At 61.3% G+C, this 56,690-nt stretch carries 57 protein-coding genes and 1 pseudogene; 46 read left to right on the top strand and 12 right to left on the bottom strand.

Annotated features, from left to right (window positions below):
- Positions 1-943 precede the first annotated feature (943 nt).
- The 22 genes from H7B90_RS27865 (at position 944) to H7B90_RS27970 (ending at position 23,293) form a co-directional block, all read left to right on the top strand.
- Positions 944-1,444, top strand: coding sequence for a hypothetical protein (locus tag H7B90_RS27865; protein ID WP_185139176.1), 501 nt, complete (start codon positions 944-946; stop codon positions 1,442-1,444).
- 221 nt (positions 1,445-1,665) lie between these two features.
- A complete protein-coding gene (locus H7B90_RS27870; RefSeq protein ID WP_185139177.1) occupies positions 1,666-2,769 on the top strand; it encodes an ABC transporter substrate-binding protein in 1,104 nt (367 codons plus the stop codon).
- A 110-nt stretch (positions 2,770-2,879) separates the two neighbouring features.
- Positions 2,880-3,824 carry an ABC transporter permease gene (locus tag H7B90_RS27875; protein ID WP_185139178.1) on the top strand — a complete coding sequence of 315 codons (945 nt, stop codon included), beginning with the start codon at positions 2,880-2,882 and terminating at the stop codon, positions 3,822-3,824.
- Complete coding sequence (locus H7B90_RS27880; protein WP_185139179.1) at positions 3,824-4,627, top strand: ABC transporter permease; 804 nt, start codon at positions 3,824-3,826, stop codon at positions 4,625-4,627. Before H7B90_RS27875 ends, H7B90_RS27880 begins: the two co-directional genes overlap by 1 nt.
- On the top strand, positions 4,624-5,676 hold the full coding sequence (locus H7B90_RS27885) for an ABC transporter ATP-binding protein (protein ID WP_185139180.1): 1,053 nt from the start codon (positions 4,624-4,626) through the stop codon (positions 5,674-5,676). Before H7B90_RS27880 ends, H7B90_RS27885 begins: the two co-directional genes overlap by 4 nt.
- A 2-nt stretch (positions 5,677-5,678) precedes the next feature.
- Positions 5,679-6,473, top strand: coding sequence for a DeoR/GlpR family DNA-binding transcription regulator (locus H7B90_RS27890; RefSeq protein ID WP_185139181.1), 795 nt, complete (start codon positions 5,679-5,681; stop codon positions 6,471-6,473).
- Positions 6,473-7,318 (top strand): alkaline phosphatase family protein, encoded by an 846-nt coding sequence (locus H7B90_RS27895; RefSeq protein ID WP_260411280.1) that lies wholly within the window; start codon positions 6,473-6,475, stop codon positions 7,316-7,318. Before H7B90_RS27890 ends, H7B90_RS27895 begins: the two co-directional genes overlap by 1 nt.
- Positions 7,319-7,472: 154 nt before the next feature.
- Positions 7,473-8,276 carry a CPBP family intramembrane glutamic endopeptidase gene (locus tag H7B90_RS33520; RefSeq protein WP_185139182.1) on the top strand — a complete coding sequence of 268 codons (804 nt, stop codon included), beginning with the start codon at positions 7,473-7,475 and terminating at the stop codon, positions 8,274-8,276.
- A 42-nt stretch (positions 8,277-8,318) separates the two neighbouring features.
- Positions 8,319-10,625: a sensor histidine kinase gene (locus H7B90_RS27905; RefSeq protein WP_185139183.1), complete on the top strand. Its 2,307-nt coding sequence runs from the start codon at positions 8,319-8,321 to the stop codon at positions 10,623-10,625.
- The gene (locus H7B90_RS27910) at positions 10,610-11,233 is read left to right on the top strand and encodes a response regulator transcription factor (RefSeq protein WP_185139184.1); all 624 of its coding nucleotides are present in this window, start codon (positions 10,610-10,612) and stop codon (positions 11,231-11,233) included. The genes H7B90_RS27905 and H7B90_RS27910 overlap by 16 nt, the downstream gene beginning before the upstream one ends.
- Positions 11,234-11,459: 226 nt before the next feature.
- The gene (locus tag H7B90_RS27915; protein ID WP_311772824.1) at positions 11,460-13,118 is read left to right on the top strand and encodes a helix-turn-helix domain-containing protein; all 1,659 of its coding nucleotides are present in this window, start codon (positions 11,460-11,462) and stop codon (positions 13,116-13,118) included.
- A 138-nt stretch (positions 13,119-13,256) separates the two neighbouring features.
- A complete protein-coding gene (locus tag H7B90_RS27920; protein ID WP_185139186.1) occupies positions 13,257-14,264 on the top strand; it encodes an iron-hydroxamate ABC transporter substrate-binding protein in 1,008 nt (335 codons plus the stop codon).
- Between the two features lie 82 nt (positions 14,265-14,346).
- On the top strand, positions 14,347-14,700 hold the full coding sequence (locus H7B90_RS27925) for a hypothetical protein (protein WP_185139187.1): 354 nt from the start codon (positions 14,347-14,349) through the stop codon (positions 14,698-14,700).
- 173 nt (positions 14,701-14,873) lie between these two features.
- Positions 14,874-15,122, top strand: a complete 249-nt coding sequence (locus H7B90_RS27930) for an acyl carrier protein (RefSeq protein ID WP_185139188.1) — start codon at positions 14,874-14,876, stop codon at positions 15,120-15,122.
- A gap of 5 nt (positions 15,123-15,127) precedes the next feature.
- On the top strand, positions 15,128-16,453 hold the full coding sequence (locus H7B90_RS27935; RefSeq protein ID WP_185139189.1) for an ATP-grasp domain-containing protein: 1,326 nt from the start codon (positions 15,128-15,130) through the stop codon (positions 16,451-16,453).
- 19 nt (positions 16,454-16,472) lie between these two features.
- Positions 16,473-17,573, top strand: coding sequence for a UDP-glucuronosyltransferase (locus H7B90_RS27940; RefSeq protein WP_185139190.1), 1,101 nt, complete (start codon positions 16,473-16,475; stop codon positions 17,571-17,573).
- A gap of 4 nt (positions 17,574-17,577) precedes the next feature.
- Positions 17,578-18,753, top strand: a complete 1,176-nt coding sequence (locus H7B90_RS27945; protein WP_185139191.1) for a radical SAM protein — start codon at positions 17,578-17,580, stop codon at positions 18,751-18,753.
- 7 nt (positions 18,754-18,760) lie between these two features.
- Positions 18,761-19,813, top strand: a complete 1,053-nt coding sequence (locus tag H7B90_RS27950; RefSeq protein WP_185139192.1) for an ABC transporter ATP-binding protein — start codon at positions 18,761-18,763, stop codon at positions 19,811-19,813.
- Positions 19,797-20,549: an ABC transporter permease gene (locus tag H7B90_RS27955; protein WP_260411281.1), complete on the top strand. Its 753-nt coding sequence runs from the start codon at positions 19,797-19,799 to the stop codon at positions 20,547-20,549. The genes H7B90_RS27950 and H7B90_RS27955 overlap by 17 nt, the downstream gene beginning before the upstream one ends.
- Before the next feature lie 3 nt (positions 20,550-20,552).
- Positions 20,553-21,365 (top strand): ABC transporter permease, encoded by an 813-nt coding sequence (locus tag H7B90_RS27960; RefSeq protein ID WP_185139194.1) that lies wholly within the window; start codon positions 20,553-20,555, stop codon positions 21,363-21,365.
- A gap of 22 nt (positions 21,366-21,387) precedes the next feature.
- Complete coding sequence (gene rfbF, locus H7B90_RS27965; RefSeq protein ID WP_185139229.1) at positions 21,388-22,170, top strand: glucose-1-phosphate cytidylyltransferase; 783 nt, start codon at positions 21,388-21,390, stop codon at positions 22,168-22,170.
- 13 nt (positions 22,171-22,183) lie between these two features.
- Positions 22,184-23,293, top strand: coding sequence for a MupA/Atu3671 family FMN-dependent luciferase-like monooxygenase (locus H7B90_RS27970; RefSeq protein ID WP_185139195.1), 1,110 nt, complete (start codon positions 22,184-22,186; stop codon positions 23,291-23,293).
- Here the strand turns inward: H7B90_RS27970 and rfbG are convergent.
- A complete protein-coding gene (rfbG, locus tag H7B90_RS27975) occupies positions 23,220-24,449 on the bottom strand; it encodes a CDP-glucose 4,6-dehydratase (protein WP_376701770.1) in 1,230 nt (409 codons plus the stop codon). The two genes, H7B90_RS27970 and rfbG, sit on opposite strands and share 74 nt — an antisense overlap.
- Entirely contained in the window at positions 24,446-25,429 is a 984-nt protein-coding gene (locus H7B90_RS27980) for an NAD-dependent epimerase/dehydratase family protein (RefSeq protein WP_185139197.1), read from the bottom strand. The genes rfbG and H7B90_RS27980 overlap by 4 nt, the downstream gene beginning before the upstream one ends.
- Before the next feature lie 110 nt (positions 25,430-25,539).
- Between H7B90_RS27980 and H7B90_RS27985 the strand changes: the two genes are divergently transcribed.
- Positions 25,540-26,571, top strand: coding sequence for a hypothetical protein (locus H7B90_RS27985; RefSeq protein ID WP_185139198.1), 1,032 nt, complete (start codon positions 25,540-25,542; stop codon positions 26,569-26,571).
- 114 nt (positions 26,572-26,685) lie between these two features.
- Here the strand turns inward: H7B90_RS27985 and H7B90_RS27990 are convergent, their stop codons facing one another.
- Positions 26,686-27,717, bottom strand: a complete 1,032-nt coding sequence (locus tag H7B90_RS27990) for a zinc-binding alcohol dehydrogenase family protein (protein ID WP_185139199.1) — start codon at positions 27,715-27,717, stop codon at positions 26,686-26,688.
- Between the two features lie 127 nt (positions 27,718-27,844).
- Here H7B90_RS27990 and H7B90_RS27995 point away from each other — a divergent pair, with 127 nt between their 5' ends.
- Positions 27,845-28,231, top strand: a complete 387-nt coding sequence (locus H7B90_RS27995; RefSeq protein ID WP_185139200.1) for a winged helix-turn-helix transcriptional regulator — start codon at positions 27,845-27,847, stop codon at positions 28,229-28,231.
- A 326-nt stretch (positions 28,232-28,557) separates the two neighbouring features.
- Here H7B90_RS27995 and H7B90_RS28000 read toward each other — a convergent pair whose 3' ends face one another.
- On the bottom strand, positions 28,558-29,322 hold the full coding sequence (locus tag H7B90_RS28000; RefSeq protein WP_185139201.1) for a TIM barrel protein: 765 nt from the start codon (positions 29,320-29,322) through the stop codon (positions 28,558-28,560).
- Positions 29,323-29,324: 2 nt separating this feature from the next.
- Complete coding sequence (locus H7B90_RS28005) at positions 29,325-30,320, bottom strand: Gfo/Idh/MocA family protein (RefSeq protein WP_185139202.1); 996 nt, start codon at positions 30,318-30,320, stop codon at positions 29,325-29,327.
- Between the two features lie 132 nt (positions 30,321-30,452).
- Between H7B90_RS28005 and H7B90_RS28010 the strand changes: the two genes are divergently transcribed.
- From H7B90_RS28010 to H7B90_RS28020, 4 genes and pseudogenes are all read left to right on the top strand, one after another.
- Complete coding sequence (locus tag H7B90_RS28010) at positions 30,453-31,286, top strand: AraC family transcriptional regulator (RefSeq protein WP_185139203.1); 834 nt, start codon at positions 30,453-30,455, stop codon at positions 31,284-31,286.
- A gap of 201 nt (positions 31,287-31,487) precedes the next feature.
- A pseudogene (locus H7B90_RS28015) lies at positions 31,488-33,812 on the top strand (winged helix-turn-helix domain-containing protein); the annotation flags it as partial.
- Between the two features lie 256 nt (positions 33,813-34,068).
- Positions 34,069-34,269 carry a response regulator transcription factor gene (locus H7B90_RS33815; protein ID WP_446483099.1) on the top strand — a complete coding sequence of 67 codons (201 nt, stop codon included), beginning with the start codon at positions 34,069-34,071 and terminating at the stop codon, positions 34,267-34,269.
- 118 nt (positions 34,270-34,387) lie between these two features.
- Positions 34,388-35,050, top strand: coding sequence for a DUF4386 domain-containing protein (locus H7B90_RS28020; RefSeq protein WP_246578601.1), 663 nt, complete (start codon positions 34,388-34,390; stop codon positions 35,048-35,050).
- Here H7B90_RS28020 and H7B90_RS28025 read toward each other — a convergent pair.
- Entirely contained in the window at positions 35,047-35,628 is a 582-nt protein-coding gene (locus H7B90_RS28025; protein ID WP_185139204.1) for a dihydrofolate reductase family protein, read from the bottom strand. The genes H7B90_RS28020 and H7B90_RS28025 overlap by 4 nt on opposite strands.
- 26 nt (positions 35,629-35,654) lie before the next feature.
- The gene (locus H7B90_RS28030) at positions 35,655-36,140 is read right to left on the bottom strand and encodes a VOC family protein (protein ID WP_311772825.1); all 486 of its coding nucleotides are present in this window, start codon (positions 36,138-36,140) and stop codon (positions 35,655-35,657) included.
- Positions 36,141-36,242: 102 nt separating this feature from the next.
- Between H7B90_RS28030 and H7B90_RS28035 the strand changes: the two genes are divergently transcribed.
- On the top strand, positions 36,243-36,701 hold the full coding sequence (locus H7B90_RS28035; protein ID WP_185139205.1) for a winged helix-turn-helix transcriptional regulator: 459 nt from the start codon (positions 36,243-36,245) through the stop codon (positions 36,699-36,701).
- 18 nt (positions 36,702-36,719) lie between these two features.
- On the opposite strand, the gene H7B90_RS28040 is transcribed toward H7B90_RS28035, so the two are convergent.
- The gene (locus tag H7B90_RS28040; protein ID WP_185139206.1) at positions 36,720-37,079 is read right to left on the bottom strand and encodes a hypothetical protein; all 360 of its coding nucleotides are present in this window, start codon (positions 37,077-37,079) and stop codon (positions 36,720-36,722) included.
- A gap of 216 nt (positions 37,080-37,295) precedes the next feature.
- Between H7B90_RS28040 and H7B90_RS28045 the strand changes: the two genes are divergently transcribed.
- From H7B90_RS28045 to H7B90_RS28070, 6 genes are all read left to right on the top strand, one after another.
- Entirely contained in the window at positions 37,296-38,033 is a 738-nt protein-coding gene (locus H7B90_RS28045; protein WP_185139207.1) for an ABC transporter ATP-binding protein, read from the top strand.
- Complete coding sequence (locus tag H7B90_RS28050; protein ID WP_185139208.1) at positions 38,030-38,806, top strand: ABC transporter permease; 777 nt, start codon at positions 38,030-38,032, stop codon at positions 38,804-38,806. Before H7B90_RS28045 ends, H7B90_RS28050 begins: the two co-directional genes overlap by 4 nt.
- A gap of 81 nt (positions 38,807-38,887) precedes the next feature.
- Positions 38,888-39,589 carry a response regulator transcription factor gene (locus tag H7B90_RS28055; RefSeq protein WP_185139209.1) on the top strand — a complete coding sequence of 234 codons (702 nt, stop codon included), beginning with the start codon at positions 38,888-38,890 and terminating at the stop codon, positions 39,587-39,589.
- Positions 39,586-40,701 (top strand): HAMP domain-containing sensor histidine kinase, encoded by a 1,116-nt coding sequence (locus tag H7B90_RS28060; protein ID WP_185139210.1) that lies wholly within the window; start codon positions 39,586-39,588, stop codon positions 40,699-40,701. Before H7B90_RS28055 ends, H7B90_RS28060 begins: the two co-directional genes overlap by 4 nt.
- A gap of 19 nt (positions 40,702-40,720) precedes the next feature.
- A complete protein-coding gene (gene lspA, locus H7B90_RS28065) occupies positions 40,721-41,179 on the top strand; it encodes a signal peptidase II (protein ID WP_246578599.1) in 459 nt (152 codons plus the stop codon).
- A 181-nt stretch (positions 41,180-41,360) separates the two neighbouring features.
- Positions 41,361-42,488, top strand: a complete 1,128-nt coding sequence (locus H7B90_RS28070; RefSeq protein ID WP_185139212.1) for an acyltransferase family protein — start codon at positions 41,361-41,363, stop codon at positions 42,486-42,488.
- Between the two features lie 4 nt (positions 42,489-42,492).
- Here the strand turns inward: H7B90_RS28070 and H7B90_RS28075 are convergent, their stop codons facing one another.
- Positions 42,493-43,404 (bottom strand): SDR family oxidoreductase, encoded by a 912-nt coding sequence (locus tag H7B90_RS28075; RefSeq protein ID WP_185139213.1) that lies wholly within the window; start codon positions 43,402-43,404, stop codon positions 42,493-42,495.
- A gap of 357 nt (positions 43,405-43,761) precedes the next feature.
- On the opposite strand from H7B90_RS28075, the gene H7B90_RS28080 reads away from it, so the two are divergent.
- The 7 genes from H7B90_RS28080 to H7B90_RS28110 all read left to right on the top strand — a co-directional run bounded on the left by H7B90_RS28080 (position 43,762) and on the right by H7B90_RS28110 (position 51,208).
- A complete protein-coding gene (locus H7B90_RS28080) occupies positions 43,762-44,775 on the top strand; it encodes an ABC transporter substrate-binding protein (protein ID WP_185139214.1) in 1,014 nt (337 codons plus the stop codon).
- Positions 44,776-44,790: 15 nt separating this feature from the next.
- Positions 44,791-45,801 (top strand): FecCD family ABC transporter permease, encoded by a 1,011-nt coding sequence (locus H7B90_RS28085; RefSeq protein WP_185139215.1) that lies wholly within the window; start codon positions 44,791-44,793, stop codon positions 45,799-45,801.
- A complete protein-coding gene (locus H7B90_RS28090) occupies positions 45,798-46,862 on the top strand; it encodes a FecCD family ABC transporter permease (RefSeq protein WP_185139216.1) in 1,065 nt (354 codons plus the stop codon). The genes H7B90_RS28085 and H7B90_RS28090 overlap by 4 nt, the downstream gene beginning before the upstream one ends.
- Positions 46,863-46,894: 32 nt before the next feature.
- Positions 46,895-47,488 (top strand): nitroreductase family protein, encoded by a 594-nt coding sequence (locus H7B90_RS28095; protein WP_185139217.1) that lies wholly within the window; start codon positions 46,895-46,897, stop codon positions 47,486-47,488.
- A 112-nt stretch (positions 47,489-47,600) separates the two neighbouring features.
- Positions 47,601-49,256: an AraC family transcriptional regulator gene (locus tag H7B90_RS28100; RefSeq protein ID WP_185139218.1), complete on the top strand. Its 1,656-nt coding sequence runs from the start codon at positions 47,601-47,603 to the stop codon at positions 49,254-49,256.
- Between the two features lie 205 nt (positions 49,257-49,461).
- Positions 49,462-50,013, top strand: coding sequence for a PadR family transcriptional regulator (locus H7B90_RS28105; protein WP_185139219.1), 552 nt, complete (start codon positions 49,462-49,464; stop codon positions 50,011-50,013).
- Positions 50,014-50,056: 43 nt separating this feature from the next.
- Positions 50,057-51,208, top strand: a complete 1,152-nt coding sequence (locus H7B90_RS28110; RefSeq protein ID WP_185139220.1) for an MFS transporter — start codon at positions 50,057-50,059, stop codon at positions 51,206-51,208.
- A gap of 33 nt (positions 51,209-51,241) precedes the next feature.
- On the opposite strand, the gene H7B90_RS28115 is transcribed toward H7B90_RS28110, so the two are convergent.
- Positions 51,242-51,463, bottom strand: coding sequence for a hypothetical protein (locus H7B90_RS28115; protein ID WP_185139221.1), 222 nt, complete (start codon positions 51,461-51,463; stop codon positions 51,242-51,244).
- A 199-nt stretch (positions 51,464-51,662) separates the two neighbouring features.
- On the opposite strand from H7B90_RS28115, the gene H7B90_RS28120 reads away from it, so the two are divergent.
- Positions 51,663-52,319, top strand: coding sequence for an SDR family NAD(P)-dependent oxidoreductase (locus tag H7B90_RS28120; RefSeq protein ID WP_185139222.1), 657 nt, complete (start codon positions 51,663-51,665; stop codon positions 52,317-52,319).
- A 36-nt stretch (positions 52,320-52,355) separates the two neighbouring features.
- On the opposite strand, the gene H7B90_RS28125 is transcribed toward H7B90_RS28120, so the two are convergent.
- Entirely contained in the window at positions 52,356-53,417 is a 1,062-nt protein-coding gene (locus tag H7B90_RS28125) for a sensor histidine kinase (RefSeq protein ID WP_185139223.1), read from the bottom strand.
- A 1-nt stretch (position 53,418) separates the two neighbouring features.
- Positions 53,419-54,105 (bottom strand): response regulator transcription factor, encoded by a 687-nt coding sequence (locus H7B90_RS28130; protein ID WP_185139224.1) that lies wholly within the window; start codon positions 54,103-54,105, stop codon positions 53,419-53,421.
- A gap of 210 nt (positions 54,106-54,315) precedes the next feature.
- Between H7B90_RS28130 and H7B90_RS28135 the strand changes: the two genes are divergently transcribed.
- Genes H7B90_RS28135 through H7B90_RS28145 form a run of 3 tightly spaced genes read left to right on the top strand, consistent with a single transcriptional unit; the run spans position 54,316 to position 56,561 of the window.
- Positions 54,316-55,365 carry a DJ-1/PfpI family protein gene (locus tag H7B90_RS28135; protein ID WP_185139225.1) on the top strand — a complete coding sequence of 350 codons (1,050 nt, stop codon included), beginning with the start codon at positions 54,316-54,318 and terminating at the stop codon, positions 55,363-55,365.
- Between the two features lie 52 nt (positions 55,366-55,417).
- A complete protein-coding gene (locus H7B90_RS28140) occupies positions 55,418-56,062 on the top strand; it encodes a DUF2306 domain-containing protein (RefSeq protein WP_185139226.1) in 645 nt (214 codons plus the stop codon).
- 34 nt (positions 56,063-56,096) lie between these two features.
- Positions 56,097-56,561, top strand: a complete 465-nt coding sequence (locus H7B90_RS28145) for a DUF420 domain-containing protein (protein ID WP_185139227.1) — start codon at positions 56,097-56,099, stop codon at positions 56,559-56,561.
- Positions 56,562-56,690: the final 129 nt, after the last annotated feature.

The following is a 56,690-nucleotide window of genomic DNA, read 5'->3' on the forward strand; positions in this document are numbered from 1 at the left end:
GCTTTCGAAATTCAGGATAAAAATTATATAGTTGTTTGCTCCACTAAAATTTGTCGATGGTAGTGGAGCAGGGCTGATTCGAGTGTCGTTCTCTCCGAGTTCTCTCAAACGTGCAATTTCGGTCACTTTTTGATGATTTTCCGAGACTCCTTGTGGCTCTAGGAAAAGGCGATGGAAAACGCCGAAACCCTTGATAATATAAGGCTTTTCGCAGTTTTTTGGTTCCCCTAAAGGGACATACTTTCCGCTTGCTTCCCTTTAGCGCGCAAGTTTCAGGTTCCAGTGGGCTAACCCCCCGTGGAGGTTCGAGTCCTCTCGACCGCACCATACTTCCAATCCAAACTCTTCGAATTTTATTCGTTGAGTTTTTTTGCTTTTAGAGTCTTGCGGAGCATGCAAAGATGCTTCGACACGAGCCGCTAGTTAAAGACGGAATAGTAGCCATTCGGAAGAAATAAAATAATCTCTATATGTTAAAATTGGAACGAATCGGGCTGCCTAACCTTACCAAGAGACACGCAATCACTGCGCAGGTTCCCGGCTGTTGCCGGTCCGGGCTAAAGGTTGTCCCGTTTTTGCGCAATATGCGCCATCTGGACGCGAGGGGGACTTGACCCCGTGGGGCATCCAAGTTCTCAAGATTCGTAACGGTAAGCTTACGCACCTCCATAACTTCATAGATTTCGAATTATTCGCTCGGTTTGGATTGCCGACAAGGTTGGATGCGTAACCGACTTTGGGATTAACCGATGATTTTTCAACTGCCGATTCGTCTATCTCTCGGAATCTTTAATAGAATCCAATTAATCGAGTTGGGAGTTGAGTACAGGATGGGGAACGTCATTCTCACCATGCAATTATCCTTGAAGCCGGTAGAGAGGATTGGATTTTGCTATAATACGGATAGGTAACCAAATGACGCCGTATTCACAAGGAGAAGAACATGAGCCGTTATCCCATCGATATTGAACGATTTCACGACACGCTTCTTAGGCTAAGAGGAATAACAGCTGTTGAGAGCGGAGTCGAAAACCTAGAGCCGATCGATCGGGAGATGCTTGGTTCCAGCTCATGCGCCCATCTTCCTCATGCCGCCCTGCTGCGTACCGACGGCGGGCTGAAGCAGGAAGTGCTGCTCCAGTTCGAGATAGCCTTCGACTATTCTCGGGACAGCCTGCAATCCATCGAGTTTCTAAGCTGGTTTGTCCGGGACTGCGCGCGGAGCGGAACGAAGGTTCAGCTCAGACCCTTCGCTCTTCCGCCGGCAAGTCCTATGGGAAGGCAGCTTGGAACGACGCTGAAATGGCATATGGATCTATTCATCGATGGAATCGAGGAGAGTCTGGAGCCCGCGTTCGCGACGGTCCGCCAGCTCCATCATTCCTTGGAGACGGCGATTCGCCTTTACGATATCCCGCTGGGATCGGAGACGGACCGCCGGTAAACCCGGATTCGGTCGGCACGCCATCCGCAGCCGTCGATAGGACACAGGAACCCCGCCCGCATGAAGGGCGGGGTTTTTCCTGCTTTCCTTTGTCATTTTTACAAACTATGTCACTGACGTTAATCGGGCGCAAATAGATCAACTTTATAGTGACAGTAGGCAATAAACAACAAGAATCGGGACACATCCCACATGATCAGAACGGGGGACTGGAGAAATTGATGAACGTTGGGTCGAAGAAACGCGGAGTGGCGGCGCTGATGCTGGCGTCGTTCCTGTTGGTGGCGTCGGCTTGCGGCAACTCGAAGAATGACAATGCCGCGAACGGAAGCGGCAAGGAGCTGTCGCTGACCGAGATCGAAGCGAACGCGAAGACGGAAGGCTCCGTCGTCAGCGTCGGCATGCCGGATACGTGGGCCAACTGGAAGGACACCTGGGCGGACATGAAGACGAAGTACGGTCTCGACCATACCGACACGGATATGTCCAGCGCCGAGGAGATCGCCAAGTTCGAAGCGGAGAAGGACAAGCCTACCGCGGACATCGGCGACGTCGGCATCGCGTTCGGGCCGGTCGCGGTCGACAAGGGCGTCACGCAGCCGTACAAGACCTCGTACTGGGACGAGGTTCCGGAGTGGGCGAAGGATAAGGACGGCCATTGGATCGTCGGCTATCAAGGCACGATCGCGTTCATGACGAATACGAAGCTCGTTCAGAACCCGCCCAAGAGCTGGGAGGACCTGAAGAACGGCGATTACAAAATCGTCGTCGGAGACGTCACCAAGGCGGCGCAAGCCCAGATGGCGGTGCTGGCCGCGGCCATCGCCTTCGGAGGCGACGAGAAAAACATCGAGCCGGGCCTCGCGTTTTTCGAAGACCTCGCGAAGCAAGGGCGCATCGCCAACGTCGAGGCGTCGCTGGCCAACATCGAGAAGGGCGAAGTGCCGGTTACGCTGCTGTGGGACTTCAACGCCCTGAACTACAGCGACCAGCTCGGCAAAGACCAATACGCCGTCGCCATCCCGAAGGAAGGAAGCGTCGTGAGCGGGTACGCGACGATCCTCAACAAGTACGCCCCGCATCCGAACGCGGCCAAGCTGACGCGGGAATATATTCTCAGCGACGAGGGCCAGATCAACCTGGCGAAGGGCTACGCCCGGCCGATTCGCGACAGCGTGAAGCTTCCGGACGACGTGCAGGCGAAGCTTCTGCCGAAGGACGAATACGCGAACGCCAAGCCGGTCGGCGATTACAAGGCGTGGGAAGAGACGTCGAAGTCGATTCCGGAGCAATGGCAGAACCGCGTTCTCGTTCACATCAACTAAGCGAATCGGTCGCGCGCGAAGCCTAATTAGTCTACACGGTTACACGGTGCGCCTTCGTCCATGCGTCGGGGGCGCCCGTTCTATTCCACAGGATCAGGGAGAGTGGAGGCATGAAGCTCAGAGGCCGCTGGATGCTGCTGCTCGGACTCGTCCCCTTCGCCGTCATGGTGCTGGCGTTCCAGTTCGTGCCGGTTCTGGCGATGGTGACGAGCAGCTTCTCCAAGGCGGGCGGTTCCGGCTTGACGCTCCAGCATTACGATAAGATTTTCCACAGCCCCTTCTATTTGCAAGCTATCAAAAACAGCCTCTTGATCTCGGCCTGGTCCAGCCTCGCCGGCATCGCGGCCGGGCTCGTCTGCGCCTATTCCATCTCGCGGTTCGCGCCGAAGATCCGGGACCGGCTCCTGCTGCTGTCCAACATGACCTCGAACTTCGCGGGCGTGCCGCTCGCCTTCGCCTATATTATTCTGCTGGGCAGCAACGGCGTGTTCACGCTGCTGTTCAAGCAATGGGGCTGGAGCGTATTCGGCGGCTTCAACCTGTACAGCTGGTCCGGCCTCGTGCTCGTCTACGTCTACTTCCAGGTGCCGCTGGCCCTGCTCCTGCTGTATCCGTCGTTCTACGGCATTCGCGACCAATGGCGGGAAGCGGCTTCGCTGCTCGGCGCGACCCGCTGGCAGTTCTGGAGAACGGTCGGTCTGCCGCTTCTTACGCCCTCCATCTTCGGAACGCTCGGCATTCTGTTCGCCAACGCGATGGGAGCTTACGCCACGGCGTACGCGCTTGTCGGCGGCAATTACAACCTGCTCGCCATCCGCATCGGTTCCCTGGTCGCCGGCGATATCGTGAACCAGCCGGAGCTCGGCAGCGCGCTGGCGGTTCTGCTCGCGCTGTCCACGCTGCTGGCCGTCTGCCTGAACCACTTCATGGCGAAGCGCTCGCTTCGGTTCACGGCCAACGCCGCGTCGGCGCCGAAGCCGGACGGCAAGCGCCGACGCCAACGATATTCGCCGGACGGCCAAGCGGCCGCCCTTCCGAAGGAGGCGCTCCGATAATGGAGACCAGACAAGCGGGTTGGACGCACCGCGTCCTGATGCTGCTGCTCATGGTCTATCTGCTGCTGCCGCTGCTCGCCACGTTCCTGTACGCCTTCGCGACGGAGTGGCAGACGACGGTGCTGCCGCAAGGGTGGACGCTCGAATGGGTCGGCAGCATGTTCGAAGATATCCGATTCGTCGAAGCGCTGTGGACGTCGCTCTATCTGTGCCTCATCAGCGTAGCGCTAAGTCTTGTCGTCATGCTGCCGGCCGTCTTCGTCATCACGGTCTATCTGCCGAGATGGGAGACGCTCATGAAGGGACTCGTCGTGCTGCCCTACGCGGTGCCCGGCGTCGTAGCCGCCGTCGGCCTCATCCGCACGTATTCGTCGCAGCCGTTCGACCTGGCCGGCACGGCTTACCTGCTGATCGGCGCTTACTTCGTCGTCATCCTGCCCTACATGTACCAGGGGATTCGCAACAGCCTGCTCACCGTCTCCGCCGTCGAGCTGCTGAACGCCGCCGAATTGCTCGGCGCGCGGCGGGTCCGGGCGTTCGTGACGATTATTCTGCCGAACATATGGCCGGGCGTGATGGTGTCGACCTTGCTCAGCTTCTCGGTGCTGTTCGGCGAATTCGTGCTGACGAACATGCTCGTCGGCGGCCACATTCAGACGATTCAAGTGTATCTGTATCGGCGGGTCGGGGAGAGCGGACACCTCGCCAGCGCGATCGCGATTACTTATTTCCTATTTATCCTAGCGATCTCTATGGTTCTTATGAAGCTTGGCAAAAAAATGAGCGGGGAGGTGCGCGGATGAGCGCGTCTTATTTGGAACTGCGAGGCATAACGAAACGGTTCGGCGGAGCGGCCGTCCTGGACGGCGTCGACCTGTCGATCCGGGAAGGGGAGCTCGTGACGCTGCTCGGCCCCTCGGGCTGCGGCAAGAGCACGCTGCTTCGCTGCATCGCCGGATTGACGGAGCTGGACGGCGGGCGCATTCGCCTGAATGAGCAGGAGATTACGGATATGTCGCCGCGCAACCGCGAGGTCGGCATGGTGTTCCAGTCCTACGCGCTGTTCCCGAACTTGACGGTCGCGGGCAACATCGAATACGGGCTCCGGATGCGCGGAATCGGCGCGAAGGAGCGGGCGAGGCGGTGCGAGGAGCTGCTCGCGCTCATCGATCTGGAGCCGAAGCGCGACGACTATCCGCAGCAGCTGTCCGGCGGGCAGCAGCAGCGGGTCGCGCTCGCCCGGTCGCTGGCCGTGCAGCCGAAGGTGCTTCTGCTCGACGAGCCGCTCAGCGCCCTCGATGCCAAGATCCGCAGAAGCCTGCGGACGGAGATTCGCGAGATCCAGAAGCGGATGAACATGACGACCCTCTTCGTGACGCACGATCAAGAGGAGGCGCTGACGATGTCCGACCGCATCTGCGTGATGAACGAGGGTCGCATCGTGCAGGACGGAACGCCGGAGACGATCTACGCGTCGCCGCGCACGGAGTTCGTCGCCCGGTTCATCGGCAGCTACAACGTGCTCGCCCGCGAGGAGGCGGCGAAGCTGTTCGGGGACGGCATCGGCGCGGCCGCGAGCTTCGCGCTTCGTCCGGAGTCGGTGAAGCTGCTGCCGGAGGGGGGCGGACAGGACCAAGAGGCAGCCCCCGCGAATACGAGAAGAATCGTCGCGGCGACGGTCGACAACGTCCACGTGCTCGGCAACGTCATCCGCTACTTCGTAAGCGCGGAAGGCGTCAGGCTGACGGTCGACAAGCTGAACGACGGGCAGTCGCCATGGGGAGGAGCGGGCCGAGGAGCCGTCAAGCTCGCTCTGGATCCGTCCCAACTGCTGGAGCTGGAGGGAGCGTAACGATGTCGATCTCGTCGGAGCAGCGGAAGAAGATCATTCTCGAACGGCTGCGGCTGGAAGGGCAAGTGAAGGTGTCCGACCTGTCCTTGCGGTGCGCGGTGTCCGAAGAGACGGTCCGGCGCGACCTGCTGCAGCTGGAAGAAGCCGGGCAGGCGAAGCGGGTGTACGGCGGGGCTATTCTGGAGAAGCGGACGAGCTACGAGCCGCCGTATTTGCTCCGGCAGCAGGTCCGGGCGAAGGAGAAGGCGCTGATCGGCAGCCGGGCCGCGGCGCTTATCGCCTCCGGCGACACGATCGCGATCGACGTCGGCACGACGACGCTCGAGCTGGCCAAGGCGATCGCCGAAGTGGAGCGGCTGACGGTGCTGACGAATTCGATCGCGGTCGCCTACCATCTGATGGAATCGCTGAACGAGGGGAGGTTCTCCGGCCAGATCATCGTGATCGGCGGACAGCTGAACCCCGAGCAGCAGTCGCTGTCCGGCACGCTCGGGGAGCAGATGATGGCCCAGTTCCGGGTCGACAAGGCGCTCGTCTCCGTCGGCGGGCTGTCGATGAAGCGGGGAATCAGCGATTACGATCTGAACGAGACGCTTGTGTCGAGACGAATGATGGAGGCGGCGGCCCAGACGATCGTGCTCGCCGACGACTCCAAGTTCGACAAGGAAGCGTTCGTCGAGATCGCCCCCATTCGCAGCGTGAACGCGATCGTAAGCAATTCGCCGCCGCCCAAGGATTGGACGGCCGTTCTGAAGAGTCACCATATCCAATGGATCGAAGCGAGGGGGAACTCATAATGGACGTTGCGGGAATGGGAGAGCGGCAAGAGAAGAAGCTGGCCGTCGTCGTGCTGGACGGACTGCGTTACGACGCGGCCCGCCGCTGGCTCGGCTACCTGGAGCATCTGGTCGAGAAGGAGCGGGCGATCTGCTATTCCGTCCTGTCGGAGCTGCCGAGCCTGTCCCGGCCACTCTACGAAGTGCTGCTGACCGGCGTTCCGGCTTGCGAGAACGGAATCACGAGCAATCAGGTCGTCCGGCTGAGCCGGGAGCGCAGCGTGTTCCATCTGGCTTCGGAAGCGGGGCTCCGCACGGCGGCCGCGGCTTATCACTGGGTCAGCGAGCTGTACGTGTCGGCTCCGTTCAACCCGGCGGCCGACCGTCATCTGCACGACGGGACGAAGCCGATCCGGCACGGGATCTTCTACTTCGAGGACCACTATCCGGACAGCCATCTGTTCGCGGACGCGGAGCATCTGCGTTCCGCCTACGACCCGCATTTTCTCTACGTACACTCCATGAATATCGACGACGCCGGGCACAAGTTCGGCGGCGAGAGCAAGCAATATGAAGGCGCCGTACGGATCGCGGACCACCTCCTGGCCCAGCTGGTGCCGCTGTGGGTGTCCGCGGGCTACCGCGTCGTCGTCACCTCCGATCACGGCATGAACGCGAGCGGGCAGCACGGGGGAACGGACGAAGCGGAGCGGCTCGTTCCCTTGTACGTGATCGGAGAGCGCGACTTAACGCCCTCTCCGGGAGATAACCGGCGGGAGCCGCTGCCGCAGCTGGGCATGGCCTCGTTCCTGTGCCGCCTGCTGGGGCTTGAGCCTTCGGCGGCGATGGCCAGGCTTTGGTTCTGACAAACCGTCAAACGGCAGAGATGCCGGTTTTTTATTTTTGTACGGCCGGCACCGTTGCGCGTTTCCGCAACAAGGTTGCGTGAACTACGGATTCCGACCTCGAACGCCCGTGTTATCGTGGAGATCGACAAACGATAACACGAGGTGAATGGAAGTGCGTAATCCGACGATCCGCAAGCTTTCCTCCTTTTTCCACAAGTCCGATCCCGAGTACGAGGCGTTCCTTCGCAAGCACGAGGCGAAGTCGCGGGGGCAAATTCTGTGGTACTTGTCGCTCGCCGTCTTCCCCGGCGTTCTGATGTACGTGCTGATCTATCCGCTGCGGGAGACGCTCGCATCGTGGACGGGGTTGTCCAGCCACTATCTTCAATTCGCGATTTTGGCGTTAATGGCCTCCGGCTGGCATATTCTTTTCCCTCTATTGATGCTAAGGTATAAGGATAGGCTGAGCTTCCGAGATTCCCTTCGCTATCTGGGATTTACCCGGCCGGATGCCAAGGGATTGCTGCTCGTGCTGCCGGTCATTACCGTGCTGTTCACGGCTCTGTCCCTGCCGTACATGAAGTACGTGTTCCCTCCGCTGAACGAATGGCTGGACGGGATTCCGGCGCTGCATATGGGCGAATGGCACATCTACAACCAAGGTTACTACGACTTCCCGTGGCCGCTGCTCGTTATCGGACTCATCGGGAATTTCATCGGGGAAGAGATTTATTTCCGCGGGTATCTGCTTCGGAAGGTCGGGGCTCTGAGATACGACTGGCTCGTCATCAGCGTTCTGTTCCAGTTCTATCATATGTGGCAGGCGCCTATGAATTGGGCGTTCATCCCGCTTGCCCTCATCATCCCCTGCGAGATCCTGATCAAGCTGCGGAAAAATATTTACGTAGCGATTATATTCCATCTTTTCATCAACATGCTGTGGGGCGCCATCACCCTCTATCTGGTCGGCGTGTGACCGATCGGAGCGGCATGGACGCTCAGGGAGGTTCTGTTGACGTTGTTCTCGAGAATCGGGCGGATTCCGGCGTTCCTCTTGGTCCTCGCCTTCGCAGGGATGGCCGTCTTCATCCACGCCTATTCGATCCGGTACCCGTACATCGGAATGGTATTGAAGCATGAAGGCGGGGAATGGCGGGTAGACAGGGTCGATCCTTCGGGCCAAGCGGGCGAGCAGCAGGCGGCGCCCGGAGATAAAGTGTCGACCATCGACGGAGTACCGGCTCCGGAACGCTTATCCGGCCAGGAGAAGACGTCCTTGCTGCGGGCCCGGTCCGTCGTTCTGGAACGATCGGACGGTTCCAGGCATGAGCTGGTTATCCGGACGGAGCCCGTCGACTTGTATCAAGCGGCGTTCTCCCTGGTTTTGGAAGGAGTGCTGATCGGCTTCGGCGTGCTGGCTGTTCGCAAGAACGGCGCTTCCCGCCTCGTTCGCCGTTTTTTCGTCTTGAACCTGGTCATGGCGTATGCGATCCTGACTTTAAACTCGACGGAGATGCTGCTGTCCGACTTCATTCTGATGATAGCCTCTATCTGGTTGCCTTATTTGCTGCTGTCGATCTGCATGGAGCTCGTCTTGCGGGCGCCGCCTCCCCCGGCGAGCCGGTTGCTGGCTGCATACCGGGTATTCTGCGTCGGCTTCTCGCTGTATGCCGTCTATGCCGTGACCGGAGACGAGCTCCCGGCCTTTATCCGGGAGACCGTTCATCTTGTGTTCATGTTCGCCTTGCTCCTGATCGTCTCTATCGTGACGCTCTATTGGAAGAAGCTCGGCCGCGTCGAGAGGAACCATGCGCTGGTGCTTGCCGCCGGCGTGCTGCTCAGCTTGCTTCCCTACGTATTCCTCTACGCGATTCCCGATCTGCTGGGGGAGAGCTACATTCTATCCGCGGAGTATTCCCTGATCGGACTCGTCCCCTTGTCGGGCACCCTGCTGTATGTGCTGGGAAGGCGCAGCTTGCTGGATATGCAGGTGTACATCTCCCGGCTCCTGATCCACGGCGCCTACTTCGGGAGCGTATTCGTCCTCTTCTGGACCGCGCGGCCGCTAGGGCCTATCTATGCATTCGGTCTGTTCGTCCTCTTGACGTACGCTTATCGCCGATGTCTGCAATGGTCGGCGCGGGGAGCGGAGCGGCGCAAGGAGTGGCTGGAGCGGCAGAAGCTGAAGCTCTCGATCCGTCTTGCGGAACAGCAGAACGTCCGGGATATTCTGCGCATGCTGGGGGAAGTCGTCCACAGCGCGATCGACGTCGAAGGCGTGTGCATCGTCTGGCGGGATGGAACGCAATCTCTCGCGCAGGGAACGGGCATTTACGAGAACCTGGATAGCTTGCAGGAGATCCAGGAGGCGAACCGGCTGGACCCGGAAGAGCTGGAGAAGCGCTTCGGCTTCGGCTGCGTCGTCCCGTTCGAGCAGGAGGAAGCTTCGGCGTTCGGCTTCCTGTGCATAGGACCGAAGCGGAACGCCTCTCTCTTCACCATGGAAGAACGGCGTCTGGTCGACGGTATCCGGCTGGAGGCGCTGCGGCTGTTGTCGAACGCCCGACAGCTCGCCGACTTAAGGAAGGAGTATCTGCGGACCCAAGCGCAGAACGTTCGGTTCGAACGGGACGTCAGCGATATCAAGAAGACGAACCGGATTCTGCTCGAAGCGCAGCAGTCGGAGCGGATTCGCACGTCTCATTTTCTCCACGATCAGATTCTGCAGAATCTCATCTTCCTCTCCCGGGATCTGGAGGATCTGGCCGATCAAGGCAAGGTGGAGGCGCAGCGAATAGGGGCGTGGCTCCGATGCGTCTATGATTCCCAGCGGGATATCCGCCTGTTCTGCGACGACCTGTATCCGCACATCGTCGATAAATCGGGGCTGAGAGAGTCGCTCCTCTGGCTGCTGCGGGCGGTCGGCGAGAGAGGCGCGCTCCAGACGGAGCTGATCTGCGACCAAGAGACGTTGGAGCCCATGGATCCGATCGTGAAGCACAATCTGTTCCGGATCGTTCGGGAGCTGACCCATAACGCGCTCAAACACGCGGAAGCGACCCGGCTCGAGATCCGTCTCGGGAAGGAGCCGGGGGGCGGGATTCGTTGCGCGGTGAAGGATAACGGACGAGGCTTCGATCCGGCCGCGCTTCATCTTCGGGAAGACGGCAAGGAGCCGGCGCATCTGGGGCTCGTCTCCGTCAGCAGCCAGATCGGCTACCTCGGCGGGGAGTGGGAGCTTCGTTCCGCGCCGGGCAAGGGGACGGAGATCGCGATCCGATTGCCGGCGAGAGAGGGGGAGATGGAGAGATGGAGTCTAGCGTGAAGGTCGTCTTGCTGGACGATCATTATCTGGTGATGGAAGGGCTCAAGAACCGCCTGCAGGAGGAATCGGACATCCAGGTCGTCGCCGCGTTCACCGATCCGCGCGAGCTGCTGAAGGAGCTTCCCCGATACGAGCCCGACGTCGTCATCATGGATATCTCCATGCCCCACATAGACGGGTTCGAGTTGACGATTCGGCTCAAGCGGGAGTACGGAAGCAAGCTGAAGATCGTTATCCTGTCCGGCTACGACTACGAGGAATTTTACCGGAAGGCGTACGAGGCGGGCGCAAGCGCGTTCCTGTCCAAGCAGGCCACGTACGGCCAGATCATCAACGCGATCCAGATGAGCCTGTCCGGCCATGTGCTCGTAACGGAGAAGTACGCCAGGCCCCAGCCGGACAAGCTGACTCCGACGGAGCGGGAGGTGCTGAAGGCGATCGCCAAGGAGAAGACGAATAAGGAGATTGCCGAGGAGATGGGCGTCAGCCAGAGGACGGTGGAGTATCACCTGGCGTCCATCAACCAGAAGCTGGGCGCGAAGACGCGGATCGGCGCCGTCGTCAGAGGGTACGAGCGGGGGATTCTCGGCTGGGGCGACGACGATTGAGCATCCCGCGAGCGATGTCGCGAAATACGATTCGTTAGATCGAAAAAATGCCGAAATTCGGCGAAACCGCGTCTCCTGAATTCGTTAGCCGCCTTTCCCCCCATCGAAACTGGAATGAGGTCGGTCTTCGTTTTTTTTGAACGAAGAGAATGACAGCGCGCGATCGATGAGGCATTATGAGGGAGTAGAGGCGTTTGAATGATCTTGCACAATGGAGGCTTTGGCCGTGAGCCACTCACAGATCCCGGAATGGGAGGAGTCCCGATTCCCGCTATACGCGGCTGACCGCATTCAGTCGCTATACGGCTCATCGAACCGGCCGATGCACGCCATCGACGAGGAGCTGACCGTCCTGATCGCGATCGCCGGGGGCGAGGGAATGCTGAAGGTCGGAGATAAGAGCTACGAGCTGACGGAAGGCAGCGCCGTTCTTCTTCCGCCTCGAAGCCGCGCCGCTCTGATCGCGAGCCGGCCTCGCCGGCTGCACGCCTACAAGCTGGCGATCGCAGCCATGGACCCTCCGAGGGGAGCGAGCTCGGCCGCCTTAACGAGGAGCAGCGAGGCGGTCTCCGGCTCAAGCGTCCTGTTCTTCCCTCGCGAGCCCGCGATCGTCGCCTGCCTGGAGGAGCTCTATATCCACCGGTCGCCCGAGAACGAAGCCCGGCACGTGCGCAATCAGATCGCGTTCCACCAGGTCGTTCTCCGCTTGCTGGAGAGGCAGCCGTCCGGGCACGAGGCGAACGAGCAGCCGTCGATGGAACGCAGCATCGCTTATATGGAGAACCATTACCAGGAGAAAATCACCCGGGAGAGGCTGGCCGAGATCGCCGGCGTAAGCCGGTCGCACTACTCCATTCTCTTCAAGCAGCGGACCGGCTTCTCGCCCAACGAATACTTGTCGCGGCTTCGCGTGAACCGGGCCAAGGAGCTGCTGCTCAACGGATCGGGCACTCTCCGCGAGATCGCGCAGAAGGTCGGCTACAAGGACGAATTTTATCTCAGCCGCCGGTTCAAGCAGCAGACGGGAGCGCCGCCTTCGGGCTTCGACCCCGGCTCGATCCGGCGCGTCGCCGTCTGGCTCTCGCCCTACGCCAGCCATCTCCAGCTGCTCGGCTTGGAGCCGGCCGTCCTCGTCTCGGACAGCGCCGAATACGTGAACGCGGACGGCCTGCGGCCGCCGGAGGCGATGAAGTTCGTGGGCGCCGGCCGTCCGCTTGAAGAAGCGAAGTCGGTCATGCGGGACAACGGCGTCGATCTCATTATCGCGGCGGGCGACCACTTGAGCCATCTGGGCTTGAACCCCGGGCGGCTGCGGGAAGTAGCGCCGGTCGCGGACGTCTCCTGGATGGAGATGGGATGGAAGGAGCATCTTCGGCAGATTGCGCGGTTGGTCGGCCGGAGCGACCGGGCGGAGAGGTGGTTGGCCGAATTCGAGCGGGAGGAGTCGGCGGCCCGCGAGCGGATGCGGCGAATCGCAGTCGCGGGCGAGACCGTCACGATTCTCGTCGTCAAGCCGGACCAGCTGCTCGTCTACGGAGCGCGCAATGTCGGGTACGTCATGTATTACGCTCTCGGCTTGCGCCCTCCTGCCGGAATCCGGCGGGAGATGGAGAGGCACGGGGAGCGATTCCATTCTCTCCCGATCGAGCTCTCCCGGCTCGGGGAGTTCGCGGGAGATCGGATTCTGTCGATCGTCTTCCCGGATGCGAGAGGCTCCGTCGCGCATTCCGAATCGGTGTTCCACTCCTCCTACTGGGACGAGCTGCCCGCCGTTCAACGTCATCAAACGCATTTTCTCGAGGTAGACGACTGGATTCCCTACAATCCGATCTCGATTCGCCTGCAGCTTCGCCGGGCCGTCGCCCTGTTCGCCGGCGATCAATAGTCCAAGCCCTTTTCCGAACAAAAAGGCATGGCCCGCCCGCCCATGCCTCTCTATAATAGATGGAGTAAATGAGAATGATTTTCATAATCACCATCTCGATCGCAGGGATCGTATAGGGAAAAGGGAGAGAGAAGCTTGATGAGAAAGTCCATTGTTGCACCCCTAGTTCTGATTCTCGTTCTGCTGATGAGCGCATGCGGCGGCGGCAACGACTCGGGCGGTTCGTCCGCGCCGTCTCCGTCTTCGTCGTCTTCCTCGGCCGCTCCGTCGGATTCGGCAGCGCCGCCGGCATCGCCTTCGTCGTCCCCGTCGGCATCGGCCGCCGAAGAATCGGGCACCCGGATTTACGAATCGGAGCTTGGCCCCGTCGAGGTGCCGGCCCATCCGCAGCGGGTCGTCGTCCTTACCCGGTTCCTGACCGGCAACGTCATGATACTCGGCGTTCCGCTGGTCGGAGTGGACGAGATGTCCAAGCAGAACCCGAACTTCGCGGAGAAGCTGAAGGACGCGGAAGTCGTCTCGGAAGACAACCTCGAGAAGATCATCGAGCTGAATCCGGACCTGATCATCGGACCGGCGGAGGTCAAGAACCTCGACACCTTGAAGGAGATCGCCCCGACGGTCGTCTATACGTACGGCAAGGTCGACTTCAAGACGCAGCAGATCGAGATCGGCAAGCTGTTGAACAAAGAGCAGGAAGCCAAGGACTGGGTGGCGGATTTCGACGCTCGCAGCCATAAAGCCGGGGAAGAGATCAAGGCGAAGATCGGCGCGGACGCGACGGTGTCGGTCATCGAGACGTTCAACAAGCAGCTCTACGTCTATGGAGACAACTTCGGCCGCGGAACCGAAATTTTGTACCAGCAATTCGGACTCCACATGCCGGCGAAGGTCGAGGAGGCGACGAAGAAGGACGGCTACTTCGCCTTGTCGACGGAAGTCATGGAGGACTATATGGGCGATTACGTGATCTTCAGCAAAGACGCGGACCAAGACAACTCGTTCCAGCATACGGAGACGTACAAGAAGATTCCCGCCGTCAAGAATCAGCATGTTTTCGAAGCCGACGCCAAGGCGTTCTACTTCAACGATCCGCTGAGCATGGAATACCAGCTGGACTTCTTCATCCGGCATTTTCTCGGATAAACGAGCGGAGTTCGCGGCCTTGCATGCAACAAAATCAAGATAAAGACGTCAAAGAGGTATCCTTCTTTGGGAGCTGTTCGGAATGAGGAAGGCCATCCCTGCGTTGATCTTGGTCTGTTTGATTTTGTCGGCGTGCGGCCAGACGCGAACGTTCGAAGGAGCCTTGTTCCGTACGGACACGGATAAGAGCGCCTTCGGCGTGGATTGCTCCGACGAGATCAACAAAGGCAAAGTCAACGTCGACGACGTTGGTTATGTCTGTACCGTAAAGACAGACGGGAAGACCCGGCTGAAGGACGCTGAAGGCCGTTCCTTGAAGCCGGAGGATTTCTCAAGCGGAGACCTCGTTCGGGTAATGCTGTCGAGAGCGCAGACAATCACGGAGTCAAACAGGTCGTTCCAAGCGAAGGAAATCGTTCTTCTCGAGGCCAAATGAATGTTGCCGCAACAGGCCATCTCCAAGTCGTGTTCGATGACGATGGAGATGGCCTCTTTGTTGTTGCGACGATAGGGCTTGGGGCAATTGGAATAATCAGGAGATAAATTCATACACATGATTGTGCGCGTTGCGAAGGACGCGTTATCTTCAGCGATTGGAGGGAGTTTTACTTGCAAGAGCAAATTATCCGAATCATCGCCGAGCTACAGAAGGACCCCGAATTGACGAACCGGTTGAACGGCCAATCCAGCATCGTACGGGATTCGGGCATGGAGTCGCTGCAGATCGTGCAGTTCATTCTCCAGGTGGAGAAGGAGTTCGGCACCGAGATCGACTTCGATACGTTCGACATGTCGCTATTGGATTCGGTCGAACGGTTCAGCGAATACGTACGGCGCAGCGCCGCGGCGGCGCTCTGATTCCGATGGAGCGCGGCATACGCGTGCATGGCGGCGTCTTCGACGTCGAGCAGTCGTGGCGGGAGCCGGATCTATCCAAGCTTCCCGGGTTCGCGTCTCCCGAGAACGAGCGCATCGTCTCGGTTATGGACGAGCTGCTTTTCGTCTTCTGCCGTCCGGAGGATCGGCTTCTGACCCGGAAGGCGATGGATCCCGCGCATCGGCAATACTTGAACGCGATCGGGTTCTCCTTCGAGGTTAACGCGTTTGATGTAGAAAAGGTTTTCCAGGATCGCGGCCGCCATCTGTTCCGCCTTCTGGACGAGGACCCGGATCCGAGACTGTCGGCGTTCCTGCCGGCGGGGGCGACCTTCGAGCCGTTCGCCGCCGTCGACGAGCTCGCTTCCGTCTGCCGCCGGTTCGGGCTCAACGCCTCGGCGCCTCCGATGGACATCGTTCGACGCGTCAATACGAAAACGTATTCCGCGGAGATGAGGGAGAGGCTCGGCCTGCCGAATATAGCGACGGTCGTTCGCTCCTCGGATCAGCTGCTGGCGGTCGGGAGGAAGGTTCTCGAGAACGGCGCGATTCTTCTCAAGGACGACTTCGGCGTATCCGGCCGAGGCAACCTCCGAGTCGATTCCGCGGACACGCTGGAGAGAGTCGCGGCTTATGTCGCGCAGCAGGAGAGCCGAGGGAAACGCACCCGCTTCGTCATGGAGCCGTACCTCGATCGAATCGGCGACTTCTCCTGCCAGCTGCACATCGACGAGCACGGGGAGACGCGGATTCTATCGGTTCAACGGCTCGCGAACGCGGAATTCGCCTATCAGCAGTCGGTTACGCCCGACCCGGCGTTCATCGAGAGGCTCCGCGGCGAACGCTACTTCGATGCGATGCACCGGCTCGCCGCCGAACTGCATCGGGACGGTTATTACGGGCACGTATGCGTCGATTCCATGCTCTTGCGCGGCGGCGAACTCGTGCCGATCGTGGAGATCAACGCCCGGAAGTCGATGAGCCTGATCAAGCATCAGGTGGATGCCAAAGTTCAGGACGACCGGATTCAAGGCAGCATGCGCTACTATTCCTTGAATCTGTCGGACCCGAACCTCGCCTTCGAAGACGTTCTCGCCGAGCTTGAGAAGCGGCAGGTGCTCTATGATCCGCGGAGGAATGGCGGAGCGATTCCTCTTACGGCGAACACGCTCGCGATCAATCGGAATCCGGAGCAGCCTTACCGAGGCCGATTGTACGTCTACATCGCCGCGAGCGGACCGGATCAACGAGAGCGCTGCGACGAGCGGATTCGCGAAGTCTTCGAGTCGTTGTCGATGCGTCTCGTCAATTAACCGAGGGGGGATCCCGGGGATGCCGCCGATTACGCTGCTGGCTTCCGGCTTCGGCCTAGGGTTCTACGTGCCGGCGCTGCTCATTCGGAATCGGCTTGAACGCAGCCATGTCGAGTGCGAGACGGTCGTGCTGGAGCATTATTTTCATTCCGAGAAGAAGTTGAAGATCCCCGAGAGCCGGAAGGCGTATCGGGACGACTTCGCGACCGCGCTCGTCGCCCAGCGGCTGCCGATGGACGTTCGCGACAGCTTCGATCCGGGCGCGGTCGAGGAGTTGCTGGACCGCTGGGAACGAGAGGAGAGACGGGACTTCATCGTCCTGTCCGGCCACTGGGTGCACGTTCTGAGGAGATATGAGCGTCGCCTGTCCGGCCGATATTCGCTGCGCGTCGATCTCGTCTATATGGATTCCGAGCCTTCTCCGTCGTGGAAAAGCCTGAAGAAGCTCGTCCCCGATTATGCGGACGGCTATCGCGAGATTCGCCTGTTCGATGCGGACCGAGCGGCGGTGCTGTACCGGCTGCCGGTCGGAGCGGAAGAGCCGGTTCCATACGAGCGCCGTTCCCCGCGCTTCGTCGTCCATGGCGGCGGGTGGGCCATGGGAACGTACCTCGGCAAGCTCGACTCGCTGCGCCGAACCGGCGCCGGGCTCGACATCGTCGTCTCCGAGCCGTCGGAGGCCGAAGCCGGGAGAGCCGGCGACCGTTGCTTCCTGATCGATCCGGCATGGGAGGCTTGGCAGGAGACCGGACCCGACGGGCGCCATCCGTTCCCGCCGTTCGGGGAAGTCGTTCCGGGCCGGCCGACGGCCTTCGCGAGCCCGAAGGAGCACCACGCGCTGTTCGGCCTCCTTCGCGAAGCGCTCGCGATCGTGAGCAAGACGGGCGGAGGAACGCTCGTCGATTCGCTCGAATCCGCGACGCCGCTCGTTATGCTGGAGCCGTTCGGCTCTCACGAGAGAAGGAACGCCGAGCTGTGGGAGCGCCTGGGCTTCGGGATCTCTTACGAACGCTGGGAACGGAGCGGCTTCGCGATCGACATGCTGCATGGCATGCATCGCAATCTAATGAAGGCAAGAGAGTCCGGCCAGGATTATATCCAATCACGAATAAGCGGGTGAGCGAATGCAACCGAAGAGCAATGTCATGCTGGAAGAAGACGATTACGAGCTGGTCAAGCGCACGATCCGCAACGTCGCCGTGCCGTACCGCGAGAGCTTCAAAAACCCGAGGTACAAGACGCCGCTTCCGGAATCGGTCGGCGTCAAGCTGACGAACCGGTGCAATCTTCGCTGCATCCATTGCTTCGAGTGGAACGAGGAAGGCTACCATCAACAGATGGATAGAGAAGAGCAGAACAAGGATCTGGACATCGAGCTGTTCCGCAAAATCTTGAATGAAACCTCGCACGTCAAGTCCCGGCTGTACCTGTGGGGCGGGGAGCCGATGATCCATCGCCAGTTCGGGGAGATCATGGCGATGATGCAGGAGGATCCGCGCGAGACGACGATCTGCACGAACGGCCTCCTCATCGACAGGTTCCTGCAGCCGATCCTCGATTATTCGCCGCATCTGGAGCTGCTGTTCGGCATCGAGGGATTGGAGAAGGAACACGACCTGATCCGGGGCAAAGGCACCTTCAAGAAGACGATCCAGCAGATGGACCGGCTGATCGAGCTTCGGGAGCAAGGCCAATATCAAGGACGGATTTCCGTTCACACGGTCATCAACGACGACATGATTCCGAAGCTGTACGATCTGCTGGAATGGTTCGAGTCGAAGAAGCTGGATCTCGTCATTCTCTGCTTCCCCTGGTACATCTCCAAGGAGACGTCGCTCAAGATGGACGACTACTTCGCCTCGAAGTTCGGCTGGCTTCGCAAGCTGGAGGAGAACCATATCGCCAGCTGGCACGCCTTCAAGTACCAGATGAACCCGGATCATTCGGAAGCGCTCGTCGAACAGCTGAAGCGGATCAACGACAGGATGTGGAACATCCGCATCCGCTACCAGCCGGGCCTCGATTACGACGAGATCCGCCAGTTCCTGCACGGGGACGAGATGCAGAGCCGCTGCTCCAGCAAGTGCCTGGCGATCGCGACCCGGATGGACGTCGGTCCGACCGGCGAAGTGACGGCGTGCAAGTTCTTCAACGAATTCAAAGTCGGCAACCTGAAGGAGAGCAGCATCTCGGAGGTATGGGACTCGGACGACTACGACCGGATTCGGGAGATCATCAACGTCGAAGGGCTGACGCCGGTCTGTTCCAAGTGCAGCTTGCTCTACCTGCATGGAGGGTGAGAAGCGGGTGCCGGCCATTATCGTCGATCGGTTGTCGAAGTCGTTCGACTATTACAAGAAGGAGGCGGGCTTGTCCCACTCCTTCCGCAACCTGTTCTATCGCAAGCCGCTTCGCAAGGATGCGGTGACGGAGATTTCGTTCCGGGTGGAGGAAGCCGAGATGGTCGGCTTCCTCGGCCCGAACGGGGCGGGCAAGACGACGACGCTCAAGATGCTGACCGGCATCCTGCATCCGACGGCGGGCGAAGCCTCCGTGCTCGGCTACGTTCCGTGGGAGCGCCGGAAGGCGTTCAAGAAGCAGTTCGCGATCGTGATGGGACAGAAGAGCCAGCTGTGGTGGGACTTGCCGGCCAACGAGTCGCTCATGCTGAACAAGTGCATCTACGAGATCGAAGACCGTTCGTTCGGCCGGATCGTGGGCGAGCTGTCGGAGCTCCTCGACGTGCGCGACCTGCTGTCCGTGCAAGTGCGCCGGCTGTCGCTCGGCGAGCGGATGAAGCTGGAGCTGATCGCGGCGCTGCTGCACGAGCCGAAGGTGCTGTTCCTGGATGAGCCCACGATCGGGCTCGACCTGCTGTCCCAGCGCAAGATCCGCGAATTCCTGAAGACGCTGAACCGCGAGCGGAGAACGACGGTGCTGCTGACGAGCCACAACATGAACGACATCGTCGACCTGTGCAAGCGGACCGTTATCATCAACGGCGGCAAAGTGATCTACGACGGCGATCTGGCGAAGGTGAACGGGTGGCTCGATCAGCGGAAGATCGTGCGCGTCTCCCTGGCCGAGCCGGTAGAGCGCCGCCGGCTCGAGGCGTACGGCATCGTCCGTTCGGTCGAAGACGTGGAAGCCGTCCTGGAAGTGGAGAAGACGTTCGTCAAGGAGCAGGCCAAGCGGATTCTCGACGACTTGCCGGTCGTCGACTTCACCATCGAAGACGTCTCGATCGAGGAAGGAATCGCGCAATTGTATCGGAATGGCGGTGAAGAGAATGAGTCCGCGCCGGAAATACGCCAAGACGTTCGTCATGGGGTTTATGCACTCGATGGAGTACCGGACTGACTTCGCGCTCAGCTTGCTAAGCGGCATCTTCCCGGTCGGCGTCCAGCTGTTCCTATGGAACGCCGTCTATGGGAGCTCGCAGGAGAGCGTCTACGGCTATACGAAGCTTGAAGTGATCGGGTATACGCTGCTCGCGGCGCTGTTCGCCAAGATGATGGCGACCGGATTCGAGTACGAGATCTCGAAGGATATCAAGGACGGCCAGCTCAGCAAGTTCATCGTCCAGCCGATCCGGTACGGGCCTTACCGGCTCAGCCGGTTCCTCGGGGAGAAGGGGCCGCAGCTTATCGTGCTGGCCGTTCTCGCGGGAATCGCGTGCGTTCTGCTGCGGAACTACGCCGGCCTGGACATTACCGGGACCGGGCTGCTGCTCTGCGCCGCCGCGCTGATCGTCTCCGTGCTGCTGAACTTCCTGATCTACTATTGTCTCAGCACGGTCTCGTTCTGGCTGCTCGAAGTGTGGGGCATCTTCTACACGTTCGCCTTGATCTCGCTGCTGGCCAGCGGAGGCGTCTTCCCGATCGACATGTTCGGCCCTGTCGTGCAGCAGGCGCTCGGCGTGCTGCCCTTCCCCTACCTGGTGTTCTTCCCCGTTCATATCGCGCTTGGCCGCGTCGACGGGGACGCGCTCCTGCAAGGGTTCGGCGTGCAATTCGCCTGGATCGCCGTCTTGATCGCGCTGACCGGAGCGCTGTGGCGCGCCGGGCTGCGCAAATACGAATCCGCCGGAGGGTGAGCGATGGTGCCTTGGCTGAAGGAGGGAAGGCGCTACCTCCGCATCTATCTCTTCTTCCTCAAAAACAGCGTCATCTCCATGATGGAATACCGGATCAACTTCCTGTTCGGCATCTTGATCGAGATCGGCTATTTGGCGATCAAATTTTCCTATGTCTATGTCATCTACCGCATCGGAGTCAGCGTGAACGGATTGACGCCGGACGAGATCCTTCTCTTCGTCGGCGCCTTCACGATCATGGCGGGGCTGTATTCGATGCTGTTCCATTCGAACTTCTACATGCTGCCCGAGCACGTCCGCACCGGCACGCTCGACCTGATGATGACGAAGCCGGTATCGCTGCAGTTTATGGCGACGCTGCGCTCCATCCAGATCGGCTACGCGGTTCCGAACGTCATCGGAGGAACGGCCATGGTCGTCTGGGGATGGCGCGAGGCGGGCGTTCCCGCCACGTTCGGGAACGTGTCGTTGTTCGTGTTGTATCTGCTGATCGGGCTTCTGATGACCTACGCGGTATTCCTCGCGCCGCAGCTGATCGCGTTCTGGACGGTCAAGACGAACGGCATCAACGAAGCGTCCAACGCGCTGTTCGACTTCAACCAGATGCCGATGGCCATCTACAGCAAGTGGATCCAGCGGGTCGGCACGTTCTTCATCCCGGTGTTCCTGATCACGAACCTGTCCCCGCTGTCCGTGTTAGGCAGGTTGACGAGCTGGCAGCTTGCGTGGGGTCTCGTCGCTCCCGTCGTGTTCCTCGCCTTGGTCCGATGGATCTGGACGGCGGCCGTACGCAACTATGCGAGCGCCAGCAGTTAAGGAGGAGATCGATACGATGCCCATGCCCCAAGTGGTGCTGCTCTGCGGCGGGTTCGGCACCCGTCTCAGCGAAGAGACGGCCGTCAAGCCGAAGCCGCTCGTCGAGATCGGCGACCGGCCGATCCTATGCCATATCATGAACTCCTACAGCCATTACGGCTTCCGCGAATTCGTTCTCGCGCTCGGCTACAAGGGAGACGCGATCAAGCAATATTTCCTGAACTACCCGTATCTGCAGAACGATCTGACGATCTCGACGGGCGAGCCGCGGATCGTCCCGGCAACGCGGCCCGACGTCGAGGATTGGACCGTGCATCTCGTCGGCACGGGGCTTCATACGACGACCGGGGGGAGATTGTACCGGCTGCGGGACCGGCTGCGCGGCGGCACGTTCATGATGACCTACGGAGACGGGGTCAGCGACGTCAATCTCCGGGCGCTGCTCGACTATCACTACTCGCAGGGCAGGCTCGCGACCGTTACCGCCGTGCGTCCGCGGGGGAGGTTCGGCGCCTTGAAGCTCGAAGGGGAGCGGGTCGCGCGCTTCCAGGAGAAGGTTCCGGCCGAGGACAGCTGGATCAACGGCGGGTTCTTCGTCTTCGAGCCGGGGCTCTTCGATTACCTGGAGGACGATCAGGCGCAGCTCGAGAGCGAAGTGCTCGACCGGCTCGCGCGGGACAAGCAGCTTGCCGCCTACCTGCACGACGGGTTCTGGGAGTGCATGGATACGCTCCGGGACAAGAAGGTGCTGGAGGAGCTGTGGGCGAGCGGGAACGCGCCCTGGATTCCGGCAGGGCGGGCGTAGAGGGGGCGATCGCATGGAGTTCAGCCTGTTCTTCTTCTCCAGCTGTTCCGACTCGCAGGACGATCGTTCGTCGAATTCGTACCGCTTGCTCCTGGACGCGGCGAAGTTCGCCGATGAGCGCGGCTTCCGGGCGGTGTGGACCCCGGAGCGCCACTTCAACCCGTTCGGCGGCCTGTTCCCCAATCCGTCCGTCGTCTCCGCGGCGCTCGCCATGATCACGAGCCGGATCCGGCTCCGGGCCGGCAGCGTCGTGTCGCCGCTTCATCATCCGATCCGGATCGCGGAGGAATGGGCCGTCGTCGATCGCCTGTCCGGCGGGCGGGCGGAGTTCGCGTTCGCGTCCGGGTGGCATAGCGACGACTTCGTGTTCTACCCGGAACGGTACGAGGACCGGTCGGCGCATATGTACGAACAGATCGCCCAAGTGCAGGCGCTGTGGGCGGGGCAATCGAGGAAGGCGACGAACGGCGCCGGCCGCGAGATCGAGATCCGCACGTATCCGCGGCCGGTTCAGAACCGTCTGCCGCTGTGGATCACGTCGAACGGCAACGCGGAGACGATGAAGTCGGCCGCGCGGCTCGGAGCGAGCGTGCTCACCAACTTCATCGGCCAAGACGCCGAAGAGCTGGCCGGGAAAATCGCGGATTACCGGGAGACGCTGGAGTCGAGCGGATTCCCGCGCGGCGCCGGGCGGATCGCCGTGATGCTCCACACGTTCGTCGGGGACGATCTCGAGCGGGTCAGACGGATCGTGAAGGCGCCGTTCATCGATTATTTGGCCTCGAGCTTGACGCTGCTAAGGAAGCTGGCGCCTAGCGCGACGCCGGGCGCGACGCCGGGCGCGGCGCCGGGCGGAATCGGCTTGGAGGAGGCGCTTCGCGATCCCGCCGTCGCCCGCAAGCTGCTGGACTTCGCCTTCGCCCGCTATTGGCAGTCGGCGGCGCTGCTCGGCACGCCCGACAGCTGCGGCGAGCTGGTCCGCTCGCTCGAGGAGATCGGCGTCGACGAGATCGCGTGCTTGATCGACTTCCACGACGACTACGAGACGGTCATGGGCGGTCTGGAAGGGCTGCTTCGATTGAAGGAGCGGTTCGATCCGAGCCCGGCGCCTGCCGCGAGGTAGCCGCGTCTTCGAGATAGTCGTCGATGTGGCGCAGGCAGATCGAATAGGGCGAATCTCCGCCGCGGTACCGCTTCGTCCAATCCACGACCTTCTCCACGGCGGTCTCCGCGTCCCAGACCGGCCGCCAACCGAGGACGGACCGCGCCTTCGAGCAATCGAGCCGGAGCATCGCGCTCTCATGGAGAGGGGGAGCTGTCCCGAGTGCCGTCTCGGACGCTGTCCCGGGCGTCGTCTCGGGCGTCGTCTCGGGCGTCGTCTCGGGCGAGGCGACGCGATATTCCGCCCCCTCGCCCCACTTGGCGCAGAAGGTGCGGACGATCCATTCGACCGTTCTCGCGTCGGCGTCGGAAGGGCCGAAGTTCCAGGCCTCCGCGAACGCGGGGCCGTCCGTGACGAGACGCTCCGCGAGCGTCAAATAGCCCGTCAGCGGGTCGAGCGCATGCTGCCAGGGCCGAACCGACCCGGGGTTCCGCACGGCGATCGGCTCCCCGGCGAGCGCGGCCCGGACGCAATCGGGGATTATCCGGTCCTTCGCCCAGTCCCCGCCGCCGATCACGTTGCCGGCGCGGGCCGCGGCGACGCCGACCCGATGCTCCGCGTACCGCTCGGCGGGGAAGAACGAACTGCGATAGGCGGACGTGATCAGCTCCGAGCACGCCTTGCTGTTGGCGTACGGATCTCGGCCCAGCAGCGGGTCGATCTCGCGATAGCCCCAAGCCCATTCGCGGTTGTCGTATACCTTGTCGGTCGTCACGTTCACGACGGCCCGCGGCTCCGCGCCCGCCGCGCCGGTCGTCTGCCGCATCGCCTCCAGCAAGTTCGCCGTGCCCATGACGTTGGTCGAATACGTGTCGAGCGGAGCCCGGTACGATTCCCGCACGAGCGGCTGCGCGGCCATGTGGATGACGACTTGCGGCTCGAATGCCCGAATCGCCCGCTTGACCTCTTCGTAGTCGCGGATATCGCCGAGGAACGAAGGCATCTCCCGGCGCAGCCCGCACAGCTCGAACAGACTCGGTTCGGTAGGAGGGTCCAAGGAGAAGCCGGCGACGTCCGCCCCAAGCTTCTTCAGCAGCATGGAGAGCCAAGTCCCTTTAAAGCCCGTATGCCCGGTAACCAGCACTTTGCGGGACCGCCAAAAGTCGGGATTCATCATCCTTGAGCCTCCTTCTCCAGCTCGTTCTTCTCCAGCTCGCTCGAGATCAGATGATCGATCGTATGGCGAAGACCCGCCTCGAGCGGAATTTCCGGCCGCCATCCGGTCAGCGCCGTTATTTTGCTAATGTCGCAGGCGTACCGCATCGTCTCGGAAGGTCGATAGGGCAAGCTGCCCGCGAGAATCTCCGAAGACGAATTCGTCAGGCGGCGGAGCAGCCGCGCGACTTCCAGCAGGGATACGGCGCGGCCCGAGCCGAGATTTACGACCTGGCCGAAGCAGTCGGCGCTGCGGCTGACCGCGACGAGCCCGCGAACCGCGTCGTCCACGTGCAGGAAGTCCCGCGTCTGCTCTCCGGGCGTCATCGGGAGATCTTCCTGGCGCAGGAACGTCCGGATTGCCTGGGGGATGAAGTATCGCTCGGACTGTCCCGGTCCGTAGACGAGCGTGGGCCGGACATGCGCGAACGGAATGGAGGAGAGGCGGCAGATGGCGGCGGCGATCGTCTCCGAGGCGGTCTTGGTCGCGGCGTACAGGGACACCGGCCGGACCGGCATGTCTTCGGTCGCGGGAGCGGCGAAGACGCCGTATTGTTCGCAGGTGCCGACGTTGACGATTGCCTCCGGCGGGCGCTCCGACCGGGCCGCCGCTTGCAGAAGACGGATCGTGCCCATCACGTTGTCGTCCGCCATCCGGTCGATATCCTCCAGGCGAGGCGATCGGTCGGTATTCGCGGCGAGATGGAAGACGATCTGCGGCTTCGCTTCTTCAAGAGCCCGCTGCACCTGCCGTTTGTCCGCCAGATCGGCGACGAGATAGTTCACGTCCGCGTCCGGATCCGGGACGGCGCGGCGGGCATCCCGAACCAGACCGAATACATGCCTGCAGCCGAGCGTTCGCGACAGATAACGGGACAGATGCCTTCCGATGAACCCGCTCGCGCCCGTAATCAGAATCCGTTTGTTCTCGTAATCTACCACCGCAGTTCCTCCTGACATCATCGATTCTAGCTTCATCTGCATGAGCCTAATTTGTCTTATGACGCAAGGCTTCAAATTAGAATCGCGATTCGAGAGAGGGGCCTGAAGCGATGAATCTATCAAGAAGACTGCCCTTGGCGGACTCGCCGATCATCGGCTATCTGCACCATGCCTACATCCTGTCGATCCTCGCGGCCGACGATCGTTACTTGCCCTGGTTCCGCAGCAATTACATTCAGCTCCGGTTCGACCGCGACCTGCGGGATTGGAAGCACAGGGACTACTTTAATTTCTACAACTACGACTTCGTCGTGGACCAGATCCCGGGCCTGGAGACGAACCGGATTCCGAGGGACCTGCTGACCGTGACGGTTCCCGACGCGTTGCGGTTCTTCATCGATTCGCTGGATCTTGGCTGTTACCTGTATCTGTTCACCGACCAATATTACAATCCGGAGCACCCTTATTACCGGCAGACGCATTTCGTTCACGATATGTTCCTGTACGGGTACGACCGGGAGACGGAGCTCTTCCTCGCCCGCGGCTTCGACCGTCAGAACATCTATCGGGACTATACGATATCCTTCGCCGACTTCGCCGATTCCCACCTTCGCGCGGAGCCGGAATACCCTTGGCAGAAGTACGTCTACATGCTGCGCCGGAGCGAAGATCGTCCATATCCGTTCAACGCCGCGCTGGTCGCCGGGCTGCTCGAAGAATATCTGGAGTCGGTCGATTCCTCGTACCGGTTGGCCATGTCCCGGCCTTCCCCGAACTTCGTCTACGGGATGGAGACTTACGGCTGCCTGCAATCGATGCTGAACCGGATGCGGGAGGAAGAACACGCGGATATCCGGCCGTTCCACGTGCTGTGGGAGCATAAGAAGTGCATGCTGGACCGAATCGCTTATATGGAGGAGCTCGGTTATTTGCCTAAGGAAGACGGGCTTGGGGCCGCTTACGCGAAGGTCGAGGAGAGCGCGCAATCGATGCGGTACCAGATGATGAAGTACGGCTTCACGCGGCAGGAGAGCGATCTGGCGAAGATCGGCCGGAGACTGGGCGAGATGGCGGATACGGAACGGATCTTGCTGGGGAAGGTTCTGGGAAGGCTTCGGGAGAAGGCCGAGACAAGGACATGAGAAGGAGAAGTCGCGCATTCGCTTCTACATGATCCGAACAACCGCGTTTTTTTCATACGTGAGCGTTACCGAGTCCCCGCCTGGCAAGCAGTCGGGGATTCGGATATCGGTCGGTCAGAAGGACTCCACAACGATCTTGCCAATCGTTCGTCCCGATTCGACGAGGGCATGCGCTTGCTTCAAGGTCGACGCGTTGATCGGCGACAGCCGCTTCGTCAGCGTCGTACGCAGCTCCCCAGCGTCGACTCGCCGCGCGACTTCGTTCAGCAGCCGGTGCTGTTCGATCATGTCGGCCGTTTGATAAATAGAACGCGTGAACATCGTTTCCCAAGCGAATGTCACGCTTTTATTTTTCAGCTTCGTCAAGTCGATCCGTTCGTCGGTCTCGACGATGGAGCAGATGCTGCCTTGGGGGGCGATGGCTTCCGCCATCTGGTCCCAATGTTGAGCCGTATCGTTCAGGCAAAGAATCAAATCGACGCTAGGGAGACCGAGAGCTTGAAGCTGCGGCACGAACGGTTCGAAGTGGCTGATCGTATGCGCGGCGCCATGCTTGCGCGCGAAGCGAGCCGATTCCTCGCGGGATGCGGTTCCGATAACGGTCAAACCGGCCGCAGAGGCTAGCTGGGTAGCGATCGAGCCGACGCCTCCGGACGATCCGATGACGAGCAAGGTTCGTCCGTCGTTAACTCCTCGATCCTGGGCAATTCCGAGTCGGTCGAACAGGCTCTCCCACGCGGTAATCGCGGTCAGCGGAAGAGCGGCCGCTTCGGCGAAATCCAACGTCTTCGGCTTGCGGCCCGCGATTCTCTCGTCCACCAGATGGAATTCGCTGTTGCCTCCCGGGCGGAATAGGCTGCCGGCATAATACACTTCGTCGCCCGGCTCGAACAACGCGCATTCCGGACCGACGGCCTCGACGACGCCCGCGACGTCCCACCCCAACACCCGGGGCGGCGATTCCACGCGCTCCTTCCGTTTGGGCGCGCGCACTTTCACGTCGACCGGGTTGACCGATACGGCTTTGACGCGAACGAGCAAGTCGCGCCCTCCGGCCACCGGCTTGTCCAGGACCAAATCCATCAAGCTATCCTCATGCTCGATCGGCAAGTACCGTTCGAGTCCTACCGCTCTCATCTTCGGCATAGGTGTTATCCTCCCTTGCGCAATATGGATTTGTTGCAAGTTTAAAAGGACCGCATTCCTTTTCGCAAGTACGTACAATTTTGTAATATAGGATTTAAAACGATGAAGAGAGGCGGTCGAGGAAGAGATGCCGCGAAAAAGCCGACACGGCGATAATCCGGAGGGAGAAGCTTGCCCGGTCGAATATACGCTCGAAAGGATCGGAGGCAAGTGGAAGGGAATTTTGCTGTATCACCTTATGGATAGCGCGAAGCGGTTCGGCGAGCTTCGAAGCCTGTGCCCGGCGATTACGCTGCGGATGCTTGCGTTGCAGCTTCGGGAACTGGAAGAGGATGGGATCGTCCGCCGAGAAGTATATAAGCAGGTGCCGCCGAGAGTGGAGTATTCGCTTACGGAGTACGGCCTGACGTTGAAGCCGATCATCCTGTTGATGAAGGAGTGGGGCGAATCGCATAAACGGGGTCATCTTGCGCCTTGCGTTCCGAGGGACGAAGCGCAGCCATCGACTCCTTGAATTCGCGCGACCGCGCCGCGTTCGCACGGAAGGAAGAGAGGCCCCGCATAGCGAGCTGCTCTTCCAACGAGTTCCGCAAAATCAGCCAGGCGTTTTCCCCTTTACCTTTGCGCGTTAGGTCTTCCTTGATCGTTGGGATCGTTGGACCGCGACGGGCTGCTTTTGGGGTTGTTTTTATCGGGTTTCTTCTTCGTGCTCATTCATCCATTCACCTCCCGGGTTATCCATCATGAGTATCTCTCCGATCCGTCTTCATTATGAGGAACGGCCGTCAAGAGAAGACGGCCCTCCCCGCCGGGAGGACCGTCTGCCCCTTGCCTTTCTTGCTACAACGCCGCCAGCACTTCCCGCTTGAATTGGCCGATCGCTTCGTCGGTATCGATCGTATAGCCGCACTCGAGGCCGACGAACCCGTCGAAGCCGGTCTCCTTGATCGCGCGCAAAATGTTGACGTAATTGAGCTCGCCCGTGCCCGGCTGCTTGCGCCCCGGGTTGTCCGCGATATGATAGTGGTTGATGCGGTCGATGTAGCCGGTCGCGTTGCGAATGACGTTGCCTTCCGTGATCTGCTGATGGTAGACGTCGAACACGAGCTTGACGTTCGGGCTGCCGACCTGGTCGATGACGTCGACCGACTCGTCCGAGCGCTGGAGGAAGTGGCCGCGATGATCGACGAGCCCGTTCAGCGGCTCGACCTCCAGCACGATGCCGGCTTCCTCGAACAGGGGAGCGCATCTCTTGAGCGTCTCCACCATCGTCCGGCGCTGAACGTCCCGCGGCACGCCTTCCAGCTCGTTCCCCGTCTGGGAGATGACGGATGACACGTTCAGAATCCGGCACGCCTCGATCGTCTGGCGCACGCCCTCCAGATAGGCGTCGCGCAGCGATTCGTCGACCAAGCTGATGAACTTCGTGCAGGTCGCGCTGATGCCGACGCCGATTCGCTCCTGCTCGCGAGCCGTCCGCTTCAGATCCTCGAGGTTCCACCAAGCGTAATATTCGAGTCCGTGCCAGCCGTGCTCCTTGATTTTCTCCAGGTGATAGATCTCGTCTTTGCCGGGATAAGCCCCGATGCACAAGGAAAATTTCATGCTTAAACGATCCCCTCTCCGATTCGGGCTTCCAGGCTTACCGGCGTCCCGCTTGCCGCCGATTCGTTGGCCGCTATCGTCACCTCGTGGGTGCGAAGCGAGTCTTCGTAATCGGACCGGATGCGCGACCGATCGCCGGTCCTCAGGGCGTGAACGAACGCCTCGTCCTCCAGGTAATACGGATTGGCTTCGTTCGGATAGGTCCGGGTCCCCTCCGAGGTCAGCTCCCGCAGCGCGTCGCTCCGCAGCTCGAGAACGCCCTTGTCCGTGTACAAGTCAAGCCCGACGCGGTGGCCGATCGGCATCATGCACGTATTGGAGATCGTGGCGACCATTCCGTTCGCGAGCTTCAAGGCGACGGTGCCGACGTCCGGAACGTCCGTGTCCTCCACCTTTTCCCCCATGACCCGAAGCGAATAAGCGGCATAGACCTCGCGGACTTCCCCGCACAGATACCGCAGCAGATCCACGATATGCGTCGTCTGTTCGACGAACTGGCCTCCCGAGCCGGCCTGCTTCCTCCACCAGGGAACCATCGGCATGCCGCCCATCCAGTAGCCGAGAGCCATCCCGGGCGTACGGTCCGCCAGCAGCCCCTTGGCCCGGCTCGCGGATTCGTCGTATCTCCAGTGGTAGCCGACGGAGGTGAGAAGCTTCTTCTCCTTCACCCTGGCGGCGATGTCGGCCGGCACGTCCCGATCGATGCCCAGCGGCTTCTCGACGAGGAACGGAATGCCTCTCTCGATGAGCTTCCTCTCCGCGTCTCCGTGAGCGAGCGGGGGGACGCAGACGTAGACGCCGTCGAGGGAGGCTCCGTCGAGCAGATCGTCCAGGTTCGAATACGCTCTCGCCCCGGCGTGCTCCGAAGCGGCCTTCTCCGCGCGCTGAAGATCCACATCGTAGAACGAGACGAGCTCCACGCCTTCCATGCGAACGAGATTCTTCAGATGATGCTGGGCGATGCCTCCGGTTCCGATAAAGCCGAGCTTGACGGTCACAGCTTCACTCTCCCATTCCGGTGAGGTATAAGAATGTTCTACTTTCGCCTTTATTGTAATGCATGGACTTGACAAATTATATATAATATATTTCAAATTCGATATGAGAAAATGAAAGCGGGATTGCGAAGAATGGATTCCTTCTACGGAAGGCACTTCGTCACGACCGAATGGGACGAGAGGCTGCCGCTCCATCTCGTGACGGTGGGATACGGGGAGCAGAACGCGGTCGGCCGGGAGGACGGCTTCCCCTGCTTCCATTGGCTGCATACGGTTGAAGGCTGCGGCGAATTCGTCGTGAACGGCAACCGATATAAGCTGCATCCGGACCAGGGGATTCTGCTGAAGCCGAACGTCCCGCATTCGTATTCTCCGGAGACCGAACGCTGGCGGACCTGGTTCCTGACGTTCGACGGGGCGCTCGCCAATCCGATTACGGCGTCGCTGGAATTGCAGCATATGCGTCCGATCGGCTGGGAAGCGGACTGTCCGCTGTCCTCCGTCCATAAGCAGTTCGGGGAGAAATGCCGCTACAGCTTCGACTTCGCGGGAATCAACGGGTCGCTCGAGGTCTATGCGTTCTTGGCCCAGCTCAAGCAATACGGGCAAGTCGGGGGCCAGCCCTCGCTGTCCAAGGGGCATGAGAGGCTGACCCCGATCTATCTGCTCATCGAGGAGAGATACGGCGACCCGGGGCTCGGCCTCGAACAGATGGCGGAGACGATCGGGGTCAGCCCCCAATATTTGAACGCGCTGTTCCGCCAGAGCTGGGGGGTCAGCCCTTACCAATACCTGCTCAAGTTCCGCATCCAGAAGTCCAAGGAGCGGCTCCTGGAGGATCGCGGCCGGCCCGTCAAGGACATCGCGGCGGACGTCGGATTCCTCGACGACAGCCACTTCGTCCAGACGTTCCGCCGGCTGGCGGGCATGACCCCCGTCCAATTCCGGCGGCAGTATTCGGAATAACGGAGCGGTCGGCGGATTCGGGAAGCTGTCGGTCGCCTCGTTGATCCCGAATCGTTTACGCCGTTCGAACCGGTATGCTATGATCGATTCGGGCTTGACGGCAACTCGAATCGCGCAGCCCGGAACAGGGGAGATCCGTCTATGATGCAACTTCCTCTTGCGCCCGCCAAACTCCTGATCCCGCCGGCCCGGCCGAACGGGATGGTTAGGCCGCGTCTGACGGAGAGGCTGAACGAAGGCTTGCGCCGCAGGCTGACCTTGATCTCGGCGCCCGCCGGTTACGGCAAAACCGCCTTGGCGAGCGAGTGGCTGTCCGCCTGCGCCCGTCCGTCCGCATGGCTGTCGCTGGACGAGGGCGACAACGATCCGAATCGGTTCCTGTACGGCCTGATCGAGGCGCTTGGAACGATTCGGGACGATCTCGCGCGCGGCCTGCCGGAATGGCTGCAAGCGCCGGAGCCGCCGCCCGCGGAATCGGCGCTGAACGAGCTTCTCCGGGAGATCGGGAAGATCTCCGAGCCCTTCCTTCTCGTCCTGGACGACTTCCATGCGATCCGCTCGGAAGCTGTCCTCCATATGACGGCCTACCTGCTTGAGCATTCGCCGCCCAAGATGCACCTCGTTCTCCTCACCCGCGAGGAACCGCGGCTCCCCTTGGCCCGGCTTCGGGTTCAGGACCAAATGACGGAGCTGGACGCGACGGACTTGCGGTTCGATCGGAACGAAGCCGTCGAGTTCCTGAACGGCGTCATGAACGTCGGCTTGTCGATGGAAGCGGCAGCGGAGCTGGAATCCCGCACGGAGGGATGGATCGCCGCTCTGCAGCTGGCCGCCGTCTCCCTCCGCGGACGCCCCGACGCCGATTCCTTCATCCGGACGTTCGCCGGCCACCACCGGGTCCTGCTCGATTACCTGACGGAAGAAGTGCTGAACAAACAGCCGGAATCGGTTCGACAATTTATTCTGCATACGTCCATCCTGGACCGGCTGTGCGGATCGCTCTGCGAGGCGGTTCTGCCGGAAGCGCCGGCCGGGTCCGGACAACGGGTCCTTCGGGACCTGGAGCGCGCCAACCTGTTCGTCATCCCCTTGGACGACGAACGGCGCTGGTATCGGTATCACCATCTGTTCGCCGAATTGCTTCGGAAGCGATTGCGTCATCCGCCGGCCTCGGACGCCATGCCGGAGCCTGCGGACGAGGCGGAGCTGCACGTTCGCGCCAGCGCGTGGTACGAGAAGAACGGAATGGAAGCGGAAGCGTTCCGCCATGCCGTCGCCGCGAACGATATCGGGCGGGCTGCGCGGCTTGCCGAAGGAAGAGTGCTTCCTCTTCACCTTCGGGGCGAGGCCGCTCCCGTTCTCCGTTGGCTGGAGTCGCTGCCCGCATCCGAACGGGACGCGAGGCCCGCGCTGCAGGTCCTGCACGCCTCCGCGCTCCTGCTGGCCGGCAGGCCCGCCGAAGTCGAACCGGTGCTGCAAGCCGCGGAGGCGGCCGCTCGCGAGGAGGCCAGAGGCTCGAAGGCGGAAGACAAGCGGGCTGGCTTGGGCAACCTGACGGGCCTTGTCGCAGCCACTCGCGCGACGCTGGCGGCGATCGGAATGGCGGGAAGCGGCTTCTCCCCCGAGCGGAAGCTTCTTGACGCCGAACGGCAACTGCAGCAATCGGACGCAGACGATATAACCGGAGAGCTTGTCGGACAGATTGCCCCCGCGCAAGCCGGGGCGGTCCGCGACCGGCGCCAGGCGGCTGCCGTTATCGTCCAGGCTCGCCGCGCGTTGGAGCAGCTTCACCCGGACGCCCTTCCTATCCGCCTCGCGATGTTCTGGCTGTTGGGAGTCGCTTACCAATCGCGCGGGGAACGGACCGAGGCTGCCGGCGCTTATGAGGAAGCGCTGGCGTTAAGCCGAAGGATGGGGAATTCGTTGATGACCGTGACGGCGATCGTCGGCCAAGGCCAGCTGTTCGAAGCGGACGGCCGGCTGTTCGAGGCGGAGGAGCGGTACCGGAGCGCTCTGGGGCTGACCGGCGACCTGCCGCTGCCCGTTCTGAGCGAAGCTCATATCGGGCTGGCCCGAATCGCCTATGAGTGGAACGACCTGGAGCCGGCCGAGGAGCATGCCCGGAAGTCGCTTGATTTGGCGATATCGATGAACGACTATGACAGAATCGTTACCGGCGAGATCATGATGGCCCGCTTAATGCTGGCTGCCGGCGAAGCGGGAGGCGCGTCCGAGAGGCTGGACGCCGTTCTTCGGTTCGTCCGCCGGCATGGATTGCCGCACCGGACGCCGGAGGTGGCCGCCGCGCAGGCTCAAGCCGCGCTTCGCGGCGGCCATCCGGCCGAAGCCTTGCGCCTGGCCCGGATGCACGAGCTTCCGCTCGAGCTCGCGCGTGCGCTCCTGGCGAGCGGCGACGCGCCGGCGGCCTTGGCCGCGCTCGAGTCTTGCGGGCTGCGGGCGGAAGTCGGCACCCGGGCGGACGAACGGCTGCGAGCGATCATCCTGCGGGCGATGGCTGCAGACGCGACGGGGGGAGAAGGCCGAGACCGTTCCGTTGCTGATCGAAGCTCTCGAACGGGCGGAGCCGGGAGGATACTTGCGGATTTTCCTGGACGAAGGGCCGCTCCTCGTACCCTTGCTGTCGGAAGCCGCCATTCGCGGGACGCTGCCCGGCTACGTAGCGAAGCTGATGGCTTCCCGCGAATCGGAGCGGAAGGGGAATTCCCGTCCGTCCGCAGCCGTGTCCGGCTCCGGTTCCCTTCATGCCGCGGCATCCGGCCTGATGGTCGAACCCTTGACGCCGCGCGAGCTCGAGGTGCTTCGGCTGAGCGCCCAGGGACTCTCGAATCGGGAGATCGGAGAGAGACTCTTCCTCGCCTTGGACACCGTCAAAGGGCACAACCGGAGAATCTACGGCAAGCTGCAGGTGAAGCGCCGCACGGAAGCGATCGCCCTCGCCCGCAAGCTCGGCTTCATCGAATAGGCGCCCGGCCGCGCGAATGCGCAATGACACCGTCTCCGACACTTAAGTGTCTATCCGGTTCGATCCGCCGCAGCTATACTGCGAAGTATATAACGGATCAATCAGAAGGAGACGAGACATGAATTCGATGACGGGCAATGCAAGAGCGGCGGGGGCTTTGTTCCTCCTGTCGACGGCTTCCTATTTGATCGGAAGCGGGCTGTTAACCTCCATCCTGAACCGGCCGGAGTTCCCGGTCCTCGCGGATTCGGACCGTATGCAAGCGATGGCCGGCTTGTTCCTCGAGTTCGTCAATGCCGCGGCCGTGATCGGGATCGCGATCTTCCTGTACCCGGTTCTGAAGAAGCATCGCGAGTCGATCGCCATCGGCTACTTGAGCTCGAGAATCGTGGAAGCCGCTCTTCTCCTGGCCAGCATGATCGGCCCGCTCGCGCTGCTCGGGCTCGGCGAAGAGGGGATAGCCGGAGGGGATTCTTCCTTAAGGACGATAGGGAGCCTGGCGATTGAGGGCAAAGAAATGGCATTCCAGCTCGCCATGCTGGTCCTCGGTCTGGGCAGCCTGCTCATGTGCTTCTCGTTCTATCGAACGAAGCGAATCCCGAGAAGCTTGTCGCTGTTGGGCATCATCGGCTATGTTGCGCTGCTGGCCAGCAGCTGCTTGACGATGGCCGGAGCCGACCCCGGAATGCTTCTGTTCATCCCGGGGGGATTGTTCGAGTTGGCGCTGCCGATCTGGCTGATCGTCAAGGGAGCCGACGGATCGGGGCGAACGCCCGGCTAAACAAGCCGCTCGGATTCGTTCCTCCGGTAGTATAGGCCGATCGCGCCGTTGCCGTAGGTCTTGCTGCTCGCTAACCGCAAGGCGTGCGTATGGTCGAGCCCATCGAACAATCGCTCGCCTTGAGCGGCGATCGCGGGATGCACGAACATCCAGAGATCGTCATAAAGGCCGTGGCGGAGGAAAAACCGCCAGGTCTGCAAGCCGCTCTCGACGGAGACGGTTCCGACGGCGTTCTTCAAGGCTTGGATCTGTCGGATCAACGAATCGTCGTCCTCGAACCGGAGCTGCTCCGAATTTCTCCAGACGAGGTCTTGGGGCGATCGGGACAGGACGAGCTTCGGAATGTCGTTGATCTTCCTCGCGATCTCGCGCTCGATGCCGGACGCGGACGATCGTTCCGCGTTCTGCCAATACCCCGCCAGTTCCGCATAGGTACGGCTTCCGACGACGATCCGATCGACCCCGTCGTAATAGCCCAGATACTCCCCCAGAATCTCGTCGCTCATTGTCATCCAACGTTCCTCTCCGGTGACGATGCCGTCCAGCGACGCGTGCATCGTCAATACCGCTTTTCCCATAAGTCAGCGCTCCTTCTCTCTTCGGTTCACAGTCCGTTGTACGCTCGAACGAGCGGATCGATCTCGATCTTCGTCATCCGATCGATCGCTTCCATCGCCCTGCGCGATTTGTCGGGATCGGGGTCGTTCACCATCTCCCAAGCGATCCGCGGGGCGATCTGCCAGTAGACGCCGAACTTGTCCTTCAACCAGCCGCACGTCTCCCTAGTCCCGCCCTCCGAGAGCTTGTCCCACAATTCGTCGATCTCCTCCTGGTTCTCGCAGCTGACGTACAGCGAGAGGCCGTCGCCGAACCGGAAGGAGGGACCGCCGTTCACGGCGATGATCTCCTGGCCGTTCAGATGGAACCGGATCGTCCGGACGGAGCCGGGCGGCCCCATTCCGCCATCGCCATAACGAGTGACATTCAGGACGGCCGAATGGCGGAAGGCGGACACGTAGAAGCCGACCGCTTCCTCGGCTTGATGATCGAAGCACAGATGCGGGGTGATCTTGGGCATGTATACGTCCACGTTCATCCTCCTTTCTTACTTTGATAATGAAAGTAATATGTCCATAAGCAATATACCAAATTTTACTTTGATCATCAAATCGAGATTTGATATGATTTTCTCATGAAAAGAGAAGAGAACAAGTCCCGTTGTCCCATTAATTTCACGGTAGAGATCATCGGCGACACCTGGTCGCTGCTCATCGTGCGCGATATGGCCGCCCTCGGCAAAAAAACGTTCGGAGAATTTCTGGATTCGAAGGAGCGGATCGGGACGAGCGTGCTCACGGACAGGCTCGCCCACTTGGAGAGGAAGGGAATCATCGCCAAGCGGCCCGATCCTTCCGACAAGAGAAAGTTCGTTTACTCTCTAACGGATAAAGGCATCGAGCTGATTCCCGTCGTTTACGAGATCGCGATGTGGGGGACGCGGAACAGCCCCGATCCGGATGCGCCGGACGTCTGGTTCGAAGCGTTGAAGCGCGACAGGGAGGAAGTCGTCCGGCTCTGGATCGAGGCCGTGAAGGCGGGCAGCTCCTTTTTTAACGGGCCCGACAGCGTCATCGCGCGGTTGAATTTATAGACGCTGCGGCTTGGCAGCTCATTCGGACCAGATCGTTTTGGCCGTTCGCGCATCCCCGGATACGAGCCGGATCTCGCGCAGGCCGTCGTACTTATTCGGGATGGCGGCCTCGATGTCTCCTTGGCTTGGCGTGCTCGGATAAATCCTCGCTTTGATTCGCACCGATAGAATCCCATTCTTGTACTCCGTACGATAGCCGACGTAATGCCGGCCCGAGTCCGTAATTTGACCCTTGATCGCGATCACCCCGCTCGTCACGTCGACTTCCCGCACGGCCGCGTATTCCGGATCCAACGTTTGTCCTCTAACGACAACCGCCGCTCCGACGAAGATCGCGATAACGATGAGCAGCGACCCGGTTAACCAAATTCTTTTCAAGATGAACCCTCACCTTCCATGCTTTTTATTCCGCTTGTTGCGGGCCCAAGCTGGCTCATCACGTCCAACAATCCGCTCCTTCCCTTATCGCTCAAAGTTTATGAAAAGTTCAGAATTGCACTAGAGTTCATTCATCAATTCAACGCCGAAATGTCAGAACCCTCCTGTAACGTATTCAAAGAGGTTGACTCGAAAGCATGAATCAGGAGGGATACGATGAGCGGAAGGCCATTGTTGGAGACGCGGGAACTGACGAAGCGATTCGGCGAGAGAACGGCGGTGGACGGCGTCGGCATCCGGGTGGAGGAGGGCGACATCTACGGCTTCCTCGGATCGAACGGATCCGGCAAGACGACGGTCATCCGGCTGGCGACGGGACTGATGCATCCCGATTCGGGCGAGGTTCGGATCGCCGGACACAACTTGAAGACGGAGTTTAAGCAGGCGATCGGCCACGTCGGGGCCATCGTCGAGAATCCGGCGTTCTACCCGCATCTCTCGGCGTTCGACAATTTGAAGCTGATGGCGAACTTGATTCCCGGCGCCGGGAGACGGAGCGTGCAGCAAGCTCTGGAGACCGTCGGCTTGCAGGAGCGGGCCGGAGACAAGGTTCGCAGCTTCTCGCTTGGCATGAGACAGCGTCTTGGCCTGGCGGGCGCGCTGCTTCATCGTCCGAAGCTGGTCATTCTGGACGAACCGACGAACGGGCTCGATCCGCAAGGGATGAGGGAGATCAAGGAGCTCATCGTTCGGCTGCGGGACGAGGGGATGACGTTTATGCTGTCCAGCCATTTGTTGCACGAAGTCGAGCAGCTATGCACCCGGGTGGGCGTCGTTCATCGGGGGAAGCTGCTGATGGAGGGGAAGGTCGAGGATCTGCTGAGATCCTCCGAAGCTCGGTCGCTCGAGGCGTTGTTCTTCGAGACCGTCGGAAGCGGGGCGGCCGTCCGATGAATCGGAAGCTGGTCGCCAACGAGCTGTTCAAGGCGTTTCGTCTCAAGAAGTTTTACCTGTTCATGATCCTCATCGGCATCGTGGAAGTCTCGAACGTTCTTCAGTACAAGGCGAAGGGGCCGGAGCATATCTTCCTGTACCCGAACGGCCAGTCGCTTGCGATCCAGATGGTCGGCGGGCTGCCGCAGATCATGGTCGTGTTCCTCGCGATCTTCGTCGCCGACATGATGGCGGACGAGCTCCGGCACGGTACGGTGAAGCTGACCTTGCTGCGCCAAGTCGGCCGCCGGGAACTGCTCCATGCGAAAATCGTTTCTATGTTCTTTTTCGCGGCCGCCATGCTCCTTTACACCATCGTCTCGTCTTACGTCGTCGGAACCGCGGCGTTCGGCTGGGGGGATCGGACGGTGTTCGAGGGGACGAGCTTCCCGCCTGCGGCCGGCGTTTACATGACCCTTCAATCGGCCCTGCTCTCGTTGCTGCCCTATTTGGGCTTCGGCCTGCTGGTCCTGTATATCGCGATCGTCACGGCTAATATGGGGATTACGATCGGCGTCGCCTTGGGGCTAATGATTATCGAACCGATCTTCCAGCATTCGGACGCGCTGGTGAACTATTCGATCATCTCGCAGATTTACTTTTTCCATCTTCAATTCTGGAAGGACTTCTCGCCGGGGAAAATGATCCTGTCCATAGCCGTCATCTGCGCCTATGCCGCCGTCTTCTATCTGGGCAGCGTCTCCGCCTTCCGCCGGAAAGATATCGCCTCTTGACGAATTCGGGGATCCCGCCTCGGTCATGGTCCGATAATGGTATGATAGAGGCGAAGACTCTAGGATCGGAGGCGCGTATCCGTGCGAGGCTGTAAAATTCTGATCGCGGAAGACGAACGGGAGATCGCCGACTTGCTTCGGGATTACTTGGAGGACCATCAATTCGAGGCCCTCGTGAGCGAAGACGGCGAGGAGGCGCTTCGGATGTTCAGGGAACGGAATCCTCAGCTGGCCATCTTGGACGTCATGCTGCCTAAGCTCGACGGCATGGAAGTGTGCCGGGCGATCCGCTCCGAATCTTCCATCCCGATCATCATGCTCAGCGCCCGCAAGGGAGAGACGGACAAAATTGTCGGGCTCGGCCTCGGGGCGGACGACTACGTCGTCAAACCGTTCAGCCCCGCCGAGGTCGTCGCCCGGGTCAAAGCCCAGCTGCGAAGGGCTCATCAGTTGTCGTCCCCGCCCGGAACCCCGGACGTTCTGAAGTTCCGCGACCTGGAGCTGCATCCGCTGTCGTACGAAGCGAGACGCGGCAACCGGCCGATCAAGCTGGCGGCCAAAGAATTCGAGGTGCTTCGGTTCATGGCTCTCCATCCCCGCCAAGTGTTGACGCGCGAGCAGATCTTCGAGCAGGTGTGGGGATACGACGAGTACGGCGACCTGAACACGGTAACCGTTCATATCAAGAGACTTCGGGAGAAGCTCGAAGACGATCCTTCCGACCCCGTCTATATTCGGACGGTGTGGGGAGTCGGCTACAAATTCGAAGGAGGACTCCCATGAAGCTGCGGATCGGGCTGCGCGCCAAGCTGACGGCGGCTTTGACGTCCGTTATTTTGCTCCCGACGATCCTGTTGACGGCGGGAGGGATGGCCGGAGGCCGCAGCCCGAACGGCCTTCATTCCCCTGGCGCAAGCGGGAATCCGCCGCTCGCGCTGGTCTTTGCCCTTCTGCTCTTGCTAGCCTTCGCCGTATGCGCCGTCTTGCTCCTGAGGATCGTCTCCCGGAGCATCCTGGCGCCGCTGAAGCAATTGAGCCTAGCGGCGGAACGGATCGAACAAGGCGACTTCGGGCACGCGGTCGGATACGAACGAAGCGACGAGATGGGGCGGTTCTGCGCGGCGTTCGACGCGATGAGGCTCCGGCTGAAGCAGTTGCAGGAGGCGCAAGCCGCCGAAGAAGAAGCGCGCAGCCAGTTGATCGCCAACATCTCGCACGACTTGCGGACCCCGATCACTTCGATCAAGGGGTACGTGGAAGGGCTGCAGGAAGGCGTCGCGCGCGATCCGGAGCGCTTCGAACGGTACCTGGCGGTCATTCGGGACAAGACCGTCCAACTGGACAGGCGAATCGAGGAGCTGTTCCAGCTCTCCCAGTTGGAGTCCGGGCGATCGGAGATGGAGTTCGCGCGGCAGAACAGCAGGGAGCTGCTGGAATCCGTCGTGGCTCCCATCGAGCGGGAATTCCAGGACGGTCCGACGACGCTTCGGGTCGGAACGCCGTTCCCGTCCAGAACCGTGCTGGCGGACCGCGACCGGATCGAGCAGGTCTTCGACAATCTGATCGCCAATGCGCGCAAGTATGCGGGGGAGAACGGAGTCGTCGCGATTCTCGCGGAGGAGGGGGATGGCGAGATCCGATTGGCGGTCAAGGATAACGGGCCGGGCATAGACGAAGCGGATCTGCCGCATCTGTTCGAGCGGTTCTACCGCGGGGAGAAGTCGCGTTCCAGAGACTACGGCGGCGCCGGACTGGGACTCGCCATTTGCCGGAGGATCGTCGAGCGCCATGGGGGACGGATCTGGATCGAGAACGAAGCGGGCGGCGGAACGGCGGTTTATTTCACGCTGCCGACGGCGGATACGCGACATTCCGCCGCGATGCAATCCCTGTAAGGAGAGGAGCCGTGCCAAGGTGTTTCGTTACTACTTAATAGCCGCCTGCGTGTTTATTGCGGACCATGCGGCCAAGCGGCTTGTGTCGACATATATGAAAATCGGCCAAGAAGTCCCTCTGATCCCTGGAGTTCTCGGACTCGCATCCGTTCGGAACAGCGGGGCCGCTTTTGGCCTATTGCAAGGACAGCTGCTGTTTTTTATCGTCGCGACGACCGTTGTCCTTGCCGGAATGATTTGCTATTTGCCCCAAGCGCGCCTAGAGGGCAAGAGGATGTCCTATGGCTTGGCTCTAATAATGGGCGGAGCGCTGGGCAATTTTATCGATCGCATCTTCAAAGGAGAGGTCGTGGACATGATTCAAGTTCATTTTCTCGACTTCCCCGTATTTAATATAGCGGATTCGTTCTTATGCCTAGGGGTCGTTCTTGTCATGATTCATCACTTGAAAGGGGCGCGCGCGCCGAACAATCGCTAACGGACGCCGCGGCCGCCATGTCCGATACTCCCTGATCTGTCGCACCCTTGCCCATGACGCAAATTGACAGAGTCTAGATGTGATGATACGATTAGTATCGATTATATAGTTTTTGAGACGTATGGTATCGAAACGAGAGAGATAACAGAGAGAAAAGAGACGGATAGGAGGATGGTGCAGGTTGAGCACCCGGTATGAGGAATTGGATTCCATACGAGGTCTAGCCGCCTTGGTCGTCGTATTTTGTCACTTGTTCGCCGTTACGGACATGTATGCGTGGGCGAACTTCGTCAAGAATACGCCGTTCTTCATGAGCCATCAAGCGGTGATGATGTTCTTCGTCCTAAGCGGCTTCGTCCTGTCGCTGCCGTTCCTTCAAGGCAAATCGCAGAGTTACGGCAGTTACGCGGTCCGAAGGATTTGCCGAATCTATATCCCTTATCTCGTCACGCTGCTATTGGCGATCCTGATGAGAGAGCTGTTCTCTCAAGGCGGCATCGCCGGGCTCACGGACTGGTTTAACCGGCTGTGGGTCGCGCCGCTCAGCTGGGAGCTCGTCGCGCAGCATGTTCTGTTCATCGGAGGCTACGATACGGATGCCTTCAACCCCGTCATCTGGTCGCTCGTGCACGAGATGAGAATCTCCCTGATTTTCCCGCTGCTGATGCTCCTGGTTGTCCGATACGATTGGAAAATAGCCCTGTCCGCCGGATTCGCCTTGTCCTGCGTCGGATCGCTTCTGCATATGAAGTTCGCCATGGGCCAAATCGACATGAATTACTTCATGAGCGTCCATTACGCGTTTATGTTTATCATCGGAGCCTGTCTCGCGAAGCACAGAGACCGCCTGATCGGACTGTACCGGAACTCCCGGAGCGTCCATAAGCTTATCGTCCTCGCGATCGGAGCCGCGTGCTACACCTATTCGCTATGGTTCCTGCCGAATGTAGAAGCGCTGCATGTTCGGACTCTCGAAGAATGGATGGCTTGCATCGGGGTCTCCGTCTTTATTATCGCGGCGCTGGGGTCCTCCCGGATCTCTTCGGTCCTCCGGATCGGAGCGATCTCCTGGATCGGCCGGATCTCCTACAGTCTGTACCTCGTCCATTTTACCGTCCTATTCGCGCTTATGTACGCCCTGTACGGAGTCGTTCCCGTCTGGTCGATCTGGCTCGTAACCCTTGTCGTCTCGATCGCCGCGGCGTCGTTGTCCTATCTCTGGATCGAAGTCCCGTCCATCCGACTCGGCAGGTCCTTGACGCGCCCGAGAATCGCTGCGAGTCCCGAGCGCCCCAAGTTGACGCCCTGAAGCCTTAACGATACCCTTGAACGTCGGCCGGACGTCCCGCGTCCGTCACCTCGACGAGATAACGCCAGCAATCCGGCCTGGAGCCGTCGACGTCCGTGAAGCCGTAGACCTGCGCGAGCCCGCCGCTCGAGAGGGATTGCCCGCTCCAGCGGGCGGCGTCGGGATCCCGGGCCAGGGCGGCGACGGCCCGTCCTACGAAGCGCGGCGATTCCGATATTAGAAAATGAGGCTCCGCCGCCGCGGCGTCCCGCCAATTTTCCTCCGCGACTCCAAAATGCTCGAGCATGATCTCCGAACGCATCCAGCCCGGCGTGAGCGCTACCGCGGTACAGCCGTACGGCCGCAACTCGTGGGCCAGCGCCCAGGCCATGCGAATGACCGAATTTTTGGCCTGATCGTAGAACAGGGACAGCCGGTAGTTGGCCTGATTGTATTCGGCCGTCCCGTCCGTCATCTCGACGACCAATCCCCCTTTATTGCGAATGAGAAGGGGAAGCAGGCAGTGGCTCGTCACGAGGTGAGTATCGACAGCGAGCCTTAGCATGCGCAGTCCCTTCTCGAGCGAATGCTCCCATACGGGCACGTTCCATTCGACCAAATTCTCGGAGCCCCAAATATCGTTCACCAGAATGTCCAGCCGTCCCTGCTCCCGCTCGATTCGATCGGCCAACTCCTTGACCTGGGCGGGATCGAGATGATCCGTCCGAACGGGGATTCCGACCCCGCCCGCCCGGGCGACGAGCTCGGCCGTCTCCTCGATCGTCTCCGGCCTGTCGTATTCGGACCGCCCCTCCCGCGTCGATCTTCCCGTTACGTACACGGTCGCGCCGGCTGCCCCAAGCTCCGTCGCGATGCCTCGCCCCGCGCCTCTCGTCGCTCCCGCCACCACGGCGATCTTCCCTTGCAAATCCGTCATTCGAATGCCTCCTCAGCTGGAATATAGACTTATTGTAGACGAATAATCCGGACATCTATTGACCTGTATGAATCTCGCGAGAAAAACCGGAGACGACGAACCGGCCGCGAAGCTTCGGAGACGCCATCCTTGGCGAACAAGCCTGATAAAATCGGTGCGACAGTCGGATAAAATCCGATATGTACAAAATGGAAGAAGACGATTATGATCTATAAATGATAATAATTATCAATCTCAACAATGGATTCAGCAATGGCACGGACGAGGATAGGGAGGCGGGCCGGGCTTCGGAACGGATGCGGACCTGGATATCGCCTTGCGGATAGCGGCGCGTTGCTGGAAGAGGGAGGACTTCCGATGAAGTGGGCAAGAGGGTTGTTCGTTTTGGTTCTGGCAGGGGCGTTGGCCGGGTGCGGCGCGGGTTCCGGCAATTCGGAGCCGTCCGGCGCTTCGGAAGCGGCCGGGAGCCCGGAGGCGAGCGGCGGGCAGGCTTCGTCGGCCGCGGCGCAGGAATCGGGCGAGAAGAGAACGATCGAGCACGCCATGGGAAGCGTCACGCTGGAGAAGCCGCCGGAGCGCATCGTACTTCTGTTCAACGGGGCGGTCGACAACGCCGTCGCTCTCGGGGTCAAGCCGGCGGGCGCGGTCGAATCGTGGGAAGAGAAGCCCTGGTACGAGTTCCTCCGCGACAAGATGGAGGGCGTCGTCAATCTCGGGGAGGAGACGCAGCCGAACATCGAAGCGATCGTCTCGCTGAAGCCCGACCTCATTATCGGCGCCAAGTCTCGCCACGAGAAGATCTATCCCCAGCTGTCCGAGATCGCCCCGACGCTGATGACCGAGAACGTGTTCGATTGGAAAAGCAATCTGAAGCTCGGCGCCCAAGCGATGTACAAAGAGAAGGAAGCGGAGCAGCTTCTGCAAGAGTGGGACCGGAAGGTCGCCGAGTTCAAGGAGAAGACGGGGAGCGCCCTGGGCTCGAAGGAAGTGTCGCTCATCCGGTTCGAGAGCGACGGAAGCGCCCGGATTTACATAACCGGCTTCGCCGGCACGATCTTCCAGGAGCTCGGTCTCGCCCGGCCGAAGTCCCAGCAGGTCGAAGGCAAGACGGTGATCAACCTGACCTCCAAGGAGCAGATGGAGCAGCTCGACGGCGACTACATCTTCGACATCACCCGGTTTACGGAAGGGGACGAGAGCCGGCAGCAGACGAAGGATGCCTGGACGACCCATCCGCTGTGGAACAGCTTGAAGGGCGTCAAGGCCGGCCATTATTACCCGGTGGACGTCGTCACTTGGAACTTGAGCGCCGGAATACTGGCCGCCCAGCACCTGCTCGACGATCTGTCCAAGATGGTCGGATCCGAGTGACGGAGCCGGAGACGAATGACGCGGAAGGATTCGAATCGCCGGAGAGCGGCGATGCTGGCGGCTTGCTGCCTCGCGCTGCTGCTCGGCATGGTCGCCAGCGTGCTGTTCGGCGCGACGCGGTACGGCTGGTCCGTCGCCTGGGACGCCGCGTTCCGCTATGACGAGAACGCGGTCCAGCAGATGATTGTCCGCACGACCCGGATGCCGCGGGCCTTCATGGCGGCCTCGATCGGAGCGAGCCTCGCGATCGCCGGCGCGCTGATGCAGACGCTGACCCGCAACCCGCTCGCCTCGCCCGGCGTGCTGGGCATCAACAGCGGCGCGAGCTTCGTCGTCGTGACGGCGACGCTGCTGTTCTCGGTCGCCTCCATGCAGGCTCTGGCATGGCTCGCCTTCGCGGGAGCGGCCGCGGCCGCGGGGGCCGTATACCTGCTCAGCTCGCTCGGCCGGGAGGCGATGACGCCGATGAAGATCGTGCTGGCGGGCTCGGCGTTGACCGCGCTGTTCTCCTCCTTCACCCAGGCGATTCTGGTGCTGAACCAGCAAGGCTTGAACAGCGTGCTGTATTGGCTGACGGGAACGATCGCAGGACGGTCGACGGACATGCTGCGGACCGTCCTGCCTTACATGGCGGCCTGCTGGATCGGGGCCTGGCTGATCTCGCGGGATCTGAACGTCCTCTTGATGGGAGAAGACGCCTCGAAGGGCTTGGGGCAGAGAACGGCATGGCTGAAGACGATCGCCGGTCTCATCGTCGTCGTCCTGGCGGGAGGAGCCATATCCGTGGCCGGGCCGATCGGCTTCATCGGCGTCGTCGTTCCCCACCTCGCCCGCCATCTCTCCGGGCACGACCACCGTTGGCTGATCCCGTTCAGCGGCGTGCTCGGAGCGCTGCTGCTCGTGGCGGCCGACTTGGCCGCCCGCTTCATCCTGATTCCGGAAGAAGTGCCGGTCGGCGTCATGACCGCTCTGGTAGGGGTCCCCTTCTTCTTCTATTTGGCCAGAAGGAGGGCGGGTTCCGCATGATTCGGAATCGATACGGAATCCGGGCCGGAACCCGGGGACGTCCGGAGCGAAGCGAGGCCACGCGGCGGAGGAGAAGAAGATCGGCCGCCGCGATCGGCTCGCTGCTCGCGCTATGCTTCGCCGGCGCGATCTTCAGCACCGGGCTGGGCGATATGTATATCCCTCCCGGCAAGGCGCTGCTCGCCGTATTCGGCGCCGGAAGCGAAGACTACGTCCTGGTCGTCCAGAAGCTGCGGCTGCCGAGAGTGCTGATCGCCCTGCTGGTCGGCGCCGCCCTGGCCGCTGCAGGAGCCCTGCTTCAGGGCGTCATCCGCAATCCGCTCGCTTCCCCGGACACGATCGGCATTACGGGCGGAGCTTCGGCGGCGGCGGTGTTCTTCCTGGCGTACCTGGCGGAACGGATCGGCATCCGTTGGCTTCCCGTCTTCGCGATAGCGGGCGCCGCGCTTGCCTCGGCCGCGCTGTACGCGCTGGCCTGGAGGAAGGGGACGTCGCCGGTCCGGCTCGTCCTCATCGGAGTCGGGATGGCCTCCTTGACATCGGCGGCTACGACGATGCTGATCGTGTTCCATCCGAGAAGCGACCCCGGCATGGCCTATACGTGGCTGACCGGATCGATCTACGCGGCGAACTGGGAGAACGTGCTGACCCTTCTGCCGTGGGCGGCCGTTCTGCTGCCCCTCGCGAGCCTGCTCTCCCGGCACGTCAACGTGCTGCAGCTGGGAGACGAAGTCGCGACGGGGACCGGCAGCGCGGTCGAGAGGAATCGCCTTCTGCTGCTGGCGATCGGCGTCGCTCTGGCCGCGGCCGCCATCTCGGCAGCGGGCGGCATCGGGTTCGTCGGCCTGCTCGCTCCGCACATGGCGCGCAAGCTTGTCGGCCCGGGCTTCGGTCCGCTGCTGCCCGTCTCCGCGCTGCTGGGCGCCCTCATCGTGCTGCTCGCGGATTTGGCCGGAAGGACGCTGTTCCTTCCGTACGACGTTCCGGTAGGCGTATTCACCGCATCCGTCGGCGCGCCGTTCTTCATCTATCTGCTGTTCGCGAAGCGGAATTCCGCCTAGCGCAGGACTAAGACTCGGGAGGAAGATGGTAAATGAATCGATTGCGAGCCGACTCCGACACGCCGGTCGCGGATCTGATCCGGGAGCGCAGGACGGTCCGGCTGTTCAAGAACGACGAGGTGCCCCGGTCGCTGCTGCTGGAGCTGTTGAACGTGGCCGTATGGGCTCCGAATCACGAGTTCCGGGAGCCATGGCGATTCATCCTGTTCCAGGGAGAGGCGAGGCGGACGTTCGCCGAGGCGATGATCCGCACGTATTCGTCCGAGGAGAGGGAGAAGTACGGCAAGAACAAGAAGGCGTACCTGGAATCGGTGCCGGCCCACCTCATCGTCGTCTTGAAGGAGGATCCGCGCCCGAAGGCGTGGGAGGAGGATTACGCGGCCGTATGCAGCTTGATTCAGAACTTCCAGCTGGCGGCCTGGGAGCGGGGGCTCGGCGTCGTATGGAAGACGAACCATTACGGCTACGATCCGAAGTTCCGCGAGACGGCGGGCGTCGGGCCGGGAGAGAAGATCGTCGGGGTGCTGCACGTCGGCTACCCGGCCGTCATCCCGCCCGCGCGTCCCCGCACGCCGGCCGAGGAGCTGCTGACCGTGTTCCCGGAACGCCCTTCGCTTGAAGAGTAAATAGACTTCTGCCGAAGCCGGCGGCGTCCCGAAGGACGATCCGTCCGGCTTCTTCGGACATCGGAAGCCGCGGTGGCGGCCAACTTAGCTTATTCGGGAAGGAGAATGGTTAATGGAGCCCCGAGTCGTTCCTTCGTATCCGCTGTTCCTGCTGACCTCCGTTCGCAAGCTTGTCTACCGCCGGCATGACCGGCCGATCCGGCTGCGAATTCCCGGCGACGCGCTCGTCTTGGTCGCTACGGGCGAAGGAATCCTTCGCCTGGAGGACGGCAAGGCCGCGTCGCTGAAGCCCGGCCGCGTGCTGCCGCTCGGCCCCCAAGCCGAGGCCGAGCTTCTTCCGGAGCCCGGATCTGGACCGCTCGGCGGCTACGTTCTCTCGTTCGCCGGCCTATCCGTCGGCAGACCGCGCGGAAGCTGGACCTGCTCTCCCGTCGAGGCGGATCGTTCGCGGCTGCCCGCCGGCGCCTTGAATCTCCGGTCGCTCAAGTCGGCCTCGGCCCGGGCGGAGGAGCTGCGCCTGCTGCTTCGGCGTCATCCCGAACGGCTGCATGAAGCGCAGGTCGGCTTTTACGCCCTTCTTCAGCACTTGAAGGAGGAGCTGTCGGGGCGGGAGGAGGACGACGACGGGATCGGACGGACCATCGCGTACATGCACGGGCACTTCCGGCAGAAGGTGAAGCTAGGCGCCCTGTCCGAGATCGCGGGCTTGACTCCGACCTCGTACTCGAGAAGCTTCAAGAAGGCGAAGGGAATGCCTCCGATGGAATATTTGAACCGCATTCGGATCCAACGGGCGAAGCAGCTTCTCGGCGAGGGAAGCTCCATCAAGGAAGCGTCCGAATCGGCGGGCTTCGGCAACGAATATTATTTCAGCCGGATGTTCAAGCGGGAGGTCGGCATTCCTCCGACGGTCTACGTGAAGCGAAGAGAGCTCCGGGTCGCGGCGGCCTCCTGCTTCGGCTACGCGGACTGCCTTCGTTCGCTGGGCGTGGAGCCGGCGGCTTCGATGAACGGCGGGCGTCACGTGGATCAAGACGAAGAGGAGCATCGGCAGTCGGTCGAGAGCGAGCTGGAGAAGATGGCCGCGGCCCGTCCGGATCTCATTCTCTGCGACAGCCGGCATCGTCCGTTCCGCGAGCGGTTGAAGCGAATCGCGCCTACCGTCGAACTCGAATTCACGGTCGATTGGAGAAGGACGCACCGGACGATCGCCGAGCTCGTGTCGAGGGAGAAGGAGGCTTCGATCAACTTCCGGCAGATCGACCGGATGATCGAGCGGACGAGGCGGGCGCTTCAGGCGTCCGACGCCCGCCCGCCGTCCTTCGCCTTCCTTCGTCTGTTCCGCCGGACCGTCAGGGTGCAGGGGACCGGCCTGCATCCGATGAATTCGCTGCTGTACGCCGAGCTGGGACTGGTCCCTGGCAGCAGCGTTCCGCTGAACGTTCCCTATCGGGAATACGACCTTCGGCAAGTCCCCTACTTCGACGCGGATTACTTGTACTGCTACGACGACCCGCACTCCGGCGCCGACGGCGATCGGGAGGCGGCGAGGCCGGGAAGCGCGGCGGCAGTCGCAGGCCGAGACGATCGGCGAGAGACTCGCCGGGACGTCCGCGCCGACGGCCGCATCGTCGAAGCGTCGAACTGGATCGGCATGAGCTGGTCGCCGCTCGGGCAGCGCAAGATCATGGAGGAGCTGCTTCGCTCCTCCTCCGGCTCCCGCGACATAGGGATGGAGGACGCGGCAATAAGGATCGGTACGCGATAGGAGACGGAACCCTGCGGGGTTCCGTCTCTGCGTGTTTATTCCCGCGTCGAGGATACCCGGAAATGGGCCCGAACGCTAAGGGGATTCAGGATACGCTATTTCGTCCCCCTCCTGAATGGAAAAAAAGGGTTGAAAATATATATCGATTCGACCTATAATATGTATCGAAACGACATATATCCTTCGGGGAATCGAGGTTCGGAATTTGTACGAATTGTTCGTGCTGGGAGAACTGATGACGGGCGAGAAGCACGGCTACATGCTGCAGGACGTTCTGAAGAACGCGGTCGGGCAGGGGAGGAAGATCAGCTCGGGGACGCTGTACCCGCTTCTGTCTCGCATGGTGGAGGGCGGGTGGATCCGGCTGCGCGAAGAAGAAGAGACGGCGGGGGGGCGAACGAAGAAGATTTACGAGATCACCCCTTCGGGAGAGGAACGCTTCCAGCGATTGATGGCGGAGCCGTTCGATCCGGTCTACGACGCGGACACCCAGAATACGCTTCGGTTTAAGATGGTCTACTTTCGATACGTGCCCAAGGAGGTGCGTCTGGCCTGCCTGGATCAATATTTGCGCCTGCTCGAGCAGAGCCTGGCGCACGTGGCCCGGTTCGAGGCGTATCTGCTCGCCGAGCGGCCGGAGCCCGAGAAGCAGCGCGTTCAGCTGCTGCGCACGTTCGACCACCGCAAGAGGCTGGGAGAGGTCGAAGCCGAGTGGATCCGGGAAGAGATCGAGCGAGTGAGAGAGCAGCAGGATTAAGCCGGGATAGAACATCGATTAGAGGGAGATTAGGGAGGATCCAATGGAGAGACTGTGGACGAAGCCTTTCATCGTGATGACCGTGGCGATGCTGGTGCTGTTTACGGGGTTCTATCTGCTATTGCCCACGATGCCTCTGTATATCAAGAGCTTGGGAGGAACGGAGTCGCAGGTCGGGCTGGTGGCGGGGGTATTCACGTTGACGGCGGTCGTCTTCCGCCCGATCGTGGGAGGATTGCTGGACCGCTATGGAAGAAGGCCGTTCATGATCGCGGGACTTCTGCTGTTCGTCCTGTCGATGGGGCTCTACCCTTGGGCCAGCGCGTTCGCCCTGCTTCTCGCCCTCCGCGTGCTGCACGGCGCCAGCTGGGCTCTGTCGACGACCGCCGTCAGCACCTCGATTACGGATATGATCCCGGCTTCGCGGCGCGGCGAGGGCATGGGATGGTTCGGCATGGCGATGACGGTCGCCATGGGGATCGGGCCGACGGTCGGAGTATGGGCGCTTGACGGAGGGGAGTACACTCGCCTGTTCGGAATCGCGACGGGACTCTCCGCGGTCGCGTTCCTGCTCGCTATGACCGCCCGGATTCCGAAGCACCCGAGATCGTCATCGAGGAGAATCGTCCTGTTCGAGCGATCCGTCCTGCCGCTCACCGCGGCGCTCTTCTTCCTGTCCGTCGCTTACGGCGGAATTACGACGTTCCTGCCGCTGTTCGGGGAGTCGATCCGGGTGAACTCGGGCACCTTCTTCCTGGTGTACGCTCTCGCGCTGACGCTGGCCAGGCCGGTCGCGGGCAAGCTGTCCGACCGGTACGGCGAGGCCGTCGTCATCGTTCCCGGCTTGGCGATCACCGTGCTGTCGCTCGCGGTTCTCAGCTTCTCGACGAATCTGGCCGGCGTCGTCATCGCCGCGGTTCTGTACGGCATCGGCTTCGGATCCGCGCAGCCGGCGCTTCAAGCGGCGAATCTGAGGCTGGCCCCGCCGGATCGCCGAGGGGTCGCCAGCGCTTCGTTCATGACGGCGTTCGATCTCGGCATCGGGCTCGGTTCGATCGTTCTCGGCTGGGTGTCCCAATATACCGGCTACGAGACGCTGTTCCTCGTCTGCGCGGGCTCCGTGCTCGTATCCGCTGCGATCTTCGTCTCGCTGGTTCGGGGGAGGCTGGCGAAGCGGCGGGAGATAGCCGCCTGACGGGTTCCGCTGCTCGAAGATCCGGCTCATACGCTACTCGGCATCGGCGCCAGCCCCGGGCTCGATCCCGGACTCGGGCACCGCGTCGTACTTGTTCATCTCGAGCGACACTTTATGCCCGTTCTCCAGGCAGATATCCATGAAGCCGATCATCTTGTCCTTCTCCGTCTCGACGTCGAAGATGAACTCGGGCTCCTCGGTTAAGCCGAGCATGATTCTCATCCGGTAATACATCGCTTCTGGCTCGATGCTCAAGCGGAGACCTCCTGTCGGTCCTGATGTTCCAATTATCTCCAACCTCGGGCCTCTCAATGAGGGATCGGAGCGAACTTGCGCAAGCACGTACGGGAATCGCGGTTCGATTGACGGATTCCTGTCCTTGCCATATACTTTTCTCGATAATTCACTTACAGATAATGCGTTAGTTATGAAAAGTATATAAGGAGGCAGTCTCATGAGCCAGAAGCCATTGCTAGTTATCGTAGGAGCGGGACCGGGAGTGGCGGCCGGAGTCGCCCGCAAATTCGGCAGCGAAGGATTTCGCATCGTTCTCGTCGCGAGAACGGAGCGGACGCTGAACGGCGGTCTCGAAGAGCTTCGCGGGAGGAACGTCGAAGCGTACGGGGAGACCGCGGACGCTGCCGATCCGGACTCGCTGGTCCGAGCCTTCGAACGCATCCGCGCGCAATACGGAGACGCGGACGTACTCGTGTACAATGTCGCGAATATCGTCCGGGGGAATGCCCTGGAGTTAAGCGAGGAGCAGCTTCTCCAGGATCTCAGAGGGAACGCCGTCGGCGCGTTGACGAGCGCGAAGCAGGTCGTTCCGGCCATGATCGGGCGGAAGTCGGGCGCTCTGTTTTTCACGGGAGGCACGATCTCTCTTCGCCCGAATCCGGAATACGCGTCCTTGTCGATAGGCAAGGCGGCGATTCGTTCGCTCGCCCTGTCGCTGGCGGAGACGTTGTCCCCTCACGGCATCTACGTCGGGCAGGTTCTCATCGGGGGCCATGTCCGCAAGGGCACGTATTACGATCCGGATCGGATCGCGGAGGTGTTCTGGGACTTGTATGTCCGGAAGGACCGGCAGGAAGCCGTCTATCAACAATAAGGCCGGCTCGTCCCGGCGCGGGCTTCGCCCGGCACGCTAAGCCGCGGGAATCCATCCCGAGAGCAGCGCTCCGCCTTCCGGATGGTTGCCCGCGGCCAGCTCTCCCCCGTGTCGCCGGACGATCCGGCGCGAGATCGTCAGCCCCAGCCCGGCCCCGCCCGTGGACCGGTTCCTCGATTCTTCTCCCCGATACAACGGTTCGAACGCCCGATGCAGCTCCTCCGGACCGAAGCCGGGCCCCGAATCCCGGATCGCGAAGTGGATCTCGTCCCCTTGCTTGCGGCATTGAACGACGATCGAGCCGCCCGCCGGCGCGTGCCTGGCGGCGTTATCGAGCAGATTGCCGACGGCGCGCTCCAGCAGGTGGGAGTCCCCGCGAACGGCGCACTCCTCCTCGGCCAGCGCCGAGATGACGGAGATCCGCTTCTCCCCGGCCAGCGGGCCGAGCCCCTCGATCGCCTTCCTCAGAACGAGCCGAAGATCGACCCGGCTGTCGGCCGTCTCCGTCTCCGAATATTCCAGCTTGGCGAAAGCGAACAGATCCTCGACCAGCCGGTCCAATTGGGCCGACTTCTCCTTGCATACCGCCACGTACTTCGCCATCTGTTCCGGCGATTGGGCGATGCCTTGCTCCAGCCCGTCCAGATAGCCCCGCAACGCGAACAGCGGCGTCCGCAGATCATGGGCGACGGCGGCGATGACGAACCGCCGCTCTTCTTCCAATTCCGCCTGCTTCCGATGGGAGCTCCGAAGCCCGTTCACCATCGCGTCGAAGCCGTCGCGCACGTCGGCGATCTCCGCGATCCGCGTGTCGGGCAGCCGGACGTCCCAATCGTCCTCGCCGATCCGGCGGGCCGCCAGGCCGAGCTTCTCGAGGGGCGTGAGTAGCTGCTTGCGCATCCCGAGGCCGATAAGGAAGAAGGCGGCGAGGAGCCCGGCGACCGCCGCCAGAATCTGAAGCCGGCTCAGAGGCTCGTTATCGCCGAACTCGAGAGATCCGGATTCGGCGAGGCGCGCGGCGATCAGGAACAGCCACGGCAGCATGAACAGGACGTACAAGCCGATTAGGGCGTACGTGCGAATGCGTAATTTTCTCATCTTAACCTCCCTCGAAGCGGTAACCGACTCCCCAGACATTGACCAGGTACCGCGGATGCTCCGGATCGGCCTCGATCTTGTCGCGAAGCCGGCCGAGATGGACGCGGATCGTATGCTTGTCGCCGATTCCGTCCCAGAACCGGTCCAGCAGCTGCTCGTAAGTGAACACGTACCGGGGATGCTCCGCGAACCATCGAAGCAATTCGTACTCCTTCGGGGTCAGCGAGACGCTTGTCCCTTCTACGAACACTTCCCTTGCGGAGAGATCCAGCTTGAGACGGCCGTACTCCAACACCTTGTGCGCGGCCTCCGTCCGGGAAGCGGTCCGCCGGAGCACCGCCTTCACCCGGGCGACGATCTCGCCCGGCGAAGCGGTCTTGACGATGTAATCGTCGCCGCCGAGCGTCAGCCCCCGGATCTTGTCCACGTCGTCTCCGCGGGCGCTCAAGAACAGAATCGGCACGTCGCTCTCCGCGCGGATTTGCCGGCACAGCTCGAAGCCGTTCTGGCCGGGCATCATGACGTCGAGAACGATGCAGTGGACCGGCTGCCGCCGGAATTCGGCCAGCGCGGCGGCGGCGTCATGGGCGGTAAGCACGTTAAAGCGGTCGTTCTCCAGGAAGTCCCTTAACAGATCGACGATGCTCGGATCGTCGTCCACGACGAGCACCGTATTGGCTTCATTCACGATAATCCCACCTTTGCCTCCAGTTTATCACGAGATCGGCTTCCGCGAACGGAACGATCCGTTTCGTGACGGGTCGTTTATTGTTTTGTGACCTTTCGGCCCCTACGTTCGGGATGTTCGGTTGTTAGGATAAGAGAGCAAGCGCGGACGGCGTTCCCCGGAACGTCGCGCGGCAGCGCGCGGCAGTCAGAATCGACAGGAGGTTTCCTTATGTTGAACGTGCAAATCGTGCTTTTCGACGGCTTCGATCTGCTGGACGCCCTCGCGCCTTACGAGGTGTTCAGCGCGGCCGCGGCCTATTCGGATCATGCCATAACCGTGGAGCTCGTCACCGCCGAAGGACCGAGATCCGTGCCGAGCGGAGTGGGCGGGCTGCGCATCGAAGCGAGCGGCCGGCTCGAGCCGGAACGCGGAGGCATCCTTCTCGTGCCCGGCGCCGCCGGCGACGCCTATGGCCAAGGGCCCGATTCCGTCCCGGCGATTCTCGGACGGGCCATGATCACGGAATTGACCGGGCGGATGAGGCAGGCCATGGAACGCCCGGACGTCGTGGTCGCCACGGTGTGCGGAGGCTCCTTGCTGCTGGCGATGGGCGGGCTGCTGGAAGGCCGGCATGCGGTCACCCATCATCTGGGCATGGGAGTGTTCGGAGCGACCGGCGCCATTCCCGTCCCGGCGCGCGTCGTGGATGACGGCGATCTGGTAAGCGGAGGCGGGGTCACTTCGGGCTTCGACGTCGCCTTGTACTTGGTGGAACGCGAGTTGGGGCCGCGGATCGCGCACGAGGTCGAGAGGTTGTTCGAATACGAGCGGCGGGGGACGGCGTGGCGGGCGCAAGGGATGGCCCCGATCGTCGGCAAGCCTCCGGCGGACGAAGAACCGGCGCGCGAAGCCGGCTCGGCGGAAGCGGCGAGCGCCGTTCCGACGATGTCCGTTCCGACGAGCTCCGGCGGACAAGCGTCCGTCTTCGACGGAGAGTGGGACGCGTCGATCGCGACTCCGGTCGGGAAGCTGGAGGTCAGGTTCTCCATCTCGACCCGGAACGGCCAGATCGAGGGCACGGCCTCGCAAGGAGGGGAGACGGTCGAGCTGCAGAACCCCGTTCTGGCCGGCGGCAACCTCCTATGGACGATGCGGGTCTCGAAGCCGATGCGCCTGAACCTGAAGTTCGAGGTCGCCGTCGACGGAGACCGGATGATCGGCATCGCCAAAGCCGGCATTCTGCCGGCATCCAAATTAACGGGCCATAGAGTGTCCTGAATTGCGGACGGCGGCATCTGTGCGACTGGATTATGCGAAAAAGGGGAGTCCCATGAAGAAGCGTACCTTGTGGTTCGGGCTGTTGGCCTGCGTCAGCCTTGCATTTATCGTTTACGCCTTGGCGAAAAATTACCTGATCGAACCCGGAGCCGAGAGCTTCCTCAGCCATAAAACCGATCTGAAGCGCGAGCTCAACCTCCCGGTCTGGCTGAACGTGATGTACGTTCACGTCGCCTTCGCCTGCGTCGCCATGGCGGCCGGGCTAATCAACTTCTCCAACCGGATCTTCGCGAAGAGCCGCAAGTTCCATCGGGCGAACGGCTACGTCTATCTTCTGTCCGTTCTTATCGTCGTGCTGACTTCCGGCTACATGGCGCCCTATGCCACCGGAGGCAAAATCGCGAGCATGGGGTTCAACGCGCTGAATTTGATCTGGCTGTTCGTCACCGTCATGGCGCTCGTCCAGATCAAGAGGAAGAGAATCGTCCGTCACCGGAACTGGATGATCCGGAGCTACGCCTTCTGCTTCACGAACATGACGATTCATCTCCTGACTTCGCTTATGCACGACGGGTTCGGACTCGACTACGCGTCCGGCTACACGATCGGAGTGTACGGCTCCATCGCGCTGCTGCTGGCGATTCCGAACGTCGTCATCCGCCTGATCGGTCCGGGAAGCGAGGCCGTTCAAGCATAATTCGATCGAGATTAGGAAAAAGGCGGGGAAAACCGTGTCGGCATATACGATCGTTCCGACGATCAGCACTTGCTTTATCGTTATAAGCGCCGTATTCGTGGCGATCGGATGGAGACTGGCCGTCAAGCGGAGGCTGGAAGCGCACAAGAAGGCGATGTTGGCCGGAGCGGTATTCGCGGCTTTGTTCTTTATCGTGTACGTGTCGCGCACTCTGTTCGTCGGCAACACGGAATGGGGCGGTCCCGACAGCCTCAAGCCGTATTATATGGGATTTCTTCTCTTCCATATCGTCCTGGCGACGGTCGCGGGGGCGTTCGGCCTCACGACGCTTGTTCTCGGCTTCCGGGAACGTTATGCCAGGCATCGGGTATGGGGGCGCGTAACCTCGGTCCTCTGGCTCATTACCGCGGTTACGGGCGTGGCGGTCTACGTCTTGTTGTACGCGCTGTACCCGGGCGGCCATACGAAGCCGGTGTTCGATGTCATTTTCGGCTGGTGAGGGATGGCGGGGACGGCGGAAGCGGCAGCAGGAGAACCTTCGAATAGGCAAGGCAGAGCGGAAGAACCCCGGATAAGCGAGAGCTTAGGTCCGGGGTTGTTTTTTCTACGGCGTGCCCAGAGGCACGCA

This window comes from Cohnella xylanilytica, assembly GCF_014212175.1.
Classification (GTDB): Bacteria; Bacillota; Bacilli; order Paenibacillales; family Paenibacillaceae; genus Cohnella; species Cohnella xylanilytica.

Excerpts from the sequence above, each read along its gene's own strand:
- H7B90_RS28125 (WP_185139223.1), bottom strand. The coding sequence starts at position 53,417 with ATGAGAAAATTACGCATTCGCACGTACGCCCTAATCGGCTTGTACGTC.
- H7B90_RS28000 (WP_185139201.1), bottom strand. The coding sequence starts at position 29,322 with ATGAAATTTTCCTTGTGCATCGGGGCTTATCCCGGCAAAGACGAGATC.
- H7B90_RS28140 (WP_185139226.1), top strand. The coding sequence starts at position 55,418 with ATGAAGAAGCGTACCTTGTGGTTCGGGCTGTTGGCCTGCGTCAGCCTT.
- H7B90_RS27995 (WP_185139200.1), top strand. The coding sequence starts at position 27,845 with ATGCCGCGAAAAAGCCGACACGGCGATAATCCGGAGGGAGAAGCTTGC.
- H7B90_RS27920 (WP_185139186.1), top strand. The coding sequence starts at position 13,257 with ATGAGAAAGTCCATTGTTGCACCCCTAGTTCTGATTCTCGTTCTGCTG.
- H7B90_RS27955 (WP_260411281.1), top strand. The coding sequence starts at position 19,797 with ATGGAGTACCGGACTGACTTCGCGCTCAGCTTGCTAAGCGGCATCTTC.
- H7B90_RS27895 (WP_260411280.1), top strand. The coding sequence starts at position 6,473 with ATGGACGTTGCGGGAATGGGAGAGCGGCAAGAGAAGAAGCTGGCCGTC.
- H7B90_RS27875 (WP_185139178.1), top strand. The coding sequence starts at position 2,880 with ATGAAGCTCAGAGGCCGCTGGATGCTGCTGCTCGGACTCGTCCCCTTC.
- H7B90_RS28050 (WP_185139208.1), top strand. The coding sequence starts at position 38,030 with ATGAATCGGAAGCTGGTCGCCAACGAGCTGTTCAAGGCGTTTCGTCTC.
- H7B90_RS28025 (WP_185139204.1), bottom strand. The coding sequence starts at position 35,628 with ATGGGAAAAGCGGTATTGACGATGCACGCGTCGCTGGACGGCATCGTC.
- H7B90_RS28135 (WP_185139225.1), top strand. The coding sequence starts at position 54,316 with ATGTTGAACGTGCAAATCGTGCTTTTCGACGGCTTCGATCTGCTGGAC.
- rfbF (WP_185139229.1), top strand. The coding sequence starts at position 21,388 with ATGCCCCAAGTGGTGCTGCTCTGCGGCGGGTTCGGCACCCGTCTCAGC.
- H7B90_RS27945 (WP_185139191.1), top strand. The coding sequence starts at position 17,578 with ATGCAACCGAAGAGCAATGTCATGCTGGAAGAAGACGATTACGAGCTG.
- H7B90_RS28120 (WP_185139222.1), top strand. The coding sequence starts at position 51,663 with ATGAGCCAGAAGCCATTGCTAGTTATCGTAGGAGCGGGACCGGGAGTG.
- H7B90_RS27990 (WP_185139199.1), bottom strand. The coding sequence starts at position 27,717 with ATGCCGAAGATGAGAGCGGTAGGACTCGAACGGTACTTGCCGATCGAG.
- H7B90_RS27960 (WP_185139194.1), top strand. The coding sequence starts at position 20,553 with ATGGTGCCTTGGCTGAAGGAGGGAAGGCGCTACCTCCGCATCTATCTC.
- H7B90_RS28080 (WP_185139214.1), top strand. The coding sequence starts at position 43,762 with ATGAAGTGGGCAAGAGGGTTGTTCGTTTTGGTTCTGGCAGGGGCGTTG.
- H7B90_RS27890 (WP_185139181.1), top strand. The coding sequence starts at position 5,679 with ATGTCGATCTCGTCGGAGCAGCGGAAGAAGATCATTCTCGAACGGCTG.
- H7B90_RS27880 (WP_185139179.1), top strand. The coding sequence starts at position 3,824 with ATGGAGACCAGACAAGCGGGTTGGACGCACCGCGTCCTGATGCTGCTG.
- H7B90_RS28010 (WP_185139203.1), top strand. The coding sequence starts at position 30,453 with ATGGATTCCTTCTACGGAAGGCACTTCGTCACGACCGAATGGGACGAG.
- rfbG (WP_376701770.1), bottom strand. The coding sequence starts at position 24,449 with ATGATGAATCCCGACTTTTGGCGGTCCCGCAAAGTGCTGGTTACCGGG.
- H7B90_RS27925 (WP_185139187.1), top strand. The coding sequence starts at position 14,347 with ATGAGGAAGGCCATCCCTGCGTTGATCTTGGTCTGTTTGATTTTGTCG.
- H7B90_RS28085 (WP_185139215.1), top strand. The coding sequence starts at position 44,791 with ATGACGCGGAAGGATTCGAATCGCCGGAGAGCGGCGATGCTGGCGGCT.
- H7B90_RS28100 (WP_185139218.1), top strand. The coding sequence starts at position 47,601 with ATGGAGCCCCGAGTCGTTCCTTCGTATCCGCTGTTCCTGCTGACCTCC.
- H7B90_RS27985 (WP_185139198.1), top strand. The coding sequence starts at position 25,540 with ATGAATCTATCAAGAAGACTGCCCTTGGCGGACTCGCCGATCATCGGC.
- H7B90_RS28060 (WP_185139210.1), top strand. The coding sequence starts at position 39,586 with ATGAAGCTGCGGATCGGGCTGCGCGCCAAGCTGACGGCGGCTTTGACG.
- H7B90_RS27935 (WP_185139189.1), top strand. The coding sequence starts at position 15,128 with ATGGAGCGCGGCATACGCGTGCATGGCGGCGTCTTCGACGTCGAGCAG.
- H7B90_RS27870 (WP_185139177.1), top strand. The coding sequence starts at position 1,666 with ATGAACGTTGGGTCGAAGAAACGCGGAGTGGCGGCGCTGATGCTGGCG.
- H7B90_RS28035 (WP_185139205.1), top strand. The coding sequence starts at position 36,243 with ATGAAAAGAGAAGAGAACAAGTCCCGTTGTCCCATTAATTTCACGGTA.
- H7B90_RS28045 (WP_185139207.1), top strand. The coding sequence starts at position 37,296 with ATGAGCGGAAGGCCATTGTTGGAGACGCGGGAACTGACGAAGCGATTC.
- H7B90_RS33815 (WP_446483099.1), top strand. The coding sequence starts at position 34,069 with ATGGTCGAACCCTTGACGCCGCGCGAGCTCGAGGTGCTTCGGCTGAGC.
- H7B90_RS28095 (WP_185139217.1), top strand. The coding sequence starts at position 46,895 with ATGAATCGATTGCGAGCCGACTCCGACACGCCGGTCGCGGATCTGATC.
- H7B90_RS27885 (WP_185139180.1), top strand. The coding sequence starts at position 4,624 with ATGAGCGCGTCTTATTTGGAACTGCGAGGCATAACGAAACGGTTCGGC.
- H7B90_RS27865 (WP_185139176.1), top strand. The coding sequence starts at position 944 with ATGAGCCGTTATCCCATCGATATTGAACGATTTCACGACACGCTTCTT.
- H7B90_RS28110 (WP_185139220.1), top strand. The coding sequence starts at position 50,057 with ATGGAGAGACTGTGGACGAAGCCTTTCATCGTGATGACCGTGGCGATG.
- H7B90_RS28090 (WP_185139216.1), top strand. The coding sequence starts at position 45,798 with ATGATTCGGAATCGATACGGAATCCGGGCCGGAACCCGGGGACGTCCG.
- H7B90_RS28075 (WP_185139213.1), bottom strand. The coding sequence starts at position 43,404 with ATGACGGATTTGCAAGGGAAGATCGCCGTGGTGGCGGGAGCGACGAGA.
- H7B90_RS27940 (WP_185139190.1), top strand. The coding sequence starts at position 16,473 with ATGCCGCCGATTACGCTGCTGGCTTCCGGCTTCGGCCTAGGGTTCTAC.
- H7B90_RS27910 (WP_185139184.1), top strand. The coding sequence starts at position 10,610 with ATGGAGTCTAGCGTGAAGGTCGTCTTGCTGGACGATCATTATCTGGTG.
- H7B90_RS27970 (WP_185139195.1), top strand. The coding sequence starts at position 22,184 with ATGGAGTTCAGCCTGTTCTTCTTCTCCAGCTGTTCCGACTCGCAGGAC.
- H7B90_RS28020 (WP_246578601.1), top strand. The coding sequence starts at position 34,388 with ATGAATTCGATGACGGGCAATGCAAGAGCGGCGGGGGCTTTGTTCCTC.